Source organism: Candidatus Omnitrophota bacterium (assembly GCA_014728045.1).
Taxonomy (GTDB): Bacteria; Omnitrophota; Gorgyraeia; order Tantalellales; family Tantalellaceae; genus WJMH01.
The window spans coordinates 1-57,671 of record WJMH01000022.1 but is presented as its reverse complement, the minus strand read 5'-3'; the positions used below and the strand labels follow the sequence as shown (position 1 = coordinate 57,671).

Annotated in this window: 42 protein-coding genes (1 of these 42 running past the window's edge); 11 read left to right on the top strand and 31 right to left on the bottom strand. The window is 50.8% G+C overall.

Annotation, left to right across the window (positions count from 1 at the left end):
* The 14 genes in view from GF409_07625 to GF409_07560 are tightly spaced (at most 42 nt apart) and all read right to left on the bottom strand, a layout consistent with a single transcriptional unit that may run on beyond the window.
* On the bottom strand, window positions 1-498 hold the 5' portion of the coding sequence (locus tag GF409_07625) for a DUF362 domain-containing protein (protein ID MBD3427079.1). 369 nt of this gene lie to the left of the window's left edge; the window shows 498 of its 867 coding nt (coding positions 1-498); the start codon lies at window positions 496-498; its stop codon lies off the left edge, out of view.
* Entirely contained in the window at window positions 495-1,082 is a 588-nt protein-coding gene (locus GF409_07620; GenBank protein ID MBD3427078.1) for a hypothetical protein, read from the bottom strand. Before GF409_07620 ends, GF409_07625 begins: the two co-directional genes overlap by 4 nt.
* Before the next feature lie 6 nt (window positions 1,083-1,088).
* Window positions 1,089-1,970 (bottom strand): F0F1 ATP synthase subunit gamma, encoded by an 882-nt coding sequence (locus tag GF409_07615; GenBank protein ID MBD3427077.1) that lies wholly within the window; start codon window positions 1,968-1,970, stop codon window positions 1,089-1,091.
* A gap of 5 nt (window positions 1,971-1,975) precedes the next feature.
* Window positions 1,976-3,550 carry an alternate F1F0 ATPase, F1 subunit alpha gene (locus GF409_07610; protein MBD3427076.1) on the bottom strand — a complete coding sequence of 525 codons (1,575 nt, stop codon included), beginning with the start codon at window positions 3,548-3,550 and terminating at the stop codon, window positions 1,976-1,978.
* Complete coding sequence (locus GF409_07605) at window positions 3,537-4,307, bottom strand: hypothetical protein (protein MBD3427075.1); 771 nt, start codon at window positions 4,305-4,307, stop codon at window positions 3,537-3,539. The genes GF409_07610 and GF409_07605 overlap by 14 nt, the downstream gene beginning before the upstream one ends.
* Entirely contained in the window at window positions 4,308-4,586 is a 279-nt protein-coding gene (locus GF409_07600) for a F0F1 ATP synthase subunit C (GenBank protein MBD3427074.1), read from the bottom strand.
* 1 nt (window position 4,587) lies between these two features.
* Window positions 4,588-5,301, bottom strand: a complete 714-nt coding sequence (locus GF409_07595) for a F0F1 ATP synthase subunit A (protein MBD3427073.1) — start codon at window positions 5,299-5,301, stop codon at window positions 4,588-4,590.
* Window positions 5,298-5,603 (bottom strand): hypothetical protein, encoded by a 306-nt coding sequence (locus GF409_07590; protein ID MBD3427072.1) that lies wholly within the window; start codon window positions 5,601-5,603, stop codon window positions 5,298-5,300. The genes GF409_07595 and GF409_07590 overlap by 4 nt, the downstream gene beginning before the upstream one ends.
* A complete protein-coding gene (locus tag GF409_07585) occupies window positions 5,600-5,923 on the bottom strand; it encodes a hypothetical protein (GenBank protein ID MBD3427071.1) in 324 nt (107 codons plus the stop codon). The genes GF409_07590 and GF409_07585 overlap by 4 nt, the downstream gene beginning before the upstream one ends.
* Entirely contained in the window at window positions 5,916-6,305 is a 390-nt protein-coding gene (locus GF409_07580; protein ID MBD3427070.1) for a F0F1 ATP synthase subunit epsilon, read from the bottom strand. The genes GF409_07585 and GF409_07580 overlap by 8 nt, the downstream gene beginning before the upstream one ends.
* Window positions 6,302-7,684 carry a F0F1 ATP synthase subunit beta gene (locus tag GF409_07575; protein MBD3427069.1) on the bottom strand — a complete coding sequence of 461 codons (1,383 nt, stop codon included), beginning with the start codon at window positions 7,682-7,684 and terminating at the stop codon, window positions 6,302-6,304. The genes GF409_07580 and GF409_07575 overlap by 4 nt, the downstream gene beginning before the upstream one ends.
* A gap of 2 nt (window positions 7,685-7,686) precedes the next feature.
* A complete protein-coding gene (locus GF409_07570) occupies window positions 7,687-8,904 on the bottom strand; it encodes a glycosyltransferase (protein MBD3427068.1) in 1,218 nt (405 codons plus the stop codon).
* On the bottom strand, window positions 8,901-9,860 hold the full coding sequence (locus tag GF409_07565; GenBank protein MBD3427067.1) for a hexose kinase: 960 nt from the start codon (window positions 9,858-9,860) through the stop codon (window positions 8,901-8,903). Before GF409_07565 ends, GF409_07570 begins: the two co-directional genes overlap by 4 nt.
* Window positions 9,861-9,902: 42 nt before the next feature.
* Complete coding sequence (locus GF409_07560) at window positions 9,903-12,107, bottom strand: Na-K-Cl cotransporter (protein ID MBD3427066.1); 2,205 nt, start codon at window positions 12,105-12,107, stop codon at window positions 9,903-9,905.
* Window positions 12,108-12,416: 309 nt separating this feature from the next.
* On the opposite strand from GF409_07560, the gene GF409_07555 reads away from it, so the two are divergent.
* Genes GF409_07555 through GF409_07545 form a run of 3 tightly spaced genes read left to right on the top strand, consistent with a single transcriptional unit; the run spans window position 12,417 to window position 15,570 of the window.
* Window positions 12,417-13,490 carry a sorbosone dehydrogenase family protein gene (locus GF409_07555; GenBank protein MBD3427065.1) on the top strand — a complete coding sequence of 358 codons (1,074 nt, stop codon included), beginning with the start codon at window positions 12,417-12,419 and terminating at the stop codon, window positions 13,488-13,490.
* A 1-nt stretch (window position 13,491) separates the two neighbouring features.
* Window positions 13,492-14,919 carry a hypothetical protein gene (locus GF409_07550; protein MBD3427064.1) on the top strand — a complete coding sequence of 476 codons (1,428 nt, stop codon included), beginning with the start codon at window positions 13,492-13,494 and terminating at the stop codon, window positions 14,917-14,919.
* Window positions 14,920-15,570 (top strand): hypothetical protein, encoded by a 651-nt coding sequence (locus GF409_07545; GenBank protein MBD3427063.1) that lies wholly within the window; start codon window positions 14,920-14,922, stop codon window positions 15,568-15,570.
* Window positions 15,571-15,722: 152 nt separating this feature from the next.
* On the opposite strand, the gene GF409_07540 is transcribed toward GF409_07545, so the two are convergent.
* Genes GF409_07540 through GF409_07525 form a run of 4 tightly spaced genes read right to left on the bottom strand, consistent with a single transcriptional unit; the run spans window position 15,723 to window position 17,105 of the window.
* Complete coding sequence (locus tag GF409_07540) at window positions 15,723-15,956, bottom strand: NrdH-redoxin (GenBank protein MBD3427062.1); 234 nt, start codon at window positions 15,954-15,956, stop codon at window positions 15,723-15,725.
* Window positions 15,957-15,985: 29 nt separating this feature from the next.
* Window positions 15,986-16,192 carry a DUF2934 domain-containing protein gene (locus GF409_07535; GenBank protein MBD3427061.1) on the bottom strand — a complete coding sequence of 69 codons (207 nt, stop codon included), beginning with the start codon at window positions 16,190-16,192 and terminating at the stop codon, window positions 15,986-15,988.
* Window positions 16,185-16,823: a DUF4912 domain-containing protein gene (locus tag GF409_07530; GenBank protein MBD3427060.1), complete on the bottom strand. Its 639-nt coding sequence runs from the start codon at window positions 16,821-16,823 to the stop codon at window positions 16,185-16,187. The genes GF409_07535 and GF409_07530 overlap by 8 nt, the downstream gene beginning before the upstream one ends.
* A gap of 33 nt (window positions 16,824-16,856) precedes the next feature.
* Window positions 16,857-17,105, bottom strand: a complete 249-nt coding sequence (locus tag GF409_07525; protein MBD3427059.1) for a hypothetical protein — start codon at window positions 17,103-17,105, stop codon at window positions 16,857-16,859.
* A 179-nt stretch (window positions 17,106-17,284) separates the two neighbouring features.
* Between GF409_07525 and GF409_07520 the strand changes: the two genes are divergently transcribed.
* Window positions 17,285-18,058: a potassium transporter TrkA gene (locus GF409_07520; GenBank protein ID MBD3427058.1), complete on the top strand. Its 774-nt coding sequence runs from the start codon at window positions 17,285-17,287 to the stop codon at window positions 18,056-18,058.
* A 6-nt stretch (window positions 18,059-18,064) separates the two neighbouring features.
* Here the strand turns inward: GF409_07520 and GF409_07515 are convergent, their stop codons facing one another.
* From GF409_07515 to GF409_07505, 3 genes are all read right to left on the bottom strand, one after another.
* Window positions 18,065-18,457, bottom strand: a complete 393-nt coding sequence (locus GF409_07515; GenBank protein ID MBD3427057.1) for a hypothetical protein — start codon at window positions 18,455-18,457, stop codon at window positions 18,065-18,067.
* A gap of 103 nt (window positions 18,458-18,560) precedes the next feature.
* Window positions 18,561-19,967 (bottom strand): hypothetical protein, encoded by a 1,407-nt coding sequence (locus GF409_07510; GenBank protein ID MBD3427056.1) that lies wholly within the window; start codon window positions 19,965-19,967, stop codon window positions 18,561-18,563.
* A gap of 22 nt (window positions 19,968-19,989) precedes the next feature.
* The gene (locus tag GF409_07505) at window positions 19,990-20,583 is read right to left on the bottom strand and encodes an isochorismatase family protein (protein MBD3427055.1); all 594 of its coding nucleotides are present in this window, start codon (window positions 20,581-20,583) and stop codon (window positions 19,990-19,992) included.
* Between the two features lie 195 nt (window positions 20,584-20,778).
* Here GF409_07505 and GF409_07500 point away from each other — a divergent pair, with 195 nt between their 5' ends.
* On the top strand, window positions 20,779-21,474 hold the full coding sequence (locus tag GF409_07500; protein MBD3427054.1) for a uracil-DNA glycosylase: 696 nt from the start codon (window positions 20,779-20,781) through the stop codon (window positions 21,472-21,474).
* Between the two features lie 37 nt (window positions 21,475-21,511).
* On the opposite strand, the gene GF409_07495 is transcribed toward GF409_07500, so the two are convergent.
* The 8 genes from GF409_07495 to GF409_07460 form a co-directional block, all read right to left on the bottom strand.
* Complete coding sequence (locus GF409_07495; GenBank protein MBD3427053.1) at window positions 21,512-22,579, bottom strand: ATP-binding cassette domain-containing protein; 1,068 nt, start codon at window positions 22,577-22,579, stop codon at window positions 21,512-21,514.
* A 9-nt stretch (window positions 22,580-22,588) separates the two neighbouring features.
* Window positions 22,589-23,407, bottom strand: a complete 819-nt coding sequence (locus GF409_07490; protein MBD3427052.1) for an ABC transporter permease subunit — start codon at window positions 23,405-23,407, stop codon at window positions 22,589-22,591.
* A 25-nt stretch (window positions 23,408-23,432) separates the two neighbouring features.
* A complete protein-coding gene (locus GF409_07485; protein ID MBD3427051.1) occupies window positions 23,433-24,296 on the bottom strand; it encodes an ABC transporter permease subunit in 864 nt (287 codons plus the stop codon).
* On the bottom strand, window positions 24,293-25,513 hold the full coding sequence (locus GF409_07480) for an extracellular solute-binding protein (protein MBD3427050.1): 1,221 nt from the start codon (window positions 25,511-25,513) through the stop codon (window positions 24,293-24,295). The genes GF409_07485 and GF409_07480 overlap by 4 nt, the downstream gene beginning before the upstream one ends.
* A 49-nt stretch (window positions 25,514-25,562) precedes the next feature.
* Complete coding sequence (locus GF409_07475; protein MBD3427049.1) at window positions 25,563-27,131, bottom strand: nicotinate phosphoribosyltransferase; 1,569 nt, start codon at window positions 27,129-27,131, stop codon at window positions 25,563-25,565.
* Window positions 27,132-27,220: 89 nt separating this feature from the next.
* Entirely contained in the window at window positions 27,221-27,526 is a 306-nt protein-coding gene (locus GF409_07470) for a hypothetical protein (protein ID MBD3427048.1), read from the bottom strand.
* Complete coding sequence (locus tag GF409_07465; GenBank protein ID MBD3427047.1) at window positions 27,486-30,362, bottom strand: UPF0182 family protein; 2,877 nt, start codon at window positions 30,360-30,362, stop codon at window positions 27,486-27,488. Before GF409_07465 ends, GF409_07470 begins: the two co-directional genes overlap by 41 nt.
* A 176-nt stretch (window positions 30,363-30,538) precedes the next feature.
* Window positions 30,539-32,452 (bottom strand): HAMP domain-containing protein, encoded by a 1,914-nt coding sequence (locus GF409_07460; protein ID MBD3427046.1) that lies wholly within the window; start codon window positions 32,450-32,452, stop codon window positions 30,539-30,541.
* A 456-nt stretch (window positions 32,453-32,908) separates the two neighbouring features.
* On the opposite strand from GF409_07460, the gene GF409_07455 reads away from it, so the two are divergent.
* The 6 genes from GF409_07455 (at window position 32,909) to GF409_07430 (ending at window position 37,765) form a co-directional block, all read left to right on the top strand.
* A complete protein-coding gene (locus tag GF409_07455) occupies window positions 32,909-33,868 on the top strand; it encodes a hypothetical protein (protein MBD3427045.1) in 960 nt (319 codons plus the stop codon).
* Between the two features lie 381 nt (window positions 33,869-34,249).
* A complete protein-coding gene (locus GF409_07450) occupies window positions 34,250-34,555 on the top strand; it encodes a cupin domain-containing protein (protein ID MBD3427044.1) in 306 nt (101 codons plus the stop codon).
* A 2-nt stretch (window positions 34,556-34,557) separates the two neighbouring features.
* Entirely contained in the window at window positions 34,558-35,292 is a 735-nt protein-coding gene (locus GF409_07445) for a GTP cyclohydrolase (GenBank protein ID MBD3427043.1), read from the top strand.
* Complete coding sequence (locus GF409_07440; protein MBD3427042.1) at window positions 35,259-36,308, top strand: oxidoreductase; 1,050 nt, start codon at window positions 35,259-35,261, stop codon at window positions 36,306-36,308. The genes GF409_07445 and GF409_07440 overlap by 34 nt, the downstream gene beginning before the upstream one ends.
* 3 nt (window positions 36,309-36,311) lie before the next feature.
* Window positions 36,312-36,689, top strand: coding sequence for a 6-carboxytetrahydropterin synthase (locus GF409_07435; GenBank protein ID MBD3427041.1), 378 nt, complete (start codon window positions 36,312-36,314; stop codon window positions 36,687-36,689).
* Window positions 36,686-37,765 (top strand): glycosyltransferase, encoded by a 1,080-nt coding sequence (locus GF409_07430; GenBank protein ID MBD3427040.1) that lies wholly within the window; start codon window positions 36,686-36,688, stop codon window positions 37,763-37,765. Before GF409_07435 ends, GF409_07430 begins: the two co-directional genes overlap by 4 nt.
* Before the next feature lie 3 nt (window positions 37,766-37,768).
* On the opposite strand, the gene GF409_07425 is transcribed toward GF409_07430, so the two are convergent.
* Together GF409_07425 and GF409_07420 are read right to left on the bottom strand one after the other, a co-directional pair.
* The gene (locus GF409_07425) at window positions 37,769-39,256 is read right to left on the bottom strand and encodes a hypothetical protein (GenBank protein MBD3427039.1); all 1,488 of its coding nucleotides are present in this window, start codon (window positions 39,254-39,256) and stop codon (window positions 37,769-37,771) included.
* 174 nt (window positions 39,257-39,430) lie between these two features.
* Window positions 39,431-57,671, bottom strand: an 18,241-nt coding sequence (locus GF409_07420) for a biotin/lipoyl-binding protein (protein MBD3427038.1), incomplete at its 5' end; no start/stop codon positions are given.

Genomic DNA, 57,671 nt, shown 5'->3' with positions numbered 1-57,671 from the left:
GGCAGCCGGATAGGACATGGCGATATTCTTAAGGCCGAGCGTCACCACTGCGCTGTCATGTACCTTGTGCTGGGCCAGGGATACTACCGTGTCGTATTCAAGAACATACGGATTGACCATGACGCTTTTTTGGGGACCATGGTCAAGCGAGACTTCCCGGAAGGGCCCCCGGTTATGATCGAAGAACTCGACGTCTTCTTCCCGGATGACCTTATCCAGGCCGAGCAGGGAAAAGATCTTATCGGTCTGGCCGGCTCCCGCTCCGCCGGTCACCGTGATCTTTCGGGGGTTGAAGTGTTTTATATGGCGGAGTGCCCCCTTGAGCGTATCCGGCCGGGTGCAGGCGCTGTTGTCGTCATCACTGGCCCAGGTGTCGTTGGGCTTGACCGCCACATGCTTGCCCCTGAAAAGCCCGTCCAGCCCCTCCATCTCTTCCAGAGCTTTCGTAACGGCTTTTTCGGGATTCATCTCATCAATGATGACTACTCTGCTTTTCACCTTTCGCCTCCCCGAGGACGAACCCCCCTCGCTTTTTCCAGGCGCCTTATCGTCTCCTCGAACTTTCCCCAGTCCTTTATTTTTTCCGTCTGCATAATCTGGCGCACGAGCTCCGCTCTTTCGGACTCGTCCAGATATTCCTTGATGAGAGCCGGGTACATTCTTCTGGCGGTCATCATCTGCTCGGAATACTGCATAATAAGTTCGGCTATCTCCCGATGAGCCTTGTCTACGATCTTTCCGTCATGCAGTTCCAGTTTCTTCCTGGCCTCTTCCAGAAGATCCACGATCTTCCGTATATGACCCTGCTTGCTGATAAAGTCTTTAAGTGCTCCCCTGTCTTCCAGGCTCAGGTCCTTTTCCATGAGTTTTTCATTGATTTTGACCCGCTTGGCATGATGGACCTCCTGCACGAAATCCCGGAAAAATTCGATCACTAGATCTATGAACTCTCTGTTAAGCAGGTCCTTCTCGCTGATCACATCTTCTTCTTTTTTAAGAAGAGTGAGCATCCTGTCTATAAGATCATGTTCTATCTCCATCGCCTGCATGATATCTTTGGGTTTTATCCCGTGCGTGTTCATAGATTCTCACCTCTTCTTTTCCAGCGCCTCGAAGCCTGAAATGATGTCCAGAAGCTCGGCAGTTATTGAGCTCTGGCGCAAATGGTTATAAAGGGACCTCAGTTCGTCCATTTTCTCTTCTATGTTCTTTTCAGCCGCCTGCATAGCCGCGAGGCGGCTGGCGTTCTCGGCTGCCAGCGAATCCATGAAACTCTCATAGATCGAAACGAAAAAATGCTGTCGGATGAGAGAAGAAAACAATTCTTCCGCGGGCGTGTTGAGCAAAGGCAGCATTTTCGTGGGCCACTTCTTTCCCTCAAGTTTCTTTAGCCAGTCCTCGTCGAGCGGGAACAATCTCTTTGCCCCGGGAGAAAAAGCGGCCCCGGATACCGGCCGGTTATTGTATATGTATATGTTCTCGATGCCGTCTGTGCTTCTCCAGCTCTCTATCCGTATGAGCATTTCGTTTATGAGCGGGATTATGCCTTCATCGGAACCGGGGAAGGAAAATACCCTGTCTATTTTTCTATCTCGTATCCTCGAGGCGACCTCTTTGCCCACGCAAATGAGCGCCGCATCAGCGCTCGCGTTCATCTTCTCCATTTCACCGAATGCGCGGGATATGACCTGCTCATTGAATCTCCCGCTCAGGCCCCTCTGTGAACCGAACACTATGATCCCGACGCTGCTTTTGCGGGTATCCTCTCCGGCCAGACGCCCCTTAAGGTTCATCCTCTCCAGTACCAGCCCTAGGGCGCCGTGCAGGTTATCACTGAATTCGCCGAGAGCCTCCACGGCCTGACTGTAATGGCGTATATTGACCGCCGAAAGCACTTTCATGGTCTTGACCACCGACTGCATCTGTTCGGTACTCTGAATCTTCCTGTTTATCGCGGTTATTTTCTGCATAAGGGCTATTTCTCTTCTTCGGGACCCTCCGGTGGGGCTTGTTCTTCCCCGGCATCCTCTTTAAGGTTTTCAACGGCTTTTTTTACGGTCTTCAAAATGCTTTCCCGGTCGCCCTCTTCAAGCTCCCCGCCGGAACGCAGCTTTTCGGCTATTTCCTTTTTCTCTTCCCTGAAGAGCTTCCTGAGGTTTTCTTTGGCTTCGGATATTTTTTCCAATGGCACCTCGTCCAAGAGTCCTTCAGTGACCGCCAGCAATACCGCTATCTGCTCATCGACCGGAATGGGTCCATACTGTTTCTGCTTGAGGACTTCCTGGACACGCCGGCCCCTTTCTATGGTCTTGCGGGTCTGCTCTTCCACCTGCGTACCGAACCTGGCAAAGGCCTCCAGCTCCTTGAACTGGGAATAAGAAAGCTTAAGATCACCTGAAATATCCCTGTAAGAAGGGAACTGGGTCTTTCCACCGACCCTTGAGACCGATTTTCCTATATCGATGGCCGGAAGAACCCCCTGCTGGAAAAGACCGGGCGAGAGATATATCTGGCCGTCGGTTATCGAAATAAGGTTGGTGGGTATGTACGCGGCTATGTTCTCCGCCTGTGTCTCTATGATCGGCAGGGCCGTCAGGGAGCCTCCCCCTTTTTCTTTTTTCAGATGTGTCGCCCGCTCAAGAAGCCGGGAATGTATGTAGAATATATCCCCGGGATAAGCCTCACGGGCGGGAGGTCTCCTCATAAGAAGCGATAGTTCCCTGTATGCCCACGCGTGTCGGGTAAGGTCATCATATACTATAAGTACGTCCCTGCCCTTCTCCATGAAGAACTCTCCCATGGAGGTGGCCGCGTAAGGCGCGACCCATCTGAGACCGGCCGTGTCCTCGCCCGTTGATACCACAACGGAGGTATATTCCATCGCGCCGTGCTCTTGGAGGTCCTCGATAAGTTTTGAAACGGACGAGGCCTTCTTGCCGATCGCGCAATAGATGCAGAATACATCCTTGCCCTTCTGGTTGATTATGGTATCAAGCGCTATCGCCGTTTTCCCTATCTGCCTGTCGCCTATGATCAGTTCTCTCTGGCCCCTGCCTATGGGTATCAGAGCGTCTATAGCCTGGATACCGGTCAAAAGAGGCGTTTTGACAGGAGCCCTGTCCATGATCGCGGGGCAGGGCCTTTCTATAGGCAGCTTCTCTTCCCCGGAGATATCTCCTTTATTGTCCAGAGGGCGGCCGAGCGGGTCCATTATCCTTCCCTTTATGGCTTCTCCCACCGGAACGTCTATGACCCGGCCGGTCCTTTTCAGACTGTCACCGGCGTTCACCAACTCGGTCTTATCCAGCGCCACGACGGATATTTCCTCCGTCCCGAGATCGAAAGCTATTCCTTTATTCCCGCCAGGTAGTTCAATAAGCTCGGCAAAGGTGGCCTCCTTCAATCCCCTGGCGCGGACTATGTCGGTCCCGACATAGTTGATCACGCCGACCTCCTCCACGTTGAGACTCTTTTTGCTTTCTTCTGCGCTATCAAAAGCTTCAAAGACCTCACGGACGGTCCTTTTGAGATTTTCTTTATCCTTTTCCATTTGAAACTCTTCCTTCAAGCTGTTCGGTCACTCTTTTTTCCAGTTCGTCGATATATCCTGACGCGCTCCAGGAGATCCTGGCGCTTTCAGTGGATAGTTCCACCCCGCACAAAGGACCTTCGTTAACCTCATATCCGGGAGGCTCTGACGCACCCATCTGGCGCAGAATTTCATTGAGCCGTTCCTTAAGTTCGTCACCTACGGTAAAAGTGCTCACTACCTTCAGCGAACCGCCGGAATCCTTGAGAAAGTTCCGTATTTTTTCGCTCTGTTCATTCTCCATCGAACTTAAACGTTTTATAAGGGCTTCCACCGCGGCTTCCTCCAGCTCTTTATTAGCAAGCTCAGAGGTCATTTTCCTCAGGATCTGACAGACCTCCTCTCCGGTCTTTTGCTTGAGTTCTCTGAGGAAGTCCTGCTTCTCCTCCTCCACCTGGTCCCGCCACTCTTTTCGCATTCGGTCCAGCTCTTTGCGAGCATCCTCGAGCATGCTGCTCTTTTCTTCCCCCGCCCGGCGCCTGGCCTTCTCCAGGATCTGGTCCTTTTCCTTTTCAAGTTCTTCTCTTTTTTCCTTTATCCTGCTCATCTGGTCTTCCGCTTCTTCTTTGGCCTTTTCTGCCTCACTGAATCGGGACCGGATCCTCTCCTGGCGTTCATCCATGGCCCTTACTATCCTGCGAAAAAGAAAATGGTGCAGTATCCACACCAGGATAAGGAAATTCACTATCTGTGCGGCTACCGTGAATAGATCGATCATTTATTTGCCTCCCGCCATGGCTACGGCCTGGTTCCAGAAGGGATTCGCGAATATGAGTATTATGGATATGACCAGGCAGTAAATGGCCGTCGATTCTATCATGGCCAGGCCCACAAAAAGCGTTCTGATTATGGTGTTCGATTCATCGGGCTGCTGGGCTATCGCCGCCAGGCCCCTTGCGACCGCAAGACCTTCCCCAAGTGCCGGGGCTATCGCTCCCAGCCCGATGGTAACACCCGATGTTATGATCGAGCTTACCGCGACCAATGTAGCGTCCATATCATTCCTCCTTATGCTTGGATCTTTCTGTTTTCTTCTCTTGCTGTTTTGTAAAAGTGCGTACCGCCGACGCTATGTATACCGTCGAAAGCACCGTGAATATGTATGCCTGTATCTGTCCTATGAGAAGCCCGAAAAGGCGCATGATGATCGGCACGAAAAGCGGGGTGATGATAAGCAGAACCGCTATTATCAGCGTACCGCTCATGATATTGCCGAAAAGCCTTACCGCCAGGGCCACTGACCGGGATACTTCGCTCAGAATGTTGAAGGGCAGCATGAACGCGGTGGGTTCTATATAATGCCTCAGGTACCCCGCAACTCCCCTTGAGCGTATACTGAATGCCGGGACGGCGAAAAAAACGCATATGGCCAGTGCGCTGGTCGTCGAAAGCGAACCCGTGGGAGGACGGTATCCCGGCACCACCGTTAGAAAATTGGATACGGCGATAAAAAGGAACAATGCCCCGATGAAGGGAAGGTACGGCCTTTCGTCCTGCCTGACGACGTTCCTTATCTCCTTTCGCATAAAAGAGACCATGCTCTCAAGGAAGTTCTGCCATGCGGAGATCTGGACGTCGGAGCTCACATTCCTGGTAGCCATCCACGAAACGGCAAGAAGCAGACCCATGACGAGCCACGTGTAGACCAAGGTGGCGTTCAGCTTGAGAACGCCCTCCTGCCAGTATACTATCCAGTCCGGGCTAATGTTCATTTACCACCTGCCGGGGCTTTCTGGGCCCAAGTAATATCTTTCAAGAGCCTGACCATGACGAAACGCATCAGGAAAAAACCCGCGGCGCAAGCGATCACAGGTTGAGGCTCGCCTTCACGGGCAAAATAATAGAAGCACAAAGCGCTTATCCCGAGCCTCAGGAAGAACGCCGCCAGGTTGACCGCGACGGGTCGCCTCGACCCGAGCCCCATTTCCAGTGAGAATTTTAGAAGCGAAAAATAAATGATCCCCAAAAAAAGCCCTGATACGAACGGTATCAATAAATCGGTTAGTCCCGTCATGATTTCCTTTCCTCCTCTATCATCTTTCTTTCTCTCTTAACCCAGAACCACGCGTTAAGGCTGCCCAGGGCAACACCCAACACCAGAAAAGTTAGCGTCCATGATATTCTGGTCCTGAATCGTATGTCCAGCCATAATCCCAGCGCCACGCCCAGAAGCGTCGGTATGACCACCGACCACCCTATAATACCCATCATACCCAGCCCGAACCACATGCTGCGGTCTCCCTTCCTGCGGGCCCTTTTCATGCGTTCGCTCTTTCGGAGGATATCCGCGTCGAACTGGCGGTAATATTTCTGTTTGTCCTCTTTCTTATTCATGTAATTCGAGTTCGTACAGTCTTCTAGTGAAATCAGCTTCCATCCTGGCCAGAGCCGTACGGGCTTTCTTCTCTTTTTCGTCATACCGGGTGAACTCTTCCTCGACTTTGCTCACCAGACTTTCCAGGTCCGCGCTTTTGAAGGCGTCCATTACCGATACGGTTACGTCTTTGCCGGTCTTTACCAACACTCCTTCGTCCACAGCGACGAATTCCTCCGGACCGCTTTCTTTAACGAAAGACAACACTCCCGGCACTAGCACTACTACGGTATCTATATGTTTGGGCAGGAGACCGAAATAGCCATCTTTTGACTCGGCCTTGACGCTTCTCACCTCTTCAGCGAGGTATTCTTTCCCCGGCAATAATATCTTGAGCCTCATTCATTCTCCGCTTCCGTGACGCTGCCGATCATGTACAGCGATCTCTCCGGATAATCGGCGTATTCATCCTTGAGTATCCTCTCGCATCCTTCAAGCGCTTCTTTCAGTGTCACCCTCTTGCCTTCATGCCCGGTGAACTGCTCGGTCGTGAAAAAAGGCTGTGTCAGGAACCTTTCAAGCCGCCTGGCCCGTTCAACGGTCTTCCTGTCCCTCTCGGAAAGCTCCTCAAGCCCGAGCATGGCTATGATATCCTTGAGGTCCTCGTACTGCGCCAGTGTAGCGCGTATGTTCTGGGCGATATCGTAATGGTTTTGGCCAACAACGTGAGGGGTAAGTATCTTTGAGTTCGATTTTAACGGATCTATCGCCGGATAGAGCCCCTGGCTCGCCCTTTTCCTGGAAAGGACAATTGAAGAGGACAAATGCCCGAAGGTGTTCACCGCCGCCGGGTCCGTAAAGTCATCCGCCGGTACATATACTGCCTGGATCGAAGTTATCGCTCCGGAGGAAGTACTGCATATGCGCTCCTCCAGGTCGGCCAGCTCCGTAGATAGCGTTGGCTGATAGCCAACGCGTGATGGCAGGTTGCCCATGAGCCCGGAGACCTCAGATCCTGCCTGAACGAACCTGAAAATATTATCTATAAGAAGAAGCACGTCCCTTCCGGCGTCATCCCTGAAATATTCGGCCATGGTCAGCGCCGAGTGTCCGGACCTGAACCTCGTTCCGGGTTGCTCGTTCATCTGCCCGAAAACCAGTACAGCGTTATCCAGGATCTCGGCCTGCCTGATCTCCCTGTACATCTCTTCGCCTTCGCGGTTCCTCTCGCCGATGCCGCAGAAAATGCTCACGCCCTTGTGACGCGCTGCCATGTTGTGTATGGTTTCCATGATGAGCACGGTCTTGCCCACGCCGGCTCCCCCGAACAGGCCCGCCTTCTCGCCTTTTTCAAGAGGGCTCAGAACATCTATGGCCTTTATCCCGGTCTCGAACACTTCAGACCTGGTAGACCTTTTGTTCAAGGGTATCTTCTTGCGGTAGATCGCTCTTTTTTCTTCGGAAGCCACTTCGCCTTTTTCATCGATGGGACTTCCGAAGACATCGAAGACCCTCCCCAGAACAGAATCGCCAACCGGCACCTCTATTGGTTTCTCGGTATCCTCGACATCCATCCCTCGCGCAAGGCCCTCGGTGGCCGTAAGGGCCACTGTCCTTACCGTGCGCTCATCAAGATGCTGCTGCACTTCAAGTTTGATATCCCCTTCGGCAACAAGCAGGTCATTTATCCGGGGAAGCCTCTTCTCAAAGCTGGCATCGACGACACTGCCCCTCACCGATACGATCCTGCCGGGGTTTTTCTTCTGTTTTTCTTTCTGCATCGCTATCCTTTGTATTTGTAAGCGGTCCGGAAAGAGGATATAAAATCCAGGTACTGCTCCAGGAGTCTCACCATGAGGAAGCTCTCACGCACCGTTTCCTTGGCCTTTTTGCCCATTTCCCCGCAAAGATTCCTGTCGCCGATAAGTGTAACTATTCTGTCAGCGGCCTCTTCCGGGCTTGATACCAGATAACCGTTCTCCCCGTCCTTTATCTGGTGTCGTATGCCTCCCACGTCCCCGCCTATCACGGGAGTACCCTTCCACATGGCTTCGGCAACCGTAAGCCCGAACCCTTCCCTGATGGATTTCTGCATCACAACGCAGGCTTTTCTCTGGAGGGCGTTGACCAGCGCGGTGTCTTCCGCGCTCAGGATATGGACAGTCTCATCCCGCTCGTCTAAAAGAGATTTGTAAACCTCCTCCCCTTCCGGGTCATCCGTCGCCACGTTGCCAAGAAGTACCAGTCTGGCGTCCACTTTTTCTCGCGCTTTTTTAAAAGCGTTTATAGCGCCTTCAGGGTCTTTCCATTTATCAAAACGCGAGATCTGCGCGACGAGCGGCAGATCCGTGGGTATCTGGTAATGGTCCAACCTTTCCTGAACTTCCTTTTCGCTGAGGGGCTTGTTCTTGATCGAAAAGGGATCTATTGCCGGCATGAAGAAGACCTGCGGGGTTTCCAGATCTTTTCTGTATTCTTCCAGGCTCATGATGACCCCGTCATACTTCTCCACGACGGGGCTTAGATAATCCCATATTTTATTATCCGGATCCGACATATCCAGATGACAGTGCCATACCCAGGGCCCTTTTTTGTCGTAATGGTGTATCATCCATAAGGGTTGCGGATCATGTATTATGACCAGGTCATGGTCCAGATGGTTCCTTACCGTGTTCTCGAAGATGACCTGTTCGTATATCTTTTTCTTGCGCGGGGTGAGATTTATCTTCCCGCCCTGCAGGGCGTTGTGCATCTTCTTCGTTATGCTGAAGAAGTCCGGCGAACCCTGTATTATCCGCCATCCCGTCTTTATCCCCAGCGAGTTCATGAGCAGCGTCAGCGAAGAGAGTATCTCCGCCACGCCCCCTCCGTAATAGGTGGAGTTAACATGGGCTATATGCATCCCATTGAGGGAAGCGGCTTTTTCCTTAACGCGCTCTATGGTCTTCTCTCCCACAAGATCTCTGTAATCGTCGACTTCGGCAAGATGGTATTTACTCATGTTAAGGCCTGTTCGTCCTTTTTCGTTATCTTTTTGTAGATCCTGTCGGCATCTTCTTTTCTGCAGAGCTCCGTGCCGGGCGTAAGCACGGCCGCTGTCCCGCACGCAACGCCGAACCTGACCGCTTCCGCCAGGGCATTTCCTCGGTCAAGGCTCACTACTATGCCCGCGAGCATACTGTCACCCGCCCCGACTATGCTCTTGACCATGACCTGGGGCGCCGGGACATATTCACATTCGTCTTCAGATACAGCTAGCGCGCCCCGGTGCCCCAGTGAAACGACTATGTTCTTTACTTTTCCCTTTTTTATTATTTTTAATGCCTCTTCCTTCTGGCGGTCCAGTTCTTCCACGCCCTCGCCGGCTAGTTCCTTGAACTCGTTCCTATTGGGCTTGAGCAGGAAAACTTCAAGCTCGGCCAGTTCCTTCAGTGAAGCTCCAGAAGTATCCACTATGAGCTTAGATCCTATCCGGACACAGGTATTTGATAATTCCCTGAAAAATCCCGAAGGCACTCCCGGGGGAAGGCTGCCGCTTGCAACAACATGATCCGGGACATTTTCCATCAAGGAAAGCTTATCCAATAGTGACTTCCATTCCTCCTCCGCGACCTTGCCGCCGGACATGAGGAACCGATACTGCTTCTCGGAACTTCTTTCCTTGAAGACGAGGTTTTCTCTGGTCTCCGAGCCGGTAAGGATGCGCCGGCTTTCTATCCCCTCTTCCTTTACAAGCTCTTCCAGGCGCCTGCCGTAATGACCTCCCGCCAGGTAATAGGCGGTTGAACTTCCCCCGAGACGCTTGATGACCCTTGAGACGTTTATGCCTCCACCTCCCGGATCGCGTCTTGGTGTGCCGCAGCGCATTTTTCTTTCGGGGACCACGGTCTCAACTTCCGCTTCCATGTCAATAGCCGGGTTCATTGTTATTGTTATTATCCTATTGTCGCTGCTCATGTACTTCCTCCGGTCTTTTTCTTCTGCAGGACCATTGCCGAACTAGGCCAGGGCGTTCTCTGCGCCCGAATCCATGGTAAAAAGCACAGAAGTATCAAGTTCTTTCTTGAATTGTCTGAGAGCTTCCGTTCCTTCATCGGACGGCACGCTCAATATGTTGATAAATGCCTCGGGAATATCCTCCACATCCTCCGTACCCGTGATCTGGATGTGCACGTTGGGTATGCGTGCCGTTTCGGCGACCGCCCTGAGGTAGCTCCGTGCTTTTTCCTTTTCCGGGGTCCTTGCCACCAGGCGTAGTTCCGCTTTTCTGTTCAGTTTCAGCTTGTACGCCACAAGCAGCGCGAGGTCATTTTTACCCAGGTCCTTGCCGATCTGCCATTCGTTCTCAGAAGCGTCCAGCCAGACATTAATGAACTGCCCCTTACCCTCCTCCTTCTCGTGCCTGTCGAGGATGACCGCGCCTATATTGTTATCTTTACATATCTGAAGAAGGTCCATGGCCTCCTGGTCGCGGCTCTTGTCTTCGGGTATGGTCATGAAAAGGATGTTCGGCTTGAAAAAAGTGCCCCCGAAGGTCTCTATGCCCGCTTTAAGATTATCCCCGAAAGTAGCGGCCGTTATGACAGTCCATGCAGCAAAAAGGCCCTTTTCACTGAACTTGTCGGCTATGTCGGGAAGCTTTTCGTCCAGTTCCTCTTCCTTCTTCTTGCCGGTTAGACCCACTATCTTCAAAAAACCCTTCGGATAAGCCAGGTCCTTTATAAGGTCCGAGAATCCCTGTATGCGTTCGGGGTCCTCCGCGGGAACCAAGAGATTCGCCTTCCAGGTCCGCTCCTTTGAAACGGTGAGCTCATTGACCTTTTTCGCGGCCCATTCGGCAACGGCCACCAGCAACCCGCTGCGAACGTCCCCGTAAGGCGCCCTGAGGTGCTTTCTGATAAGAAGCATGTGTATTACCAAAACCGCTCCGACCGCCACGAAACCAAAAACAGGATTGATTATGAACATCACCGTCACGCACCCCAAAGCGCCTATTAAAGGCACAAATCTCGGTACTTTGAAAAGCGGACGGAAACTCACCAGCCCGAGGCGCTGCTCTATAAGTACGACCACGTTGATCATAGCGTATGTTATAAGAAAGAACATCGTTATAAGAGGCGCTATCGCGTTAAGGTTCCTTAATAGAAGACTCCCCAAGACTATGCCCCCGGTAAGGAAAAGCGCGTTGCGCGGCTCCCCTTTTTTCGTGCGCGCGGCGAACCATTTGCCGGCTGGTATGATATCGCGCGAGCCCAGAGCCTGGAGTATGCGAGGAGATCCTACCATCGAGGAAAGCGCCGAAGAGAACGTAGCTCCTAGAAGACCTGCTATAACGAGGGGACCCCAGGCAGCCATATCTATCATTACCGTATAATTACGCATCAAGGTATCGGTGGGCGCAGAACGAGCCAGCCAGTATGCCAGAAGAAGATATATTACAAGGCTCAGCCCTATCGCGCCCAGGGTCCCCAGGGGAATGCTCCTTCTGGGGTTTTTTAGTTCCCCGGACATATTCGCCCCGGCCATTATCCCTGTTGATGCGGGAAAGAACACGGCGAAGACCGCCCAGAAAGTGGTGCCGCTGAATCCGGTCTCGGGAGAACCAGCGAACCGGCCCCACCACTGGACAGGATATTGCATCGAACCCCTGACTGCGGATGCGCCTATCGATACCAAAGAGACGATTATCGCCGCGAGTATAAGGTACTGTATCTTGAACGCCAACCCGGCGCTTATGAAAGCAATGATAAAAAGGATCAAAAAGACTGCTATATCAATGACAAGCGGAGAATGTCCCGGGAACATCCAGAGCCATCCGGACCTGAAACCGAATATGTACATGGTCACCGCGAGGGCCTGTGCCAGATACAAGGGTATCCCGACACTTCCGCCCACCTCCAGACCCAGCGACTGGGAGATGACCGAAAATGCTCCTCCCGCACCGATCTTGATGTTGGTCGTGACCGAGGAAAGCGATAGCCCAGTGCAGGCGGTAATACTGAAAGACAGGATTATGATCAGCCACGCGCCAGCAAGTCCCGCATTACCGACAACCCACCCCTCCCTGAGATACATGATAACACCAAGGATGGTCAAAAGCGTAGGTATGAAAACGCCGCTCGCGGTGCCGAAAAGCACGGGCTTTTCGCGTTCTTTTTTCTCTACTTCCTCTTGCAGTGATTCCTGCCCCTTGGGTCGGGTTATTTTCTGGTCCTCTTGGTCAGCGTTCACCTGTTCAACCTCCGTTCAACCGGTCGATCTCGTAAAATATTGAATTGTTCTTATTTTGCCAGATATAGTATTTTCTTATAATCGTTTATATCCACTTTCTATTGACTTTTTTCCACTTTTAGCCTGCTTCTTGTACGGTTCGGCCCGTCCGGAAAAAAGTCAATAAAAAGAAGAAAATGATTCTTCTTTTTCCGCGATGACTGCTATATACTTACTTTTATGAATAACTCCGCGAATGTTTTTCGTAAATATATCTATCTACTGGTCACTGTCTTCTGCCTGATGTCTTTATGCCTTCCCGTTTCGGCCGCGGATAAGCTGGACGGTATTTCCCTTCCTCCCGGATTCCGAATAGAATATTTCGCGAAGAACGTGCCGGGTGCCCGGTCTCTTGCCCGCGGAAGCGAGGGCACTATTTTCGTCGGCACCAGGGATGAAGGAAAGGTTTACGCCATACCCGGTCCGGATAATAACACCGGGGGCGCTTCCGTCATCACCATAGCGAAAGGGCTCAACATGCCTAACGGCATGGCCTTTTACAAGAAAGACCTTTATGTCGCCCAGATCGGCGAGGTAACGAGATATACCGACATAGAGAACCGGCTGAATAACATACCTGATGCGGAAGTCGTGAACGATTCATTCCCCACCACCAGATGGCACGGATGGAAATACATCGCTTTCGGTCCCGACGGCAAGCTCTATGTCCCCGTGGGAGCACCCTGCAACGTCTGTGAGCCCGATAACAGGATCTACGCTTCCATAACCAGGATGAACCCCGACGGTTCGGAACTTGAGATATTCGCCGAGGGTGTACGCAATACGGTGGGTTTCGACTGGCACCCGGTGACCGGAGAGCTATGGTTCACCGATAACGGCAGGGACTGGATGGGCGATAATCTACCGCCGGACGAACTGAACCGCGCATACGAAAAAGCCCTGCATTTCGGCTTTCCCTATTGTCACGGTCAGAATATTCCCGACCCGAGTTTTGGCGGGCTTAGACCCTGTTCGGAATTCGTCCCGCCCGTCCAGGAGCTGGGACCCCATGTGGCGGCACTGGGCATGAAGTTCTATACCGGAAGGATGTTCCCCGAAGAATACAAAAACCAGATATTCATCGCCGAACACGGGTCATGGAATAGAAGCGTCCCCATAGGGTACCGTGTAATGCTGGTGCGGCTGGAAGGCGATAAAGCGGTAAGCTATGAGGTTTTCGCCGAGGGGTGGCTCACAAAAGAAGGTGCATGGGGAAGACCGGTCGATATACTGCTCCTTCCGGACGGGTCCATGCTCGTCTCGGACGACAAAAATGGCGCCATATACCGTATAACCTACGAAAAAGAGGTGCGATAGATTGAAATACTCCTGGATCATCAGATCGGTCAAGCTCAGAACGGTGCTTTTCAAGCTCCTTCCCCTGCTCAAACTGTACGGCCTGATCTGTCTGGCGCCAGTGGCGGTATCGCTTATTTACGGGGAATATGTCCATACTCTTATATTCGCTGTCACGGCCGTGATTGCGTTCCTCGTGGGCCGCTTCTTCCAGAAAGACCGTGAAGGCAGCATAAACGTCCCGGAAGGGCTCATCATAACGGCCCTTTCTTACATTATGTTCTCCCTGCTGGGCGCACTCGGGTTCCTGCCGGTAACATCTTTCATTAACGGTTTTTTTGAATCAATGTCAGGCTTTACGACGACCGGCCTCACCCTCTTCGACCCGGAAACACTGCCCAGGACCCTGGTCTTTTTCAGGTCCTATTCACAGTGGATAGGCGGGGCCGGAATCGTAATACTTTCTCTTGCGGTACTGATAGTGCCCCCTAGGAGCAGTTTGCGCATGTTCCTTTCCGAGGGGAAGAAGGACGATGCCATAGGCAATATAAAATCGTTAACTTTGCTCATACTCAAAGTTTACGGTACATTTACGGTTATAGGTGCGGGGCTTTTTTACCTCAGCGGAATGGGCATTTTCGATTCAGTGGTCCATGTCCTCTCCTGCATATCGACCGGCGGATTCTCCTCTTACGGAAAAAGCCTTGCCGCATACGGCGGCGTGACCAGGATATCATTCATACTCATAATGTTTCTCGGGGCGGTTAACTTCGCCTCTTATTACCTCTTGCGCAAGAAGACCGGGATCCGGAAGTTCTACGCCGAACCCCAGTTAAGATATCTTTTGTCGGTTATTTTCATATCCGCGCTGATCTATCTTTGTTTTTACGGCTGGGATACGCAGAAGACCCTCTTGTGTCTCTTCCACTCGACCTCGGCCTCCACGACGACCGGATTCATCGTTTCTACACCCGGAGAGTGGCCGGGCGGGGTCAAGCTCTTAAGCGCCCTGCAGATGATCATCGGCGGAGGCGACGGCTCCACCGCCGGAGGCATAAAGGTTTTCCGGTTCGTTATTATCATCTATCTTGTCAGGTGGCTCATACGAGGTCTTCTACTTCCCCGGAAAGCTAAGGTTCCCCTGAAATACGCGGACAGGATAATCGACAATGAATCCATAAAGAGAATAATGGGCTTTTTCGCGCTTTATCTCATGGTACTCACGATATCCACCGTCATAATATCGCTTTTCGGTTATGATCCTTCGGATTCATTTTTCGAGAGCGCGTCCTCACTGGGTACCGTGGGGCTTTCCAGCGGGATAACTTCCATGGCCCTGCCCCCTTTTCTTAAGCTGGTTCTTATCTTCAACATGTGGGCGGGCAGGCTGGAAATACTGCCTGTACTTGTTATTTTTAATCCCTTTATCTGGCGTAAAAAGGAGGCATAAATGAAAATAATAATAGTTGGATTGGGAGAGACCGGGAGCAAACTCGCCGAAATACTCACCGAAAAGAAAGAGACTTCGCTCGTTCTAATAGATCAGGATGAAAAACGCACCGAGGAGGTTTCCGAGACGCTCGACGCCGTCGTTCTGACCGGGGACGGCAGCGACCCCGAGGTCCTCAAGGAGGCTGCGATAGAAGAAGCCGACGCCCTGGTGGCGACCACGAACCAGGATGCCATCAATACGGTCATAGCCATGGTCGGGGCCCAGCGCAAGGTCAAGAAGATAATCGTCAAATTAAAAAGCCTGAGCCTGAGGTCCGCGTGTGAAGAGATCGGGGATGTCAAGATAATCTCCCCTCACATATCGGCGGCACGGGAGATAATGCAGCTTCTACAGGAGAGCAAGGAAGAGGATATCTCCAACATTATCGGCGGAAAGTTCCTTCTCGAGACGGTGGATACGGAGAATAATACCGGTAAAAAGATACTTGAGCTGGAACTTCCCGAGCAAGCTCTCATCTTAGCGGTAACCCGGGGGAATGAAGTGCTTTTCCCGAAAAAGAACACCGTACTCGAAGAGGGGGACTCAATAGCGGTGCTTTCCGAGGACAGGAAAACACAGGATAAGGTAAAGGCTCTGTTCGCTAAATGATCCCGAAAGCGAACGGTGCGTCACTCACTCGAATGGCCGTGCTGTATGAGACAACTCTGATCCGCATCAGAGCAGAAAACGACACTCCTTATTCTGTATCAGACTTATGCCGACTGAAGTAAGGCGATAGGGCTCAGGCCAGGTTATTCCTCTTATAAATCGAGCGCTTTTTTCAGTTTTTCCTCGTCAAACCCGGTGATGATCTCGTTGTCCACTTCTATGACCGGCACGCCCATCTGCCCGGATTTATCCATCATCTCTTCGGCCTTGGCCTGGTCGGACGTAACATCGTAATCCTCGAAGTCTATATCATTCTCTTGGAGGAATTTCTTTGTTCTCTGGCAGTGCGGACAGGTCGGACTGCTGTAAACTTTGACTACAGGCATATTTGCTTCTCCCCGTTTCTTTTACATTGTTATTTTTTCGATCCGGCCACTATTCTTTCGGCTTCGTACCAATCCGCCTGATCATTGCCGTGCTGGTAGCCTCTCGAAGCGTAAAGTTCATAAGCTTTTTTCTCTATCATCTTCTGTTTTTTCTTTCCGGTGGGACTCTTTTTCTTCGTGGTCCTTTTTTTCGAGGGACTTTTAGCTTTTTTAACGGTCTTTCTTTTTTCAGCCATTTCTGCTCCTTTTATCCTTTTCTTTTTCGTCCGGGCCGCCGATGCTTCCCGAAGACATCCATTTTTCCAGATGTTTGTTGATAAGTTCTTTAAAGCCCGGAGAACTTCTGCCGAGCTCACGAGTGATACTGTGTTCCATCAATTCCTTATACAGCTCTTCTTTCATGGTCATCTCGTCTTTTTCCGTAAGCTCCGATATCTTGTGTTGAGGAGTTTCGACGATGTTGCTCCTGGCGATACTGAAAACCTCGCCTGTATCGGTAACTCTTGCGATCTCGGCCTGCCACCTGCCTCCAGCTCTTCCGGTATGTACGTACCGACTCCTGTCGTGGTCCATCAGGTTATACTGGATGAGGGGTCCAGTAGCATCTTCACTTGAAGGCTCGAAAACCCTGAGCGATCTTTTTGAGGAATTGAATCCCCTGCGGCGTATCTCATCCTTTATACTTTCTTCCATGGCGGCGGAGATTTCCCAGTATGCGAAAAGCGTCCAGGGATCCCTCACCATGATCACTAATTTGTTGTCACCATAGTCTTCGGGTATGCTCCAGTCAGCACTTGATGCCCCCATCCGGCGTACTTTTTCCGACTCCCTCGGCTTGAACCTGTCAAGATAGCTCTCATTCGCCATAAATAACCCCCGCACATGCAGCCACAGGAGAAGTCACATCCTGGCCAGTTTGTTATAGATCAACCCGAAAACAGCCATCCCTACTCCTGCATCCACGAACCCGTACAAAGCTCCTATGATACTTCCAACAGGCGTAACCGTATATCCTATATAATAGGATTTGGCTATCTGAGCCGCCACGTTGCTTCCGTATCCGAGGATACCCAGCCAGGTAAGGATAAAAATACTCGCGCCCCAGAGAATTCCTCCGGCCAGAGCCAGTGCTTTCACGTCAAGTTTCATTTTTAACCTCCCGCGTTTAATGTAACATATACCGTTGATATTCTATTTTTATTGTGTAATATCCGGCGTTTATTCGCAATCGGATATATCCACTTTCTATTGACTTTTTTCCACCTGTCCGGCCGGGGGGCTTTTATATCTAAAATTGTTTATGTATACTTATTTACCGGAGGTAAAAAATGATAGCCCTTTTCACCTTATTCGCAGTGATCATTCTTTCCATTACCGTTATACGGATAGGAGCGGCGGCTCTTGAGCTTACGGGCCTGTCCGATGAAGTGGCCTCCTTCCAGGCTCAATCGGCCTTCTCCGGGGCGGGGTTCACTACTACCGAAGCCGAAAGCGTGCTTAAAAACCCTGTTCGAAGGCGTATCATAAGGATACTGATACTTCTGGGAAGCGCCGGTATGACTTCATCCATCGCGACCTTTATACTCACCTTCGTGGGACAGTCCGGCGAGAACATCGCAAAACGCGCCGGCATACTGGCCCTCGGGCTGTTACTGATCTTCTTCCTGACGCGTTCGCGACTTTTATACTGGGGGATGAAAAAGATCATAAAGAGGTTCCTCCAGAGATACACGCGCCTTCGGATATACGATTACCGCGAAATACTTGGCTTGAGCAAGGGTTACAACATCTGCCAGATCAACGTAAAACCGGACAGCTGGATGGTGGGTAAACCCCTGGAAGAACTTGACCTTGACAGTGAGGGCATATTGATCCTTTCAATAACGCGAAGAGAGAACGGGGATCTCAAGTTCGTCGGAGTGCCGGAAAAAGGCACCGTGATACGCGCGGGGGATCTTCTTACCTGTTACGGACGCGGTGACGCCAGCAAGAAACTCTCCCAGCGCAACAAGGGACCCGAAGGCGATGAGGAACACCGAGAAGAGGTCGAAGAAGAAAAAAAGCTTTCCGACGAACGCAAGAAACAGGAGGGCTACTCCTAATTGATATCAACCTGAAGTTCCCAGGATATCCCTGAGAAAAGCTTCAGCCATATCCCAGTATCTGACCAGAACTGTCACGAAAAGAGCCGCAAGAACGGGTACGGCCACCGACCAGGATATCTTCGCCTTGCGCGAAAAACTCTCGCTCTGCCAGAGAAGCGGCAGGGCGTTGAAGCCAGTGGTCAGTAAAAGCACCACGACGTACCACCTGGTATCCGAACTCAGGGTGTTCTTTCCGTATTTTGCCAGCTGGTAGCTTTCAATGAAAGGCGCAAGAAAGGTGAATATGTATATATTAACGGCCAGAAGCTTCATCAGGTACGATCCGGAAAGGAAAAAAGCCAGGAATATTCCGGCATCGATAACAAAAAGCGCGATGACCCTTTTCCAGCGTCCCATATCCAAATAAAGCAGGGATAGCCCCGGTATCACCGAAAGCAGGCCCGCGATCCAGACAGATTTTCTTTTTATCGAAGAGTCAATGTTCACGTGTAAAGGTTCATTACTTTAGATAGACCTGTTTGAATTCTACCTCGTATTTCTCGCCCTTCTTTTTGAGCATCTCCGTGAATTCCTCCAGGCACATCCTGTAGGGAAGAAAGTATCTCGTTTTTATCTTTTTCCTCAGGTCTTTGTAGTATTTAATGAAAGAACCCAGATCGAAGGGATACAGGTCCCCGTCTATCCCCAGAAAATCGGATTTGGCCGCTGTATTCTTCATGAACTTCTTCCAATCCTTGAGCGGAACAAGTCCTATGCCTTCGACAGCATTTGACATTATCATGACATACAACTCTTTAACACCCGTCTTCTGTCCCATGTAGCGGCGAAGCATGTCGAAGGAGGTCTGGGTGTTGAACGCCATCCAGAACGGTATTGAACCCGTTCTAGCGGCAAGCAGGGGCTCAAGAAGCGCAAAGCATTCCACCAGGTACCTTTCGTCGTCAATACCGTTATTTTTATACCATTGTCTGGTCATGTCCGCGGCAAGGGGTCCCATGATATCCGGGTGGCGATACCGTATACGCCTGACTTTATAGCCTTTTTCTCTGGCCAGTTCCTTGATATCCGCATCCAGACTCTTGTCATATCCCCACTCGGCCTCCGGAACGTCCTCAAGAGGGCTCGGAACATCCCATTTTTTTCGTTCTGAGCCTTCTTTTTCAAGGAACTTCTTGACCCTGGTGCTCCCCTCGGCGTATTCCTTGCCGCTGACATCCCCCAGGCCGCCCGTCTGGAAATAATGCAGATTATCGACCTTGTGGGCGGGCCATGTGTAATCGCAATCGGAGATTATAACCGTTCCTCCCGGCAGGAGGGTATCTTCAATGTATTTTTCAAGATGTCCTCCCAGCTTCAACCTCTTTATCCTGAAATACCCCATGTTGGTTATCATTATCCTGTCCTGGATGGGATCATGCATCTGGTGCAGCCTGAACCCGGGAAGGCGTTTTTTAAGGACCTCAGCGGGCTTTTTGCCCCATTCCATGTCCTTGATTATCTCATCCGGATCCATCGTGCGTTTCACCGCGACAAGCACGGTCTGCGGTATCCAGGGCACTCCCAGCATCGAGCACAGATGTATCAGAGCTCCGTTGGCCGAGCCTATCACAACAGCCGGGTATTTGCGCCGGGGATAGGCGTCAATTATCCATTTCGAAATATCCTCGTCGGTCACCTTCTTAAGGAACCGGGTGCTCACCGCCTCGGAAACTCCTCCTACCCTGTAACCCGATTTTCTCAGGGCCAAGGGCGTCAGATTGATCACGTCCCCCAGAAGGCTGGGGAGTTTCGGAGGTAATCCCACAGCCTCGTCCCTTCCAAAGAGATAGTTGCCCAGCGAAAAGAGCATTGATGAGGACGAATCGAACTCGGGTATGAATTCATGGTGTTTTTTGTTCTTTTTCATAATGTTTCCCTTAATTTTATCACTATCTTTGGAGCTTTCCTGCAAGCTCTGCGAAAGTCAGACCTTGCGCTCCCGAGGAAAACATTTCCTCGATGGCCTCCCTTGAGCTTTGCTCCTCGACGCCTTTTTCCGCATCGGTCAATAGATATGTCCTGTACCCTTCCTTCAGGGCGTCAATAACAGTATGCCTGATGCAGTGATCTGTCGCAACCCCTCCGACAAAAACCTCTTCCACCGAAAGGTCCTCCAGGACATCGACAAGGCTCCTGCCGGCCTTATCCTCTCCCAGGAAAGCCGAATAGCTGTCTTTTGCCGGGTCCATGCCCTTGGATATTATAATGGCATCCTCCGGAAGTTCAAGTTCAGGATGGAACATGGCGCCCTTTGTGTTCCGGACGCAATGCTGGGGCCAGTCCCCACCATATTCGTTAAAGTGCTCCGTCCGTTTGGGATGCCAGTCACGCGAAGCAAGGACAGGCATCTGAGCGGACGAAAAGGCCTTGATATAAGCGTTGAGGACCGGGATTATTTTATCGGCTCCCGGTACCGCCAGCTTTCCTCCCGGTGAAAAGTCGTTCTGCATGTCGACTATTATGAGCGCCTTCTCCTTTGCCATATCAAGCCTCCCTTTTTACATCTCCGGTGCGGATCTGCTTGTGCCTGTCCCTGTAAAAATTAAATCTTGCAGAGTCGCCCGTTAGTGGTAATAATGATTATATATCATCCACGGGGGTCGTCATCAACCGTTTGTTTCCGTTTTTTATTGACCAGTCTCCACCTCCCTCTGGTGGGACCCAAAAATTATGTAACGATGAGGCCTGACATAGATAAATTCATTCAGAGATTGCAAAACTTTCCCCGGCCCCTGAGAGAGCGCGCCTTCAATCCATGGAAGAATTTTGATGAATTCAATGACACTAGCAAGCGTTCCCCGGCCGTACGGCGCCGGCAGCTGGGAGAATATCTCCGGCTACGCATCGGAAAAGCAAGGTTCTGCATAATAGGTGAAGCTGTCGGATACCAGGGAGGCCACTTCAGCGGCATACCCATGACCTCCGAGCGCATACTACTGGGATATCACAAAGCCGATGGCATCGACCCGGAAGATATCCTGGGCGGAATGGAACCCCGTCAAACGAGCCGGAAAGAATTGAAACCAAAAGGGTTCTCCGAACCCACCGCGACCATCGTATGGCGCGAACTGGCTTCATCGGGATTTTCCGCGTTTTCCTTCGTGCTCTGGAACGCGTTCGCCTGGCATCCCTACCATCCTGAACGGGGACTCCTCAGCAACCGTACCCCCGGAAAGAAGGAGCTCGATGAAAGCATGCCGGTACTTGAATGCTTCCTCAAGATGTTCCCCGAAGCGGAAATAATCTCACTTGGACGCTCCGCGCGTTCCCAGATGGATAAGACCGCCCGTGAACACACCTCCCTGCGCCATCCCGCCCAGGGAGGCGCCGGAGTTTTCCGGAGAGAATTCAGAAAGGTGCTCTCCTCGGCGTGACCGGTGTTCCCGGCGGCAAGCATCCGGCAAAGAAACCTTACTTTATACGTTCTCCCGAACTCGTGAAAAAATACATCTTTTCGGGATCGATCCGAAAACGCACTTTCTCTCCGTCTTTTACCGGGTCTCCGATAAGCGCCCTTATTTCCAGACCATCTTCTACTTTCATGTATGTAAGGTACTCCTCGCCGGATAACTCGCTGAATTCCACTATGGCTTCCACTCCCGATCCGGCAAGATCGATATGTGCGGGACGCAGACCGAGATAAACCTCCTCGCCTTCTTTTGAGGCAAGTTTCTCCGGATGCTTGCCGGTGATATCCAGAGAGAAGCGGCCCCTCTCAAAACGAAGCCCCTCCCCGGAGTTTATCGTCCCCTTTACGATGTTCATGGGAGGAGTGCCGATGAACCTCGCCACGAAAAGGTTCTCCGGTTCGTTATACAGGGTATACGGGTTCGCCTGCTGCTGGATGAGCGAATCCTTTATCACCACTATATCATCCCCGAGAGCAAGTGCTTCACTCTGGTCATGGGTGACATAGAGGGAGGTTATCTCAAGTTCGTTCTGAAGGCGCAGGAACTCTTTCCTTACCTCGATACGCAGCCTCGCGTCCAGGTTCGATAACGGCTCATCGAACAGGAATAGGCGCGGATCGCGCACGATGGCCCTTCCCGTGGCCACGCGCTGCCTCTGCCCTCCCGAGAGCTGTCGGGGATAAGAATCAAGCTTATCCTCGATGGACAGTATCCTGCTGGTCTGGCGGACCTTTTTATCGATATCATCCGAAGATGCGTTCCGGGCCCTGAGTCCGAAAGCCAGATTTTCGTATACCGAAAGATGGGGATAGAGCGCATAATTCTGGAAAACCATTGCTATATCCCTCTTGTGAGGCGCCATATGGGTAACATCCTCCCCTTCCAGAAATATACTTCCGGTATCCGGCCTTTCCAGGCCGGCCACGATATTAAGCAAAGTTGACTTGCCGCATCCTGAAGGTCCGAGGATAACACAGAAAGACCTTCGCCTGACATCAAGGTTGATGTTCTTGAGGACTTCGTTGGCGCCGAATTTTTTGGATATATCTTTTATCTGCAAATACGCCATGAGCCTGATCTACCCCTTCACTGAACCGGAAAGATATCCGGGCTTAATATACTTCTGAATAAAAAGAGTGATCACGAGTACCGGTATGGTTATGATAACAGCATAAGTGGATGAATAAAAGATATTTCCCCGGGACACATAATAGTATACCTTAAGCGGCATGGTCGGCCGGGAGAGCGTGAGATATGAAGCATAAATAAATTCGTCCCATGAAAGCAGAAAAGAGAAAAGCCCCGCTACCGCGATACCCGTCTTGGAAAGCGGCAGGACCACTCTAACCACGCTCTGGAAGCGGGAATACCCGTCCATGCGAGCCTGCTTCTCCAGGTCCTCCGGAAAAGCGGCAAACACACCTACAAGTATAAAACAGCTCACCGGCAGTATGCGTATAAGATGTGCCAGAACAAGTCCCGGAACAGTATCAAAAAGCCCCATTTTTATGAAAGTTGTGGATATGGGAAGAGCGATACTGACCTCGGGGATCATTCTGGTAACGAAAATGGCGACGATGAACAGGTACCTCGCTCTGTAATTGAGTCGCGCTATGGCGTAAGCCGCGGGCGTAGCTATCACGAGGCTTGCCGCCGCGGCGGCGAGTGCGGTGACCAGGCTCTTGCGCAGAGGCTGGTAGAACGCCTCTCCCGAGGTGAAGACCGCCCTGAAATGTTCCCAGGTAAGATCATGCACCAGATACGGCGGGTGTTTCTGGAAGATCTCCCCGGGAGTGCTCAGAGCTATTTTCCCCATAACATACAATGGGAATAAAAACAGGAGGATTATCACGATGGAAATCCCCCATAAAGCTATGGTCCTTGCCCGTAGATTCATCCTTCAGTTCTCTCCTCCCTGATCACTATGTCGGCTGCAGCCCCTTTCTTCCCACTGTGCGGATATAAGCTATTACCGCCAGCATTATCAGAACGAACAAGATCACGCTGCTGGCGGCGGAAAGGTTGTAATTATTGTACTCGGAGTATTCCAGATAAGCGTAAGTGCCGACCACCTTGAGGTTCTCGCCCATAAGTACCAGCACCAGGGAAAATATCCGGAAGGCATCTATACCCCTTATGATGATAGCCGCCGTCAAAGAAGGAAGCAGTAGAGGCAGGGTTATACGCCGGAAAATATAGAAAGTACCCGCCCCGTCCATGCGCGCCGAGCTGTAGAGCTGCCTGTCTATAGATTGCAGCCCCGCAAGGAGTATGAGCATGACAAGAGGCGTCACTTTCCAGCTGTCAGCTATCATTATCGTGAACATGCTTTTAAACCCTCCCCCCAGCCAGACCACCGATCCCCTTAAAAGGCCGATATCCGCAAGGATTCGGTTGACCCATCCTGATGTTGAAAAGAGATAGCTCATCATGACCGCCGAGACCACCGTCGGTATGGCGAGGGGCAGCATGAACATGGATTTGACCGGACCGCTCCCCTTTTTTAGGGCCGAGAGGACAAGCGCCATGCAGAGGCCAGCCGCCACCTCGATCAGAAGTGAACCGACAGCTATTATAACGGTGTTCAGCAAAGCCGAACGGAACTCCTCCTGGCGCATGAGAGTGGCGTAATTCGAAAGGGAGAACTTCCCGCTGACGGGATCGGCCAGGCTCATCATGAAAACTTTGATGATAGGCACCAGCGTGAACACCAATAGATACAAGACCAGTGGTATAAGACAGAATACGATGAACCTGTTTTGCCTTTGAAATATCCTATCCATCATTGGTAGAGCTTTTTGTCCTTTTCCAGTTTCATCTTGTAGTCGTTTAGCGTACCGCGAACATCCGCCCCGTCCATTACTATATCATTGAAGGCTCTTACGATATATTTCTTGTAAGCGGGCCACCAGGGCACGTTCTCGCGGAATACACCCTTCTGGAGGGCCTTTTTAACCGAGTCAAAGTGCCCCCTTTGCCATTCCGGAACCCCGGTATAGGCATCCTCCCTTATCGAAGGCCAGCCCAGCTTCGAAACGAGTATCTGCTGTATATCCCTGCGTTGAGTGAACGCGATGAATTCCAGCGCCCTCCCCTTGTTACGGGCATTGGCCGGTATGCCGAAAACATCCCCGCCTATGACATGCTTCTCTCCGGCCGGCCCTGACCATCCGCTGTAGGTGTCTATGAAATCCAGCCCGTAATCCTCCACGAGAATGAGAACCCCGAAGGGCCAGTTCGAAGCCAGATAAGCTTCCTGTCTGGCAAGTATTGTATTGACGGTATCCCATTTCGCGCGCTTTGATTCCGGGGAAAGATACGGTTTCAGCCTCTGCAGAAATGAAAAGGCCCGTATGCAGCCCCCGTCATTGAACGCGTAAGGATCGCCCCCCGCCTGAAGGATGAACTCATATATCTGGGTGGCTGTGGCGTTACCCCCGTATGCCTTCATGACCACTCTTCCCACGCCTTCTTTTTCCTTGAAGATGCGCGCGACCCGGTAAAGCTCCTCCCAGGTCCTGGGCTTTTCCAGTCCGTAACGCTCAAAGGCTTCTTTGTTTATGTAAGTTATCTGCACGTTCGGCCTGAAAGGCATGAAAAAAAGTTTCCCGCCAAAGGTGCAGGCCCGGACAAGATTGGGAAGCACCTCGGGAGGGATATCCTTTCTGTGATCGGAGATATCCCATACCAGGTCCTGCGTTACCAGGGGCGCTAAGCTCATGTTATCCTGGGCGAAGAGGTCGATCTCGGATTTTCCCGCTTTCTGGAGCGCCCTGAGTTTGGTGGCAAGCTCACCGGACTCGATCTGGTAAGCTCTGACCTTTATCCCGGTCTCTTTTTCAAAACGCGAGAATACCTCGCGCCGAATAACCTCCCATTCTTTCTCCGCCAGGCTCATGGCAACAGTTAGATTCTCACCCGACTGACGGATGCACCCGGAAACAAGAGAAATTGAACAGATAAGAAAGATAATTCCAAGAACCGTATTTTTACCGCGGATCATCAAACTCCACCTTTTTATTCCATTGGATGAGTCCGAACTGAAAAGGATTTTATGTCCCGGACCCTGTGCGCTGTTTTTCTTTCTCTTTGCGTATCAGCTCCTGCTTAAGGTCAAAAAGCTTCGGTGTGAGCGAGACGTGGTAACGATGTGGGTTTACAAGGCGCTTGACCCCCGGGTCAAGCCGTTTTATATCCTCGTCCCTGCGCTTGCGTATATCCTCGATTTTCGGAAGATCAATAGCGATCTTTCCTTCTTTCATCACATCCGCCAGAAGGGGTTCTATCTCGCTCACCTCGTCCCTGCTCAGGGTGCGTTTTTCCCCGGGGTCTATCGGGTGTCTCAGCTGGAGGGTCCCGTACTCACGCGCGTCCTCGTCACAAAGTCCCAAAAGGTCACTGGTAGCGATGTTACGTCTGTCATAGATGCGCCAGACATTCTTGCAACTGGGGTTGATGATCTTATTCACCGATTCTGAAAGTTTTATCGCCGGGGCCCAGCTTCCGTTGTTACTGATAGCGGTGAGCTTATATACCCCGTCCAGGGCCGCATCCCCTTTTGAAGTTATCAGGCGCGTGCCCACCCCGTAAACCAGTCGTTCTATAAGGTTATTAGCATCGACACCGTAGCGCCCGGCTTCTTTCCTGATCTGGGTTAAGATCTGCCATATGACCATCTCATCAAGCTTGTTCGAAAGAACGATAGATGTTCCGCCGAACCCGGCTTTATCGAGCATTTTTACCGACTGTATCGCCAGGTAGGCAAGATCCCCCGAATCCAGTCTTATCCCGACAGGTTCATGCCCCTGTTTGCGCAGCTTCTCGAATACCTTGATGGCGTTGGGAACGCCGCTTTTGAGCGTATCGACCGTATCCACCAGAAGCAGACAGTCATCCGGATAAACTTCCGCATACGCCATGAACGCTTCCAGCTCGCCCTCGCCCGCCGCCATGAAGGCCTGAACCATGCTGTGGGCATGCGTCCCTTTTGGCGGGTACCCCAGATAATAGGAGATGCCCGTGTTCGAACTGAACTGGGCACCGCCTATCAATGCCGCGCGCGCGCCCGCGTTGGCTCCCTTGTCCTGGCCCCGCCGCAAGCCGAAATCTATAACCATGCCCCCCATGGCCGCTTCCCTGACCCGGCTTGCCTTTGTAGCTATGAGCGTCTGGTAGTTCAAGTGGTTGAGAAGTGAAGATTCAAGAACTTGGGCCATGGCGAAAGGGCCCCTCACGACCGCAAGAGGCACATTGGGATGGACCACCCTGCCCTCGGGTATGGCACGTATGGAAATACCCGAAAAATCACCGTTCTTCGCCAGCCATTCAAGGAAGTCTTCCCTGAAGAGGCCTCTGCCAGAACGGCCTTTCTGGCCCCGCAAATAGCCTATCTCTTCTTCGCCGAAACGGGCCTTCTCCATCCATTCCAGAAGCCACTCAAGCCCGGCGTTAATGCAATAACCACCCGGCTGAGAGTCATACCCGGGGTAGTTCCTGAAGAAATATTCGAACTCTACATCCATCTGGTGCATGCCCATGCTGTAATAGAGCTGGGCCATGGTCAGCTGGTAAAAATCCGTGTACAGTATGCCTTCTGTTATTTTTTTTCTCGTCTTTTCCATCTCCAGTCCCCGCAAAAGATATTACCGGAAAGGATGCGGGCTCCTCACAGATAATATACCCGGGAATTACCGTAATACAAACTTTGGCCTCAGGGTTTTTCCGGTTTTTCTATTTCCCTTCTTTTCAGTTCTTCCTCCACCATCCTCTCTATCGCGAACCACTCGGACGGGTTCTCACCGGGCATGTGGCCGGTATCCTGGAACTGCTCGTTCGCCTTTTCTTCCAGCATTTGCCTTATACTGCTTTTGCTGATATTGCGCCTTTCATGCCTGGCGTATTTCTTGCCGAGTCTGGCATGTATCCTTTCGGCGGCTACTTCAGAAGGCGTTTTCCCGGACCTGCCGGGGTTTTTTTCATTCTGCGGTCTGTTCGTTCTTTTTGACCTTGCCGTCATTTTTACCTCCGGATGTTCTTTGCCTTATGGCTTTTAAGTTTTCCTTCAGCTCCTCGAGAGCCTGCGCCGCGGAACGGAAATCCTCCTCGGCCATGTGATCCAGGTATTCGGTGAAAGCCGTATCCGCCCTTCGTGAAAGTTCCCTGAGAGAGATTCCACCGGGCGTTTTCACCGGTTCCGGGATTATATCTCCCGGCTTCTCATCTTTTATTAGACGCTCAAGCGCCTGGGAAAAAGTCTTGCCGTAAGCCAGCTTGTCGTTCTGCATGAGGACCACGAGCCTGAGCTCGGGGTATGCCGCGGTCTCAGCCCTGAGATATATGGGTTCGACATAGAGTATCTTATCCTCTATGGGTATGGCCAGCACGTTACCGCGGATAACACTTGATCCGCGCTGGTCCCATAACGTGAGCTGCCCGGAAAGCGTCCTGTCCTGGTCTATCTTTGTCTCGACCTGCTGCGTGCCAAGGACCCTTTTCTCCTTGGGGAATTTGTAGGCGAGGAACCTTCCGTAATTTTCACCGTCGCACATCCCGGCTATCCACCCGATAAGGACCTGTCTGTTCTTAGGTGTGAAGGGCAGTATGAGCGTGAACTCTATCTCGCCGGATCCCGGGGGCTTCCACATGATGTAATACGGCTCAACGTTCTGAACTCTGTTATAGTATTTTTCAGTAGCCCTGACCCACAGATCCTCCTGGTTGTAGAATACTTCCGGATCGGTCATATGGTACTTGGTGTAGACAAGACCCTGAGCGAGGAGCATCCCCGCCGGGTATCTTATGTGACGACGAAGGGCCTCGGGCATCTGCTCTTTCTTCTTCAGAAGTCCGGGGAAGATGCTGTCCCAGACCTTTATCACCGCATCATCCTCATCGAAGACGTACAGGTCAGTATCCCCGTTATAGGCGTCCACGACCACTTTGACGGAATTACGCAGGTAATTTATCCGGTCAAGGTAAGCGCCTGTTTTGGTATAACGGTCCTCCCGGGAGATCCCCGGCAGGTTCTCCTCGGCTTTAGTGAGATACGGCTCGCTGTAGGGAAAATATTTCGAATAGGTGTAAGCGTCCAATATCCAGTAAAGCTTTCCTTCGGAAAGAACTATATAAGGGTCCTTATCCATGGAAAGAAAAGGGGCCAGGACCATCACCCTTTCGGCTACGTCCCTGTGGTACATTACACGGCTGCCCTTATCCGGATATGCCGAGAGAAAGAACCTGGTGCCGCCGAACCTCCATCCTAAAAGGAACTTGTCCCAGAGGTTGCGTATCTCGACCCCGCCTGTACCCTTATAATGGACATATATGTTTTTGTCCCCCCGGGGGTAATCGAACTCCTTTTCGCTGGAATTAACCACTACGTACGAATCGGTGAGCTCTCCGTAGTATATTTCAGGCCTTTCCACTTCCAGTTCGGTGAACCTGCTGACCGGGGGTATATCCTTTATCAGAAGGTCAGGCAGCCCTTCGGGAGTGAATTCGTTAACCGCTGTCATGGTTATCCCGTAACCGTGCGTGTACTTGAAGCGCCTGTTGACGAAGGTCTGGTTCTCTCTCGGAAGATTACCCACCACGATCTCGCGGGCGGATACCATTACCTGGCGGTAATCACCGTTATACCTGTAGCGGTCTATATCCACGTCCCTGAATTCGTAATAAAGCCTTATCTCCTGGAACTGGTTATAAACCGCATCCAGCGCCCTCCAGTCCCACAGCCGGATATTGTCGAAGAGGCTTCTATTCTGGTCGACGACCTTTTGGGTGAAGATCTCCTCGGAAACGGGGAACTTGCGAACTTCTGTCTTATGGAGGTTGAACCCGTACTGGGTGAACTCTATGTTGTTCTTGATGTAGGGTTTCTCGAAGGTGATCTCGTTCGGTTCGACCCTGAGGGCCTGGAAAAGACCGGGGACCAGGCCGAGTGCCGTGAACCATATGCCGGCCGTTATGAGGCTTATGCCTCCCAGATAGGCGATGTACGCCTTCAATTCGTCTTTCTCGCCGAACGATCTTTCCCTGATGGCTCTTATCGCGGGCAGCATCACGAGCACCGCGCCGAGAAGTAGAACCACTATCATTACATTATATGCAGGTATCCTTATGTTGACGTCAGTCCATCCGGGTCCGGTAACTATTCCCAGTTCCGAGAACATCAGACGGAACCTGTCCAGGTACTTACCGAAGGCCAGGACAAGGAACACGAAAAAGGCCGTCAGATACACAGAACTGTAATCGGGCTTTTGGGTTATTTCCTTGAAACTTATACCCATCTCGCCTATATCCAGCTCCTTGTTCTCGGCGTTTACGAAAAAGGATGCCAGGATGACACCCGCCGAGATCACCGCGACCAGTACCAAGAGATTGAAAAGCGCGTCAAGGAAAGGGAACGAAAAAAGGTAGAATCCGGTGTCCATGCCAAGTGTCTCTATCGGGTCCTTCATGCCGGTGCTCTGCCTGTTAAGGAACATCAGCACCTTCTCCCAGGAAGCGAACCCCCAGATACCCCCGGATACGAAAGCCAAAGCCGCGCCTGCCCACTTGAAGAGCCTGTTGGGATTGGCAAGGTTAAGGACCACCACCAGTGCCGCGGCGAGCCCGGCGGCTGAAGAGGCCGTAATGATCTTTATTATGATCTCGCGCCAGAACCTCGCCTGGTACCCCAGCGCGCTGAACCACCTCGCCTCTATCCAGAAATCGGCCACTGCAAGAAGCGTCACGGTGGCAAGAACGACCAGGTACCCCAGCACCTGCAGTGTGCGTCTTTTCGCTCTTGTCCCCAGAACGGCAATGGCGGCGCCTGTTCCAAGCAATATAAGACTTATCACAAGATACATTTTACCTCCCCGGAAAAAACACACCGAAACCTGTAATACACAACAGTTATTGTTACACAGGGGCGAATGCGGGACAATGCTTGATTTCCCCTTTTTATTGACTTTCTTTCACAGCCGGAAAAGACGCCGATAGATCGCGCGGGACCATAGAGTGACCCTCATCAGGCGCCTGAATCTCATTCCGACAACGTAAAATAAAAGGCCGCCCCCTCACCAACCTCGGATTCTGCATGGATGGTACCGCCGTGTCTTGCGACGATACGCTTGACGGTCGCAAGACCGATACCCGTTCCCCCGAACTCAGTTGCCGAATGCAGGCGCTGGAAAGGTCCGAACAGCTTATCCGCGTATCTTTTATCGAAGCCGACGCCGTTATCGCGAACAAAATAGGTGTTCCTGGCATTTGCGCTTTCGACGCCGAACTCTATGCGGGCCTTTTCTTCTTTTGCGGTGAACTTCCAGGCATTCTCCAGAAGATTTCTCATCAGGTGGCTCAGAAGACCGCTGTCGCCCCTGGCGATGACATCAGGTCGGATCACGAACTCGACATCCCTGGATGGATCTGTACTTTTCAATTCTTTGGAGATCTTTCTCGCGATATCACTGAGATTGACTTCGGTGCTTACAATATCGCGCCGTGATACCCGCGAGAGCACTAGAATGTCCTCGATCATCTGGCCCATCGTCTTGGCGGCATTTTCCGCGCGGTGCAGATAATCCTTTCCCTTCTCGTCCAGTTTATCGGAATATTCACGCAAAAGGATATTACTGAAACCTCCTATGCTCCTGAGCGGAGCTCTCAGGTCATGCGATATCGAATAACTGAAAGTCTCCAGCTCCTCATTGACCGCCTGCAGCTGGCGGGCGCGTTTTTTCAGTTTTTCCTCGGATATTTTCCTCCTCATGACCTCGTCCTTGAGGACTTCCTGGTCATGTTTTATTCTGTCGGTCATGACATTGAAGGCGCGGGAGATCTCCTCGACTTCATCGCCGGTGCGTATATCCGTCCTGTAATCCAGGTTCCCCCTGGCGACCATCATCGCACCGTGCTTAAGGTCCCTCAGGGGTTTAACGAACAGCCGGCTTGTAAAATAAACTATTGCGCCGAGTATCAAAAGACTGACACAGAATACCAGGACTATGCCCGTGATCAGCTGACCCACGGGCGCGAACACCTCACTGGTGGAATGAACGACGCAGGCGTACCATTCGATATCCTCCCCCTTAACGAAAGGCAGGCGGACCTTATCAAAGGTTATCAGCATCTGTTTGCCGTGCAGGGGAACAAATGCCTTAAGGTAGTTCTTGCTGGTTGCTTTAAGTTCCGAAAAGTCCTCCTTTTCCAGGAATTTCGCGCCGAGAGGCTCAACCCCTTTGTGGTATATCACCCGGTTGTCCTCGTCCATAAGAACGGCATGCCCTGTAGCGCCTATCCTGAAATCATCAAAATCCGAAAAATAAAACCGCGGGTCAACGACCGTTTTGTTGATACCTATCACCTGCCCGTCATCTCCCCTGATGGGTACGGCGAACGCTATTCCCAGTACCTGTGCGGATTCATCATACTCATATCCCTGCAAATAAGGCATGCCCTCAGTACCACTAAAGGCCTCCTGCCACCATTTTTCGTCAGCCTGGTAGTAATCGGTGGTTTTGGCGGATGAAGCGACCAGCCCGCCGTAACGGTCGGTCAAGAACATTTCCTTTATGTTTGGGCGAACCTGCAGGATATCACGGATCTCATTCGATGTTTCATTAGCAATATGCTTTTCGATCAGAGGAGCTCTCTCTTCAACGAATCTCCACCTCTTATCCTTATCAAGCAGAATGGAAAGCCTCTCTTGCTCCTGTATATCTTCATATTCGCTGTTCTGGGTGCGAATGATATCCTTCCATCGCGGATTTTCAAGGTATATCTCTATCTTCTCAAGCTCATCCTGAATATTGAGCGATATGGTATCGCTCAACGCTTTCGATATCTTGGCATGGCTGTCGCCTATAAGGTTCTGGAGCAGCCTTATACCCAGCAAATACCCGGCGGCTGCGCCTATCAGTATGGCCATGAAGCCGCTGAGAAAAACGAATAGCACTATTTTTTTTCTAACATCAAGATGGATTTTACCCTCCGGGTTTTATTATCAGAGAATCCTCTGCTGTCGATAAAAAAGGGCAACTTCTTTTTTGCAAAGAAATCGCCCTTTTTTTGTGATGATGAGCATGGAAGCACAAAACTCTTTCCCCCTTTTAAGTTCAGTTTAACATTAACTTCAGGTATGTCAACATTATATCATCATGATGCGGTGGTTTTCTTCTTCCTTTACTTTCTTAAGAGGCTCTCACCTATCCCGGCTGCTTTGAGTTTTGAACCCGTTTTTTGCAGGCTATGGTCCGGTTGCGGGAACATCCTCAGAACAGGATTTGACAATAGTTCCCGGCCGATGTAATATTTGCCTTATAAGGGATCTGCTGCATTAACCTGTTAGAACATGCATCGTACTGTAGGCCGAAGAGGGTTTTCATCACCTTAAAATGCCCTGGGGCCGTTTATGGAAAACATCAAACTGAAGAGAACTGCTACAAAAGCGGCTGTGATCATCTCAGCATCTTTTTTCGCCATCGACCTCGTCTACAGGATGGTTTTCAAGATCACTTATTTCAACCGAGAGAACTGCGTTATATACCGGAACCTCCCAAAGCCCGCGTTTATGGTGTTCGAATATTTCATAGAGCTCTTTCTGGCTGTTATATTCGGCATCTTCCTTGCGGCATTGGTGGAAAAGTCCTTTACCCGATACGGGCGCTTCTATCCCAAAAGCCCAGTGACAGCTTTTGTTTACGGGTCGCTGATACCCGTCTGTTCCTGTACCGCCATACCTTCTGTAAGAACAATGAAGGATAAAATGAAATTCGGAACTGTCATCTCTTTCATTATCGCAGCACCTCTTCTCAGCCCTTACATAATAATGATCTCCTTTTCGGTGCTTGGCGTAAAATACGGAATTATCAGAATCGTCTGCTCTTTTTTGCTGGCCGTCATAACGGGTTATTTTCTGGAGTTCTTCCACGATCATAAGATTTCCGGCAAAGAACTGTCCGGTAATGTATTTAAAGAGGATGCCTGGTCGATGGACTCTGAAGATGTCTATCTAAGGACTTACGCGATCTTTAAAAGCCTCCTGCCGTATCTGCTCGCCGCCGCATTACTGGGAATAATGGTCGAACTGTTCCTGCCGGCGAATTTCCTGATGAAACACAAGGTCTCTACCGGCGCTTCGGGTGTGCTGACGGCAATTTTGGCAGGCGTTCCTATATATCTCTGTAACGGTGCCGATGTTCTCTTCTTGAGGGCCCTGGCGGATTCGGGAGGCGTGCCTCTGGGAACCGCAATGGCCTTTTCGCTCTCATCGACAGCCATATGCCTTACCTCGCTCATATTGCTGGTCAGGTTCCTCGGAAAAAGAATGACCGCACTCTTGGTCTCGGTTATCTCTATCCTTCTTTTTTGATGGGATTTATCATCAATTCTCTGGGCATATCATTTTTCTGAACATCCCTGTTTTCAAAAAACCATGCCAGACTGTTTATGGAAAGATACAATGCCTGTCTTCCCGGCTCTCTACTCTTTATTATTTAAAGAGTAGAAAATGGTCAATAAAAAGTGTATATAGCCCAGTGCATTATACCCGGATATGTATTAAGCTACTATGCGTAAGTGATGAATTTCAAATTTTTACGGGGAGGTTGCCATGAACGAACAGCAGAAAAAGAAATACGAATGTGAAAGCTGCGGCAAGGAATCGGATGCTCAAGGTGAATGCTGCGGCAAGCCCATGAAGGAAAAGCCTTCAGGCGATTCCTGCGGCTGCCAATAATTTGAAAGTGGCCAGATGCAGCAGTATTCAACAGACCAGAACGAATTCTGGAGAGTTCTCGGCGGAAGCGCGAGGTCACAGGCAGCTCTAATGACCCTGGAGCCGGGAAAGGATACCGGAGGGCCTGATAACCGGCATGCCCGGAGCGATCAGTGGCTTTACGTTATCTCCGGAAAAGGCGAAGCCTTCGTAAGCGGTGAAACTTTGGACCTGAAGGAGGGCATGCTCGTTCTGATAGAGGCCGGGGAAGCTCATCAGATAAGAAATACCGGGGATAAGCCCCTCAGGACACTCGATTTTTACGCGCCACCGGAATATTAGCCATGAAGACATCCGCAGCACAAGAACACAATACCGGCAATAAGACAGTTCCTCGCACCCGGCCGTTCGTGACTTTAAGTTACGCGCAGAGCCTTGACGGATGCATAGCGCTGAGCCCGGGATGCCCATGCCCTCTGAGCAGCGAGAACTCCCTAAAGATCACGCACCGTCTGAGAAGCGAACATGACGCGATCCTCATAGGAATAGGCACAGCCCTTGCCGATGACCCCACATTGACGGTAAGACACGTAACAGGCCGATCTCCCAGGCCGGTCGTTATCGATACGAATCTGAGGCTTCCATTGTACTGCAACATGATAAAGAATAACCCTCTGCCCGTATGGATAGCGACCGGCCAGGGCGCGGACAAAAAAAAGGTCAGCGCATTTAGAGAAAGGAACGTACGCATAATTCAAGTGCCGCCCAGGGACAACGGGTGGCTGGACCTTGAGGCGCTTCTCAGGAAACTGAAGAATTCGGGCATAAATAACCTCATGGTGGAGGGCGGTACGGGCATAATATCAAGTTTCATCAACGAACAGCTCGTGGATAAGGTCATTTTGACGATATGCCCGGTTTATCTCTCGGGTCAACCCTCCTACAGGAAAAGCCCGGGAGATATTCGGGCTTCTTCCCTGCCCCGCCTTGAGGTTACCGGACACTTCTCTTCGGGTGAAGATATAATCATCACGGGATATCCGATATGGAAAAGAAAAGATCTTCAAGAGAAAGAGTAAGTCTTTATTTCGAAGAGCCCGGCAAGGTCCGCGCCAGGAAAGAAGATCAGGAAGAACTTAATGACGAGGAGGTCCTGGTCACGACCCGTCTCTCCGCGATCAGCGCCGGAACGGAATTGCTTTTTTACCGGGGGCAGGTGCCGGATAACATGCCCGTGGACATCTCCTTTGAAGAGTACTCCGGAGCCGTAAGATACCCTCTGAAATACGGTTATTCCGCCGCCGGCGAAATAACCGATGCCGGCAGGTTCGTCCCGAGGCAATGGATCGGCAGAAGGGTGTTCTCTTTCAATCCCCACGAAAGTTCGTTCTGCCGCAGCCTTTCGGACCTTATCCTCCTGCCCGAGGATATGGCCTATGAAGACGCCGTATTCCTTCCGAGCATAGAAACGGCGGTCAATCTACTCCATGAGGCGAAGCCCCTGATCGGAGAGAACGTACTTATCATAGGACAGGGAATGATCGGCCTCATGGCGACGTCGCTCATAGCAGGCATGCCGGAACTACTGGTGACCCTTGACAAGAACCCCCTGCGGTGCGGCGCGTCACTGTCGATGGGTTCCAGTATCTCATTTGACTCTTCCAGCGGCAGCTGTATGGACCTGATAAAGGAAGAGCTGGATAGAAGAGGTCAGGGTGCGGGCTTTGACCTCATACTGGAACTTTCCGGGGACCCTTCCTCTTTGGATACGGCCATATCCCTGGCCGGCACCGGAGGCCGCATAATCGTTGGCTCATGGTACGGAAGGAAGAAGCATGCAGTAGACCTGGGGTCATCGTTCCACCGGAAGAATCTTACCATAACCTCAAGCCAGGTGAGCACTGTCCCCGCTTTTTTGAGGAACTCCTGGACAAAAGCCAGGCGCTTTGAGCTTTGCCTCAGACTTTTGGCCAGGATAAGGCCATCGCACTTCATATCGCACTGCTTTGACATACATAAAGCCCAAGAGGCATATACCCTGCTGGACAAGGAACCCGAAAAAAGCATGCAGGTGGTATTCACCTATGGAGACTGAATAGTGTACACGCTCAGAATAGAAAAAGAATTTCATTCGTACCATTACCTGACCGGCGGCGACTGGGGGCCCGAGAACAGCAGACACAAACACCTGTACAAGGCCTGCCTGAAGCTTGAGGGAGAACGTCTCGACAGGCATGGTTTCCTGGTGGATATTGTAAAGCTTGAGGGGGCACTGTCAGAGTCAGTAAAAGAGTTTGAGAATAAGACGCTCAATTCCCTCCGGCAGTTCGAGGGCCTTAACCCGAGCATAGAGAACTTCGCCCGGATAATCGCTCTAAGCATCGCTTCTTCTCTGGATGGTAATATTGAGACCGTGACAGTGAGCGTAAGCGAGGACAACACGGCTTCAGCTTCTTACAGGATGGAACTGGGATGAAGATACTGCTTATGGAATATTCAGCCGGAACGGCCTGTTCCGGTGGTTATATTTACAATAGAATGATGGCCAGACACTTGGCGGGAATGGGCCACCGCATCGATAAACTCCGGCTGAAGCCCGGTGATCTGCGGGGAAAGCTCGCCCACAACTTCAATGAAGGCATACCATCCAGCATAAAAAAGAAGAACTATCACCTGGTGGTGCAGGACCGCCTGCTCCATCCCTCGGTTTTCCTTCTTAACAGAAAGATCAAAAAGACCGTGGATTTACCCATTATCGGCCTGATACATAGTCTTGATAATTCCCCGCTTTTTGAGGGACCCAGATATTTCCTCAGGAAAAATATAGAGAAAGCCTACCTCAATACGATTGACGGCTTCATCGCGACAAGCGAATCAACCAGGACCGAAACCGAAAAACTGCTACACAGGAGAATCCCGTCCATTACGGCGCATCCGGGAAGGGATACTCTTTTGTGTGATTTCCGGGGAGAGAGGTTAAAGACACGTATCTTCAGCAATAAAACCCGACATATCCTTTTCGTCGGCAATCTTATCCCGGAGAAAGGCATAACCGAACTTATAGAAGCGCTATCTGTCAACAAGGACCGCGAATGGCACCTTGACATCGTGGGGGACGCCGGTACCTGCCCCAGATTTACAGCCAGTATCAGAAATAAGATACAAAAGGAAGGATTGGCGGACCGCGTAAGATTCCATGGAATCATTCCGGGAGAACATCTTTCGGATTTCTACGGAAAAAGTCACATTCTCGCGGTTCCTTCATGGCATGAAGGCTTGGGAATGGCTTATCTGGAAGCTATGGGCTTCGGCCTTGCCGTTATCGCTTCTGGTTCGGGAGGTAGCGGAGAACTTATCGAAGACGGTAAGACCGGTTTTTTGGTAACTCCCCGAAAAACAAAGGAACTGGCGGCTCTAATCCGCATACTGCTCACCAGAGATGACCTGCTGTATAATATAGGGATCAATGCCTACAGAAGATATCTCCGGATACCCGACTGGAGGTCCAGCGCCAAAAGAATAAGCGATTTTCTGAGTTCTGAAGCACGATGAACGTCAGAACTCTATCTGACACCTGGTCTGAATCCCGTCGGCATACCCTACACCATTACGATGGGTATGTACATAGTTGAACATCAACTTCATATTGGGGTTGAGATACCAGTTCACACCCAGGGTCACATCGTTCAGGATACCCCCGTTTATGCTGACATCCTTCTCGTCAAGATCAAGATAAGAGTATCTGGCTGCGACTTCCCAAGCTCCCCATGTACCGTCTTTTATGGAGAAATTCTCCCGGGGCTCTACATTCTTGAACTCGGCCGAATCTTTATCAAAGATCCTATGCTCCCCGGTAAGAAAATAACTTATATACGCGTAAGCGCCGTAGAAATACGCAGTGTCGGGATCGGCATTCCCGTCGTAGGCTTTATCGACCCAGGTTTGTATAAACTCACCCTGCAGGGAAAGGGGGCCCCATACAAAAGCGCTTTCGAAACCCAGACGGTTCTCCAAGTCGGCGTTGAAGTTGGTGGTGTTAACGAAATTATCGCGTGTCCTGAGTTCGGGACCGGTATCGTAATCCAAACGGTCATCCGGCACCCTCAGGCTGTAGGAAGTACCCACATGGAGCAGCCTGTCCTCGCCGTCATACCAGGGCAGACCGGTGGCCCTCGCGGTCAGGTTCCATTCGTTGCTTGAAACCATCGTCCCGGATTCGGTGGAATTACGGAAAGCACCGACACCGAGCGTTACCCTTTCATCGAACCAGTTGTTGTTAATGGCAGCACCCCAGCTGTAACCGGGCGCGAATATAGTGGGAAGTCCCCTTTCAAGGAAGGTTATATCATTGCTGGAAGTGAGCTCTTCAAGGCTGAAGGGTTCCTTGAACTGTCCAACGGTGACCTTGCCTATGTAGGGGATGTTCTTCATGCCCATGTAAGCGCCTCTGAATCCCTGCTCCTCCATGAAATCGGCATCACCCGTAGTATCATAGATCTCATTGACGTCACCTGCGAAATCATACTGAAGTTTATAAAAGAAATCCTCGTAGATGGTTCCCCTGAAGTAAATTCTGGCCCTTCTTATAAAAGCGCGGTCGTTCCTCGTGTTGAAATCGCTTTGAGGCCTGAGAAAGGTTTCAAGGTCCGATTCACCCTTTATATACACCGCATCGGCCTGGATCCTGCCGCCTATGGCACCCTTGAAATTCCCGTCACGGGTACCGAATTCAAGCCGGTTATCCCATTTGACCTGCACGTCGTTACCAACGTAATCCTCCCTTGCGGTCCTGTAGCTCTCTTCGTGTTTAACGTCCTTTCTCTTTGCCTTCTTCGTGGCAAGTGCTTTTGCTCTTTTTGCGAAGGTATCCCCCTGCTGTCTGGTAAGCACTCCGCTCTCAACGAGCATATCGACAAGTATCTGAGTTTCGCTTTTGTCAGTGCTTCCAGCGGCATGAACATACGGAGCTATTTGAAAGATTAGAAAACAGGACATAAGCATTACCGTAAGCATGGTCTTTTTCATGATAAAATCCTTTCGCATTTTGTTTGCGGCTTGAGTCCCTCCATTAATAACGGCTATATATTAACGCTCTCTCGTTCCCGCTGCTAGCATATTATCCCATTGTCACAGAAATGTTACAATATTATGAACATTATGTCAAAACTATAATATTTGCCAAAAGGCAGTCTTTTCCAGAATGAAGCTTGGAGTGGTTTAGGCCGCCAGCAGCACCTTTTTCTTCATGGCATAGTGCTGCAAAAGCTCCCGGTTGGTTTCAAAACGTTTAATGGAAGTCAATATCGTGAAAATGAGGGCGCCTCCTTCCACTTGGGCCCGCACCGCTATTTTCTCGCCTATATCCTGTATGTCATCGATGCTCATCTCATCGATATACCTAGCAAGAGTTATGGTAACGATCTCAAAAAGCGGGTAATATACTTTCTCGGTAGAAAGAATACGCGATACCATCTCTTCATTGATGAACGAGAGTTTATGATCAGGGTCATTTATCATGTTCTTCATGTTATCTCGCGCCTCGGCGGTATCTCTCGCGAACGAAAAGACCAGCGCCCCCGAATTAATCTTCTCCCGTAAAGCGCGAAGCCCCTTCTCTCCCCGGGAAGTATCGAAGCGCATGACCTCTATATTCTCAAGGAACTCGGCATAACGGTTATCTGCCTTAAGATCATCGACCATCTCAAGCAGCTTTATGGCCTTGGTCCCCTGGCCCCCACCCAGATAACTGTCAAAAGCGAAAACTATCTTCCTCTTCTCCCTGTAAAACGAGAAAATAGCGTCCGCGAAAGCATTGGCGAAAGCTTTATCCCCGGAAGCTTCGAGAAGCCTGTAACGTATCTCCGTCTGCGCCCGGCTTTTCGGTTCCGCCTGAGGCCTCGTGCCGCCGACTTCGGTTCCGCTTGACCGGGAAGGCACCTCTTCCCGGGCCGGGAAACCTTCGATCAGCCGCAAAAGTTCCTCTATGAGCGTCCTCATAGATTTGTTCTGCTCCCGCGCCATGTGCAGACGCTTAACGGCTTTGACCACACCGGGATCGTCCTCTCTCAGGAGAGAAACCGCTCTCATGATCATTCCCTGTGAGCGATCAAGTTCATCCGCGACTTCCATATTATTACGCGGAGCAAGCTTCTCGCGGACATCCGTATCAAGATTATCCCTAAGATACCTGAGATCTTCCTCGCCGGCCTTTTCAGATCTGCCACGGAAATCCTCCAGCGCCTTGCGCACCTGCTGTTTTCTCCAATCAACGGCGGACTTGATCCCCTTCATCTTGCCTATTGCACGGTTAATGGTCCTTGCAGCTTCTGAAAGAGCCTTCTGGGCCTCTTCCCGGGTTATTTCCTGAGGGGGTTCTTCTTGCTGGATCTTTTGCTCTCCCCCGTATATCTTGTCCTCATCTATACTGGAAGGGACACCTTTTTGTTCATCCGGCTTTTCCTCCGTTCTTACGGAAACTTCCGCTTGCTCTGCTGCTTCAGCGGGATTCTCGGGAGGTGTTTCTTCAGACATTTCTTCCGGCATTTCCCGTTCCGGTTTTATTTCAATTTGATCGGAAGGCACTTCCTCCTGCTCCTCGCTCCCGGCGGCACTATCTTCTTCGTCCACAGTGCTTTCAGATTCCCCAGGCAAAGAAGGTTCCGGCTCATCTTCCGGCCCGACCGGCGGGATATCTTCATCAGAGTCGTCCTCGTCATCACGGCTGCGAAGGCCGTTACGTTTCTTAGCTTCCACCGACAGACCGTAACCAAGCGGATCGATCCCATGGACCGGATCATACGGCTTTTTCTTATCGATATCGAAAATCTCGCCAAAACGGTGTCTGGTAAACCCTGCCCATTTAGGACTGTTGGGCGATTCGGGATAGCCTTTTTCCAGACCCAAAAACCGCAATATCGCCTGACCGACGGATCGTGTTTTAAATGCCTTCTCAAGGAATTTCCAGTACAGCCATACGCTGACGCTGTCGCAGTACTTTCCAGCAGGCTGTCTTCTTATGGGATGATCGTTCACCGGCTCGTTCTCTCTCCTTTTATCTAGTTCCTTGACCATATCATAGACCCATGGCGTGGCCCTTTTGCCCCTGTATTTAACCTCTAATATCGTGCGGTCTGGCCATGTGCGCCTGAATTCCTCCAGGCCGGTAAAAAGTGTCGGGTCATGCAGATCGTCACAGACCCTCCATCTGACGTTCATGTCGAGCGTCATCCTCAGGTAATCTAGATCCTCCGGAGCTATTTGGATATCCGCATGCTCCGGATCTTCAGAATCCAGGATAACGCGCAGATATTTGCCCGCGGGCGATCTGTATATACTTCGCCAGTAAGCGGCATCCGGGCTGTTCTTCATTCTTTCGCGGTATTCAAGCGCCAGCGGGATCAGTCTTTTGAGAAGCTCATCCCTGTCGCCGTCGGCACTTACGAATTCCAAACGTTCATAGCTGACCTGTACCGTGGGTACAAGCCGGTACTGTTTTATATATGTGCAGAATTCTCTGAGACCGGCCTCGGAGGCTCTGTCACCCCGGCACTTTTTACCCTGGTATGTTTCGGGAAGCCAACTATAATCTATCTTCTGCCTGTCAATGTCACTGTCTTTGAAAGAGCACCATTTGCCGTCAATAAAGACCCTGTAACCATCGCTTGTTCTTTTTATTTTCTCGGCAACTATCTTCTCAGACGTTTCTTTGTCCACTCTGAAAACAACGGGAAGGCTCTTCTTCCTGCCCATCCCGAAAAAGTCCTCGGTCTGACGGCTTTCCCTGAAAACATATACGTGCCCGTTCATCCTTACCGTTCCGCCGTCGGCAAGGGCGAATATGTACGGAACCGCCCATTCCCAGACCCCCGTTTCGAATTTCCACATCCTTGTATCAAGACGGTTCTTTATTTCAAGATGGATCTTGCCCTTGTCGACTTTCGTCTGTCCCGCCAGATCCAGAAGCTTCGACTTCATCTGCTTTGCCGTGTATCCGGCGCTCTCCTCCGGCAGATTGGATACAACAGTTTCGAATCTGCGCCCCAGGTCATCCCCCGGGGCAATGGACCTTCTCATGCTCTCGATAAAGCCCTCGGCGGTCATCTCCTCAGAGATCTTTACGCTGAATATCTTAGCTATAAGCTCCCTGTCGCCATACCAGCGTATACGGGCCTTGAAACGGTAACTGCGGTAATTGTTCTCCCGGGCAAAATATGTCAATAGCTGCGGTTGAAGCGTGAGCATCTGGCGAACCTCGCTCAAAGGATGACGTATGAAATAGCCAAGCCCCTTCCATCTGTAGCCGGGCGTATCAAGGTAAAGGCTGTGGTTGTAATAATACGTCTTTGTCGGATTGTATATATCACCGATCATGCCCATAGCCTCCATCATATCCCTTGCCATCCTGGGTTCGTTGTTGATGTTCTCAAGCTCGAACTTCTCCTCCCGCCGGTGAGGGGATATCTTCGCCCGATGGAAGGCTTCCCGCTTCTTCCATAAGTTGAACCCGGTCGACGATGCCAGAAGCAGCAAACCCGCCGACAATAGGATAGAAAGATTAACCGCCTGAGCCGGGAACGAATAAGCCATACTGAATAAATACGCCAATGCAGCCATAATGACCGTGAATTTGAACATGTTCTTTACCACGGTCATGGGTGAATCCTCGGAACGCAACCTGGTCACCAAAAAGAAAGTGAACAGTGGCTGGATAACGCGGTTTATGCGGGGGGTGAAAATACCCATCACAAAACCTCCCAGCATCAAATATACGGAAAATCCCGCCAGAATAAGCGCGGCTGTTTCCGCGGCCGGCCAGAAACTCGCCCACGAAACCACCCCGGGGAACGCCGGGAGGAGGAAGATGAGGCCAATAGCCAGAAAAGATACCGATATCCACCGTAGTATTTTTCCAGCCATGCCGTTGTGTTCAGCGGCAGACAAGCTCATTATAAACTGTATTATCCCGGTTCCCATCATACCCATAAGTGAGATCGCCATGCCCGCGGCCTTCAAATGCATCGGTATCGGCCCGAGATACACCACGGCAAGAAGTACTATCGCGACCGCGGAAACTTTCGCCGTAAGCCTGTTGATCATGTATTCGTCCCCTGTTCTGGTCCGCACAGTTTTCGCTATAGCAACTTCCAATATGGCCGCTAGAAGGAGAACAACCCCGGTCCAGAAAATGATATTAAAGAAGGGATACTGATCGCTGAGAAAGACCGTCCATTTAACCGCTTTTGAATAAATGGTCGCCAATATGGGGTTGTGCGCCCGGCCCCCGAGCGCTTCGGGTGTGAACACCAGGGGTCCGCCATAGAACAGCGCGGCGCATCCTACGATCAACCACTTCCATATGTTTAGGAGCCTGAAGACCGCATCCGACTGGTGCATCTCCTTTTCACGTATCCTTTGTTTGACATGGGCCATGAAAGGCGTCAACACCCTCAGGTAAAGGACCCTCGCTCGTATCCCCAGGAAAAAGGCACCGATTATCTGTATCGGCATGGCTATCACTGTCGCCACAAGCATGAAGATCCCCAGCCAGGAAACGACCTGTGACCACGCGGAAAGGGGAGGAAAACCAACCACGAAAAAAGAAACAGCAAGAGCTGCTCCAGTAAAGGACAACAGTTTAGTGACTTTTTCGATAGACCCCTTTCTCATTGATGGGAATATCCTGGATAATATATTGCTTCCCCATTCCAGGAACGCGGTCAATAGAACCGTCATGCCCAGCCAGGCCCCGACTATGATCCCGGGATTCCGGGAGGAAAAATCGTTGTACATATCCCTGAACTGGACCAGGAACGGCGACGGCAATATGCTGGCTAGCAAGCATTCAATGCCGAATAGTGAAACGATGAAGACCGCAACTCTCCTCAGCGCGATCAGTCGGGGAGCGTTACTGCGGAATCTCGCTATCAGTATATTGAATAGCGGCGGGACCTGAAATATGCGGTTAACGCGCGAAGAAAACATACCCATTATGTAAGCGCCTATGAGAAAATAGAACGCAAAACCGATAGTAATAAGGACCGCAACTTCTGTTACCTGCAACATCTGCATCATCGTGACCCCGCCGGGAAAAGCCAAAAGGGCAGGAAGATATGGAGAAGCGATATATAAGAATCCCGCCGTCAAACCGAGTATGATGAGTTTTGATGCCACCCGCCTCAGAACGCGGGAATCATCCTGTAAATACTTGAGGAGGTTCTTCGTGACCATCTCGGCAAGTGCCGCGGCGACCAGCACTACTATTCCCCACTTGATGATACTGACATACGGATGTATGACCGAAACTTCATTATAATGGTGCATTATCCATCCGGCAATGTATCTGAGCGTAATGCTCGGCCCCTGCGTCGACGGCACGGGGATATAAGAAGGCATAACATATACCAGGAAAGCCGCCACCGAAGAGAGAACAGCCCACCATTTGAACAGACGCTTCGTTCCCTCCGAAAGAGACATAGGCACTGAATTATACCTCAGTTTGACGACACCGGTGGGAATGGGTAACCGCACCCTGAAGTTCACGGCTTTCCGAAAGAAACCTATCAGATATGTTCCCGCTATAGAAAAAGGATATGTGACGAAAACCGCTCCCACGGTGATTATCTTCACTATCTCCACGGCCTGCGACCAGGAAGCAAGCGAGGGAATTCCCGTGAAAGCGGTTAAAATAGCGATGCTCAGCGCAAAAGAGATGAATAAGCCTGGTCTGGCGGTAAAGGTCTCTATACGGGAGACCGATTCCTTCCTGCTGTCCCTGCCCATGACCAGCAGACTGTTGATTATTATCATTATGAGTGCCGCAGAAGCAACAAAACTCAGAACATTGAACGCGGGATATGTCTGGGACAATGAAGAATACCAGGAAAACCCTTCTCCGAAAAGAGGGGATCCCCAGACAGAATCAGCACTTTTTCCCGCAGATGCAACGCTCTTGACACAGCCGTTGAGGGGCACCAGAAAAAATAGTAATATGGCCCCCAATATGGGGCCTTTCCCGCCGGATCGCCTATTGTTGGGGTCTTCATTTTTATCTTTGCCGTCACTAGGAATATCGCCCTGTTCCGGCTCATCTGTTCCCGGTTTCCGTCTGTCACTCTCAACAGGGCCCCCAATGTCCTCATCATCCCGGGGTTTTATGCTCTGAATGGATGCGAGTAATCTTTCAATGCGTTCACGTAATGAGATGTTCTGCTCACGCGCCAGATCTAGTCTCTTACGGGCCCTTGCCGCCCTGGCATCTCCCTCAACCAGAACAGATAAAGCGGATAATATTCTATCCCTGGAATCCTCGAGTTCAATAGCTACTTCATCATTGTTACGCGGCCCCAGATTCTCGTGCAGTTCTTCTGCCATACTTTCGTAAAGATGCCTGAACTCTTCTTCCCTGCCAGCCCCTCTGTCCGACCTTATCTCTTCCAGAGCTTTGGTAATCTCAGTCTCTCTCCACTCAAGCGCACTCTGGATCCTTTTCATTTTTCCGATAGCACGGTTAATTATCTTGATCTCGCCGGCAAGGATCTTCATAGCCTCTTCTGCACTCATTTTCACCTTGGGCTCTTTCAGAGATTCTTTCTCAGTTTCTATTTTTTCCTTTTCGGCTCTGCGCGCCTCTTCCCCAAAAGTCTGTTCCGAAGACTCTTCTTCGACTAAAGTGCTTTCCTTTTCATCTCCCGGATCAGGCGGACCTATGTGACGAGGATCCTCATGATATTTCACATTAAGCCCTGATCGGATCTGTTTGTATATCGCTCTTGCGATATTCGTCATGAGTAATATAAAAGCTATTATGCCTATAGGCGAAAGGCTGAATCCGGAAGGCTTTTCAGAAGAAGCGGTTGTTGGGTCTGATATAGTCGCAACGGTCATGCCCGGCGCTACTTCATACCCTACCGTTATTATTATTTCCCGGGGGGTCCACCTGTTGATAAAAAAAGTATAAGAGACCTGATTATTATATTTTATTATCCCGGACCTTGGAGCCTTTATCAGACAATCGGCAATCTGACCTTTGTAGAAAGCAATGGTCTTTTCGCATATTTCGGCATTCTCCCGAGCTATCTCCGCTTTTTCCGTATTTATTTGTATCCGGGCTTTTAGCTCGGACTCTCTTCTCATCTTATCGTATTCAAGCGCTTTCAGGGCCTGCTCGGCTTCCTTAAGCGTCATGGCCGTCCATCTCAGCCGGTAAGATAATCTCCTCACGCTGAGAGAAGCTCTATTCCAGTCCGCTTCGGCAAGTTCCAGTTCCTGTTGAGAACAGACACCCTTGGCTTTTAATTTTTTAAGGGCTTCATATTCCGCTTTTTTTATCCTGGCCGTATCACTTGCCGTATCCACCATCACCTCAAGGATTTTGCCCAGTGTCCTTGCCTCTCTGATCCTGGAGTTAACCTGTTCGACCAGCGCGGGATATTCATTGGATAGATATTCAGTCAGCTCCCGTTCGGCTTCCGCCCGTAACGCGGCATATTCGGCCGCTGCTCTGCGGTGCTCGCCCAGTTCTATTTCCGCCTGTTTTTTAGCGCTTTGTAATTCGGAATCATCCAGCACCAGAATGACCTCTCCCTTTCTGACGTGATCACCGTCCTTTTTGGGTATCTTGAGTATCCTGGCTCCTCTGGGTCCGTTCCGATCGCTTTCGCCGCTTCGGACGGTCGATATTACTTGAACACCTCTGGAAGATGATTCTCTCTTTTCGCTAGCCTCGATTTGGGGCTTTTCCTCGAACAAATGCATGATCGTCTGACCGTTTTTCACAACGCAACCTGTACCGATATATACAGGATTGTCGATATAAGTTATGGGTATCCCGAGAAAACTCTTGCCGACATCATGCGTATATCTTACCCATCCGTCTTCGGGAGCATAAATTACGGAATTCTCTTTGTTCCTCCGGATCTGTTCGATCTTCTTAGAATATGTCCTTATATCGGCCTGTGCCGCTTTCCGGTCTATCCGGGCCCTTTCGATAAGCCCGTCCAGAATAGCAAGCTCATCGTTCATCTGTGCCCTCAGAATATTAAAGACGTTTTCCCCCTGCTCCTGCATAAGGATCGCAACCGCCAATTCCCTCAACGCCCTGTCGCGTATTATCCGTTCCTCCTCGGCCTGTATCTGAACTTCAAGATGCTCTCTTTTGGCAACTATCATTTTCTCAAGCAGCTCTTCCACCCTCTGTATCCTCTTATCGGCCAGAGTGATGTTCTTCTCCGCCAATGCGCGGACCTCTCGGGCGTAAGAAGCCATGTCCTCACCTCCCCGTGATACTTCTTCCTGTATCTTGCGAAGTATTTCCAATTTGGCTTCAAGTATCTTCCTCTGACTCTGGTAGCCGTCAATATTCCTGGAAGAATCGGAAGAGATCATCCTTTGCTCATTGATCAGCTTGCGCAGTTGCGGCATAAGCCGCTCCTGTGCCGATATGTCGAACCTTACCAGGAGCTGCCCCTTCTTTACCCTGCCTTCCGGAGCTATCTCCAGGATCATGGCCCCGTGTTCGCCTCTTCTTCCGAAGCTCACAGCCTCGACACCGGATGTTATCGCAACAGCACCCTCCGGTACTTTGCTGGTCGATACCGGTTCATAGATCTCTTTGTCGGTCTTCCGGGCATCCGATCGCGCGGCATGTGTTATCTTGATGAACGGCTCCGGCCCTACAATTGATCCTTCCGCGACGATCCTTTCTCTCGGAACCCTTTTAAGAGGTATCCCGATAAAGAACACTGGCAGTGAATGCATGAAAGAGACCGTTCCCGAGACGGTAGCTCTTACAACACAATTCTCGATCTGCTTTCTGTAAAAATCCACTCTTCCCTGGTCTATTGCCGCTTTTTCCCGCGCGAGACGAAGTCTTTCCCTGGCCGTGTTCATCTCTCTGGTCAAAGCAGCCAACCGCATTTTATGCTCATACCGTAGCCTTTCGATCTCGGATTCGGCCTGCTTCATCCTTAAAAGCGCCTGAGATTCCTCGTAAGAAGCGGTCTTCTCTTCCATGATCGCGCTGTTATAAGCAGCATGCAATTCCTCGACCGCGCTCATAGCGATCGTATTGGAAGCAAGGACCCTTCTCGCCATATCAAGAAGCACCTTTCTTAATGCGACTATTCTCTCGGAGGAGACGCGACTGCTTTTTCTGGCCTCATAATCTTTTTTGCACCGGTTAAATCGCTCCTGAGCCTCCAGCAGAAGGGCCGGGTATTCCATACTGGTGTATGCTTTATGTCTCCTCTTCGCTTCATCAAGCAAAGAACCCGCCTCGGCAATAAGCCTGTTGGATTCCCTGAGCCGGATCTCTGCTTCCCTTTTCAGCATTTCCAGAGCGGAAGACTCCAATTCGGCTATGACTTGGCCTTTTTCGACGTATTCGCCGTCTTCCACGTGTATTTTCTTGATGGCCGGATACACAACACCGCTCCCGCTGTCATAGGCAGTGCTGACATTGGCGCCGATAAGCGTGACGCCTTCATCTTCACTCCCGGATTGCGCCTCACCGGGTAATGTGACCGAAGTATCGATGGACAGGATCTTCTGGGCATATCCAACGGTTATACGAGGTCCCATTGTCACGTTCCGCGGAACGGGTCTAATAGGAAATCCAAAAAGGTTGGCACTAAGCTGGTTGGAATGGTTTACTTTTCCTGAGTGTTGCGCGTAAATGACACACTTGTCTATGTTCTCCTCTATGCCCTTGAACCTTCTCTTTTGCAGCTTCAGTTTCTCCTGTGATGCCAGCATATCGCTTTTCGCTCTTTCGATCATACCGTTAAACCTGTCGGTCTCGCGAACTTTCACCGCCTCCAAAACTTCTAGTTCGGCCCTAGTCCCTTCCAGTATCCGTCGGGCGGCGGCGATCTCCATTTCGGCTCTTCCCTTGGCCCTTTGGGCGTCATTGAGAACCAGAAAGGCTTCAAGCCTTTCAACCAAGGAAACAATGGATCGTTCCGCCAGAATATCCAGTCTCTCTATATTCCTTCTGGCCAGAACAATATTATCCTCGGCTCTTTTTAGCTTCTGCTGCGAATCTGCCAGCATCCTTTCACCGGTTTTCAGTTTTTCGACAAGAAATTTCCTGTCCTCATCGTATCGCTCGATAAAGGCTTTTTTCTGTTTTTCCGATTCTGTCAGAGATTCTTTCGCGGAAATATAGGCCAGTTCCGTTTCTGTTATAAGCTTTTTCTGCAGATCACGCTCTCTTTCGTAAACGGATGAATCGAATTCAGCCAGCTTATCGCCTTTCCGCACGAATTCTCCATCGGGAACTATATAGGTAAGCGTGGCGCCGTACCCGACTATGTTATATAACCTGAGAGGCTTTATTTTACATAACACCGGTTCACTTCTCTTGCCGGGAACCTCTTCCTGCGCCGCTTTTTTATCGATAAAAGAACCTATCTCTTTGGATGCTGCGGGAGATGCCTGTTCCTGTTCGATATCGGTGATCTTTATAAAGGGGACTCCCGGTGGCATTATGGTGCCCTGGCCCACTACCAGTTCTCTTTCGACGGGCTTCAGGTTGGAGCCTCTCAGCGTAATGAGCATATTATTGATATAAGTTACCTTGCCTGATCTTGTGGCCCTTATCGTACATTTTTCTATCTGATCATCATAGAATCCGATCCTTTTTAGGTCTATCGCCTCGTCCGCCCTTGCCGAACGAAGTTTTTCCCGGGCGGTCCTTATCTCCCTGTCATAAACCGCTATTATCCTGTCGCGCTCGCTTTTTACGCGTTCCAAGTCCGCTTCGGCGGCCGCTTCCGTGTATCGCGCCGATTCCATCGCGGCCCTGGCGGTGTATTCTTCTATCCGGGAACTGTTATAAGCGGACCGGAAAGCGTCAACCTCGCTCTTTGGAACCGTGTTGCTAGCTGCGAGTTTTTCCGCCATTTCCAGCCTTTTCTTCAAAGCGGCCGTCCTTCTTGAACTCACAAGAACGTCTTTCTTCCTTTGCTCGTGGACCAAGCGGGCTTCCTTAAGCCGTGCCTCGGCATTGCAGACCCGCGCTGGATATTCTTTCTTAAGATATACAGCTCTTGCTCTTGTTGCCACACCGAGTAAAGATGAAAGTTCGGAAATGAGCCTCCTGGTCTCCTGGAGCTTCTCTTCTTCCAGCCTCTTGAAGTCCAAGAGGACCGAATCATCAAATTGAACTATAATATCGCCCTTTTCCACATATGCACCTGCCGGAACGATGGTCTTGATCGGGATACCGATACTTCCCTGCCGGCTGCCGACACCGGTTCTGACCTCTGAGGTTATAGTAGATCTCTTGTCGAGTGCGGAGCGGGGCCTGAAGAGCATGGATCCCGGATCCACTATGCGCATGATTTCCCGGCCGTGTGGAACGGAAAGTCCCGGTCCGATGACGGTTTCGTTCTCCGGTTTAAGAGGAATGGTGAAAAAATATACTCCGGTAACATTCGAATAAAGCACCATCCCGTCCCTTTGGGCGTAGATAGTGCATCTATCTATATTCTTCTTCAGCGTCTTGAGTTTCTCTTCCTGCAAACGGAGTTTTTCCTTCGCGGCTTCGATATCCTTCTTCGATCTTTCCACGATACCGTCCAGGACGGCCATCTGCCTTGAAAAGACCGCTTCCACCAAGTGTATCTCGGTCTCTGCTTCCTCTAGTATCTTTCTAGCCCTGGTCCGCTCGGCATAAGCTTCCTGTCTTACTCTGACAGCTTCATTCTTGAATTCAAGAGCCCTGTTATATTCGAATTCCGAAGCAATCTTCTTTTCCCAGAGAACTCTTATTGCCTGCACGAACCCCTCTGCCAGATTGAGGTTGAGCTCCGCCGTTTTTATCCTTTCCTCCGCCTGCTTGAGCATTTCCCCGGCAGCTGTAACCTTTACGGTTGTCGCTCTCTTGTCTTCGGCATACTGCTCGGTGAGCGCCTTCTTCTGCTGGAGAGCTTCTCTAAGTAATTCCTGCGATTCGGCAACCGCCCTTTCTGTCTGATTGATAAGTTTTTCCTGCGCATCACGCTCCTTCTCCAGAAAAGAGGGATCGAACTGGACCAGCCAGTCGCCCTTTTTGACCATTTCACCTTCCTGCCTGATACGCTGGATCGTATATCGGCCATTGCCGATAACGGGTTCTATTTCACAAACAACGGCGTCTCCGCTCTCCTGTGCCTTATTAGAACCCCTGAAATCATCCAGCATGATGGTTATGTCCCCTTTAAGGCTGTCGTAGAACAAATCTATCGAGTCAAGCATCCCGCTGAGATCCACGCCCGCGATGTTCATTGCCGGGACCATGCCCGCAAGCGACATATTTCCCCGAGATGATATTTCGCCCGCAAGAGCTTTCCGGGGTTCGGGAACCTTCTTTTTCCCGGAGGGATTCATCTCTTTTTCCGGGGGGATTTTTTCTTCCTCAAGCGGAACTTCCTTATCTGAAGGTGGGGCTTTTTCTTTTACAGGGGGAACAGCCTTTTCATCCTCCGAGGTAACATCCTTTTTGCGTTCCGCCCCCTTGGATACCGGTCCCGCCGGAGAGGTTACTGTTTCATCACCGTCAGGTCTTTTAGCACCCGCCTTTACATTTTTGTTCAAAAGATCCTCGCCCGCCGATGACCTATCAGGCGCATCGGCCAGTTCGCCGAGCAATTCGGTCGTGGCCTCTATTCCCATGAGATTGTTGAGCATGTTGACCGCTCTTGCGTAAGAGATGTTCAAGCGTATATTCGCTTCAAAATAACGGTATTTAAGACTTTCGTATTCTTCAACCAGTCTTCTTATTTCACGAGCCGTGGTTCTGCCACCAAGAGCATGATCAGCGATTTTCCTGTTGAGCACGTAATTTATTCTTTTCTCGATATCGCCCAGTGCTTCGTCTAGCTTCTTCGATTCTTTCATGGCGATATCCAATTCGTTACTTATAAGGTCCCATTCGTATCTGATCTGCCTGATCCTGTTCAGCTCGGCGGCCTTGTACCTTTTCTGTTCAAGCCTCGCAAGTTTGGCCCTGATGGACCTTCCGCTGCCCAAGATCCTTGTTGCAACCGAAAGCATGTAGCTTGGGCCGCTGCCCATATCATACCATCCTCCCTGAGCCGTCAGAGTGGGAAGCACTGACCATAGCGCCCTGTCTTCGGCCAGCTCCGCCTTTTTACCTCTGTTCCTCATGTGCTGCAAGGCCTTGTCCCTGTCCAATTCTAAACCCCGCCTGAAATCCGCATCCAAGGAGCTACTGTCGCGGTATGTATCCATTCTTTCCATCAGGTATGAAAGATCAACGGCTACTCCAGTCTTTGACTCAAGAAGTATCTGCAGTTCCGACATGCCCAATGTTAAGGCTTCTTTGGTATCGGCTTTGGCCAACCTGACCCGCGTCAGTTCAAGTTCCGCAGCTCTTCGGTCCATCGACCTGTCCGCTTGAGGGTCATCCATTCCACTGTGCGCGCCCGTCAAAAGGTTCAGCTTTCTTATTTTTGCTTCCTGTTCGGCCACTCTCATGGCCGCCCTGGCGTATGCGCCGTAAAGCTCAATGATCCTTTTCCGGGCGTTCTCCATCTTTAGACCGGTAATGATCTTCTTGTCTTCCACATCCAGTTTGGCCATCTCGGCGCCGTGCATATCGGGCTTGATTGTCAGCGATACCGTGATACCAGAGGTGCCGTCCCCTCCCTCGTAGAAATGCACGCCGGCTGTCATTTCCTGCTCGAACATGCTGGCAAAGGAGGATAGTTTCTGCATCTGCCTCGCTATGCTTATATCAAGACGGGCTATCGCGTCCTCCGTCCTCTGACCTATGTTCGATATGGCCCGGTCAAGGCTGACTACCTCACCCAGATCCGGCGCTTCTTTTATTTCAGACTCTTTCACATCCAGGACTGAAAGAAGTATTCTCATCACGGCAAGATTGTTCTCCGCCTGGTCTATTATCCCCAAAAGCCTTATCCTTTCGGCCTTCAGCCTTTCCAGCCGCCCCAGATCGGCCAGGCCGTCCATATTTGCTTCAAGACGTTTTATCTGCTCGTCGCATATCTCAAGTCCGTTCCGGGCCAGTCTTACTTTCTTGTCGGCGAGGCGGTATAGCTCTATGGCACTTTCTTTCTGGCGCTGGGCGATCTGTTCGGCCTTGCGCAGCAACAAGTCCTGCCTTTTTGACTCCTCCACCGCCAGACCGCTCAGGATCTTCCTTGTTTTCTGTCTCGCGTGAGCCCCCGTCAGAAATCCCGGCAGGTTGAACCACCCCAGGAACTTCCAGTCCAGCCAGGAATCAGGAAATCTGGGATAAATGGCCAGAGGACATCCGCTGGCAGCGAACGGAGAGACTGAGATCACCAGACTGAACTGATCCCCTTCTTTTATGATGGCTACAGATGAAAGAGCGTACCCCCTTCTCTCGGCTCTGTGGATTCCCAGTCTAAGGGCTTCATCCCCGGTTCTGTAATCTATAAGCACCTCTCCCGCCGATTCGCCTTCGCTATCGGTAACGGAAACAATGTATCTCAGCGAGATATCACCGGCGCATATCTTGCTGGTATCGACCTTTTCCCCGTCGGGATCAGTTACAATCATCTTATTATCCGGGGCGATGGTTACACGCGAACCCTCGGGGATGCTTTTAATGTCACTCGAGAGGACTTTGCCCCTGTCAAGCGCGATCTGGCCCATATAATCATTCTTCTCGTCTCGGACGGCCAGGATCCGTATCTTCCTCCTGCCTGCTACAGTAAGTCCGGTCGGGATGTTGTTGGCCGCAAGTTCATTATCCGGTCCTATAGTGACCATGGACCCTTCCTTGACCATCTCTACCGTACTGGAGACCACAAAGTTCCCCTCAAGGCTTTCTTTAAGGGTATCCAGTATCTTTTCTATATCCTTATTGGTGATATTATCGATCATCATTATGTCAGAATACTCAAGCCCGAGTATGTCCCTTAAATTGTTCCTCGCTATCTTAAACTGGAGAAGTACGTGTTTCTGTTCAAGAAGCACTTTCCGTTTTTCTCGCTGGAGTCTTTCAATCTGGATGCCTGAAACTCTGGGGTTAGACCGCAGTGCGTTTATCCTCGCCTGCAGGTTCTTTGTTTTCTCATCCAGGTTGCTGTATCTTTCCATGAGTGAATGCATCCTGACAAGCTGCCTTGCTATATTCACCTGGAGTTCCCGTTCCGCCAGTTTAAGCTTTATAAGCGAGGAAAGAACGAACTCTTTGCCCGCTTCGCGTTTTTCTCTCTTTCCCGGATTGTTGAGGGGGATCGCAATAGATATCCCCAACCCCGAACCGTTAATAAAATTCGTGGAGTTCAAGTTCCCCGGGTCGAAAATGTCTCCGCTTAATCCGATACTCGCACCTATATTGACTATGGGCCTGAAGACTTTCACGTCATCTCTCGCCATGTTGCGCGCTAATTCAACGTCTTTTTGCGCGGGGCCGAGCCGGCCTCTTTCACATGCTACAAGGAACATATCCACAATAGAGGTACCCTTTAACGAATATGGCGCCATATCAAGCGAAGAGGTTATAACGGGGAGTTTTCCCCTGACGATATCTTCCCGTTCGTCGTGGTCAACGCCCCGGGGTATGTCAAGTCCGGGAAGTATGGTCGATATTCCATCGATCAACTCTGCCATCTCCTCGTCGCTTTTAACTCTTCCTCTCAAAAAGTTGCCAAGGGTCCACAGACCCTTTTCAAATTCCTTGATATGCCTGGCAAGTTTGCGCCTTTCTTCCACGGAAAGATTATCACGGATATAGACCTCAAGCTCGTCGGTGGTCTTCCTGTTCTCCTCGGTCATATCCTCTAACCGTTCAATGGCCTTATCTACTTTTCCGATATATTCATCGGTCTGCCTTTCGCTCATGGGCATCACCAGACCGGGCAAATATTCCCTGACCTTGAGCCATACTACCTCAGCTTCCGCGAATCTTTCCTCCTCCCATTCGTCCCAGTATTCTTCTATAAGGTCGGCTATCTTCTCAAGCTGCTCCAGGTCATATTGATCAAGGTCCATTTTCGTGGTCCCACGTGACTTGGCCCGAACTACCTCTGCCCTCAAAAGCAGGTTATATGAGAGTTCTTTCTCCACCTCGGCGTTCTTAGCCTCTTCCATAGCCCGCAGAAGGGATAGCAGACCCCCGATCCCGGAATCGTACCTGGTCCTTATACCGTTAACGTGCTCTCTGGCTTTACCAGCAATATCCAACCTTTCTTTTTGCGCGGCTGTAAGGGTCTGGATGGTATCCTTTGCCCTTGCGGCCATTGTGTACTGCATTCTTACGATCAGCTTGTATTCATCTATGGCCTTCAGATACAGCAGCAGGGCCCTTCTGGCAGCTTTCTGCCTTTTCATGTCACCGAAGACCATCCCCGCTCTAACCCCCAGAAAACTCGGATCTCTTAGATTATCATAGAGCACTCTCCTTAACAGGTCTTCTTCCCACACAGCCGCCACGCTCAGGTTCAAATGCTCGAATACGTTGGACGGCACCAACGCCTGCAAGGATTCTATCTCCTCGGATTTTTTGGCAAGGATCAATGCAAGGTACCGGTCCATCCTGATATTGCTGCGGGAAAGAAGCTGTGCGATCCTCTCCGGAGAATAATCCGCTTCATCTAGTTCGAAACGGATGCCGCTGGGCAGGCCCATAATATATCTAAGTTCGGATTTGCCGTCGAGTACCACCTTCTGCTGAGACGACATTTCATTTTCAGCTTTCGCTATGTGCATATCCAGAACAAGGAGCTCTTCGCTGGACATGTTGAAAGATGCGCCTTTTTCACGTATCTCTTTCAGTGATGCCAGATGCTTAGCAATAACACTTGTCTTCCTTTTAGCCGTCATGATACCCGCGTATATGCCCACAACCCTGTGCATGAGCTCTAGCTTGGCGAGTTCCACATTGATGCGTCTTTGCCGTTCGGTAGCTTCAGTGGATTCTACATCCTGAGACCTCCCCGCATCATATAAGACCATTCCAAGGGTTGATGTAAGTCGAAGTTCGGGCTTATTAAGTTCGCGTATCCTTTCACGGTTAGCTGCCTCTTCCTCTTCAAGAGCCCTGATCCTGGCCAGACCGTTCTGTATCTCTTCTTCATCGTCGGTTATCTCCGCCAGTTCCCGTTCTATTCTTGCGTAATCGTTCCGTATCTCCAGCTCACCCTCTTCTATCTCCGCCAGCTCCTGTTCTATGCGGGCGCGATCCTCCTCTATTTCCCGTTCATTTTCCGCTATTTCCGCCAGTTCCTGCTCTATACGTTCTTCATCCTCGTCCTCTATCGCTTCTTGAAGCTGTTCCAGATCGTTTTCCAGAGCCACCAGATCATCCTCCAGCTCAAGCCGGGCCTCGGCCAGCTGTTGCTGATCGTTACGCAGGGCCGCCTGGTCGTCTTCCAGTTCAAGATATGCCTCATACAGCTGTCTTTGGTCGTTCTCCAATGCGGCTCTATCCTCCTCCAACTCCCTTCTGGCCTCGCTTAAGCGTACTGCGGTTTCACGGGCATCCGTTTCCGCCCTCCTCAGAAGACGGTTGCCGGGAGAACCTGTTAGACCATCAGATATACCGTAACTTAATCCTACATCCCAAAAGAGCCTTCCGGAACCGGCGAGCTCCCGAGTGACCGTGGCCTCTTCCAGTCTGTGTTCGGCCTGTTTAATGTAATAGGAGTCGCGCAGTACCACTTCAAGGATATCGGCTATGCTCTTTTTCCGGTTACCGGTAAAATCCTCCGAGGCGTCATACCCGAGCGAGTCATACTCACCGAGAATTTCCCTGAGAGCTTCCGGTTTTTTCTTGTGTTTCAGAGCCTTGTTCAGAAGGACCAGCCCCGGATCCCTGCCCATCGCCTTCTTGCCAAGGGTGAACTCAAGACATCGGTATATCTGCCAAGCGAGCCTCTGCCTGCCGAACCCGTGCCAGTGAATCTTTATCTCCCCCTCCGCTATCAGGCCGAGAACACTTCTCATAGCCAGTTTAAGCCTCTCCACTGAACCCTCTTCAGATGATACTTTCCCTCTCCAATCAGTAAGGTTTTCATACACACCGTGGGCCTCTTCATATGTCATCAGCCCTCTTTGGTCTCTTTTTTCATCCGGCTTGAACCGTTTATCCGAAGAGCGCTTATCGTCTTGGGCCTCTTCGGGACCGGTCTTTCCAGCATCATCCGGAGTGCTTTTCTCTTTTAGCGGGGGAACAGCGGGTGTATCATCTTCTCGCTCATCGGGTTTTTCGGCCTGTTCCTTCTCCTGGAAGTCACCAACATTATGTGAGACGTTGCTCAGCCCGATCGGATCGGCCTGCCTTAGTTCACCTTTTACGTTACCGTCTGTTTCTGTCTCCTCCCAGTCGAAAACCGTTACCTCATCCTGCTTGTGAGAACCGGTCCTAACTATGAGGATAGCGCGCCCTCGAGCATCATATACCGTGACCACTTCACCCTTATTGCTCAAACCTTCGGGAATAATGACCATATTCCCGGCAAGTGTT

Excerpts from the sequence above, each read along its gene's own strand:
- GF409_07620 (MBD3427078.1), bottom strand. The coding sequence starts at position 1,082 with ATGAACACGCACGGGATAAAACCCAAAGATATCATGCAGGCGATGGAG.
- GF409_07615 (MBD3427077.1), bottom strand. The coding sequence starts at position 1,970 with ATGCAGAAAATAACCGCGATAAACAGGAAGATTCAGAGTACCGAACAG.
- GF409_07610 (MBD3427076.1), bottom strand. The coding sequence starts at position 3,550 with ATGGAAAAGGATAAAGAAAATCTCAAAAGGACCGTCCGTGAGGTCTTT.
- GF409_07605 (MBD3427075.1), bottom strand. The coding sequence starts at position 4,307 with ATGATCGATCTATTCACGGTAGCCGCACAGATAGTGAATTTCCTTATC.
- GF409_07600 (MBD3427074.1), bottom strand. The coding sequence starts at position 4,586 with ATGGACGCTACATTGGTCGCGGTAAGCTCGATCATAACATCGGGTGTT.
- GF409_07595 (MBD3427073.1), bottom strand. The coding sequence starts at position 5,301 with ATGAACATTAGCCCGGACTGGATAGTATACTGGCAGGAGGGCGTTCTC.
- GF409_07590 (MBD3427072.1), bottom strand. The coding sequence starts at position 5,603 with ATGACGGGACTAACCGATTTATTGATACCGTTCGTATCAGGGCTTTTT.
- GF409_07585 (MBD3427071.1), bottom strand. The coding sequence starts at position 5,923 with ATGAATAAGAAAGAGGACAAACAGAAATATTACCGCCAGTTCGACGCG.
- GF409_07580 (MBD3427070.1), bottom strand. The coding sequence starts at position 6,305 with ATGAGGCTCAAGATATTATTGCCGGGGAAAGAATACCTCGCTGAAGAG.
- GF409_07575 (MBD3427069.1), bottom strand. The coding sequence starts at position 7,684 with ATGCAGAAAGAAAAACAGAAGAAAAACCCCGGCAGGATCGTATCGGTG.
- GF409_07570 (MBD3427068.1), bottom strand. The coding sequence starts at position 8,904 with ATGAGTAAATACCATCTTGCCGAAGTCGACGATTACAGAGATCTTGTG.
- GF409_07565 (MBD3427067.1), bottom strand. The coding sequence starts at position 9,860 with ATGAGCAGCGACAATAGGATAATAACAATAACAATGAACCCGGCTATT.
- GF409_07555 (MBD3427065.1), top strand. The coding sequence starts at position 12,417 with ATGTCTTTATGCCTTCCCGTTTCGGCCGCGGATAAGCTGGACGGTATT.
- GF409_07545 (MBD3427063.1), top strand. The coding sequence starts at position 14,920 with ATGAAAATAATAATAGTTGGATTGGGAGAGACCGGGAGCAAACTCGCC.
- GF409_07540 (MBD3427062.1), bottom strand. The coding sequence starts at position 15,956 with ATGCCTGTAGTCAAAGTTTACAGCAGTCCGACCTGTCCGCACTGCCAG.
- GF409_07535 (MBD3427061.1), bottom strand. The coding sequence starts at position 16,192 with ATGGCTGAAAAAAGAAAGACCGTTAAAAAAGCTAAAAGTCCCTCGAAA.
- GF409_07530 (MBD3427060.1), bottom strand. The coding sequence starts at position 16,823 with ATGGCGAATGAGAGCTATCTTGACAGGTTCAAGCCGAGGGAGTCGGAA.
- GF409_07525 (MBD3427059.1), bottom strand. The coding sequence starts at position 17,105 with ATGAAACTTGACGTGAAAGCACTGGCTCTGGCCGGAGGAATTCTCTGG.
- GF409_07520 (MBD3427058.1), top strand. The coding sequence starts at position 17,285 with ATGATAGCCCTTTTCACCTTATTCGCAGTGATCATTCTTTCCATTACC.
- GF409_07515 (MBD3427057.1), bottom strand. The coding sequence starts at position 18,457 with ATGGGACGCTGGAAAAGGGTCATCGCGCTTTTTGTTATCGATGCCGGA.
- GF409_07510 (MBD3427056.1), bottom strand. The coding sequence starts at position 19,967 with ATGAAAAAGAACAAAAAACACCATGAATTCATACCCGAGTTCGATTCG.
- GF409_07505 (MBD3427055.1), bottom strand. The coding sequence starts at position 20,583 with ATGGCAAAGGAGAAGGCGCTCATAATAGTCGACATGCAGAACGACTTT.
- GF409_07500 (MBD3427054.1), top strand. The coding sequence starts at position 20,779 with ATGAGGCCTGACATAGATAAATTCATTCAGAGATTGCAAAACTTTCCC.
- GF409_07495 (MBD3427053.1), bottom strand. The coding sequence starts at position 22,579 with ATGGCGTATTTGCAGATAAAAGATATATCCAAAAAATTCGGCGCCAAC.
- GF409_07490 (MBD3427052.1), bottom strand. The coding sequence starts at position 23,407 with ATGAATCTACGGGCAAGGACCATAGCTTTATGGGGGATTTCCATCGTG.
- GF409_07485 (MBD3427051.1), bottom strand. The coding sequence starts at position 24,296 with ATGATGGATAGGATATTTCAAAGGCAAAACAGGTTCATCGTATTCTGT.
- GF409_07480 (MBD3427050.1), bottom strand. The coding sequence starts at position 25,513 with ATGATCCGCGGTAAAAATACGGTTCTTGGAATTATCTTTCTTATCTGT.
- GF409_07475 (MBD3427049.1), bottom strand. The coding sequence starts at position 27,131 with ATGGAAAAGACGAGAAAAAAAATAACAGAAGGCATACTGTACACGGAT.
- GF409_07470 (MBD3427048.1), bottom strand. The coding sequence starts at position 27,526 with ATGACGGCAAGGTCAAAAAGAACGAACAGACCGCAGAATGAAAAAAAC.
- GF409_07465 (MBD3427047.1), bottom strand. The coding sequence starts at position 30,362 with ATGTATCTTGTGATAAGTCTTATATTGCTTGGAACAGGCGCCGCCATT.
- GF409_07455 (MBD3427045.1), top strand. The coding sequence starts at position 32,909 with ATGGAAAACATCAAACTGAAGAGAACTGCTACAAAAGCGGCTGTGATC.
- GF409_07450 (MBD3427044.1), top strand. The coding sequence starts at position 34,250 with ATGCAGCAGTATTCAACAGACCAGAACGAATTCTGGAGAGTTCTCGGC.
- GF409_07445 (MBD3427043.1), top strand. The coding sequence starts at position 34,558 with ATGAAGACATCCGCAGCACAAGAACACAATACCGGCAATAAGACAGTT.
- GF409_07440 (MBD3427042.1), top strand. The coding sequence starts at position 35,259 with ATGGAAAAGAAAAGATCTTCAAGAGAAAGAGTAAGTCTTTATTTCGAA.
- GF409_07430 (MBD3427040.1), top strand. The coding sequence starts at position 36,686 with ATGAAGATACTGCTTATGGAATATTCAGCCGGAACGGCCTGTTCCGGT.
- GF409_07425 (MBD3427039.1), bottom strand. The coding sequence starts at position 39,256 with ATGCGAAAGGATTTTATCATGAAAAAGACCATGCTTACGGTAATGCTT.